Source organism: Novosphingobium sp. MD-1 (assembly GCF_001014975.1).
GTDB lineage: Bacteria > Pseudomonadota > Alphaproteobacteria > Sphingomonadales > Sphingomonadaceae > Novosphingobium.
In genome coordinates this window covers 57,672-114,369 of record NZ_BBXA01000033.1, presented here as the reverse complement: position 1 = coordinate 114,369, position 56,698 = coordinate 57,672, and the positions used below count along the sequence as shown (strand labels likewise).

The 56,698-nt window shown below is 66.4% G+C and carries 47 protein-coding genes and 1 tRNA gene (2 of these 48 only partly in view); 24 read left to right on the top strand and 24 right to left on the bottom strand.

Annotated elements, in window-relative coordinates:
- Both NMD1_RS18205 and NMD1_RS18200 read left to right on the top strand, forming a co-directional pair.
- Positions 1-697, top strand: the 3' portion of a protein-coding gene (locus tag NMD1_RS18205) for an HlyD family secretion protein (RefSeq protein ID WP_124809101.1). 233 nt of this gene lie to the left of the window's left edge; 697 of the gene's 930 nt are visible here — the last part of the coding sequence; its start codon lies off the left edge, out of view; it ends in the stop codon at positions 695-697.
- Positions 694-2,124 (top strand): efflux transporter outer membrane subunit, encoded by a 1,431-nt coding sequence (locus NMD1_RS18200; protein ID WP_125956246.1) that lies wholly within the window; start codon positions 694-696, stop codon positions 2,122-2,124. The genes NMD1_RS18205 and NMD1_RS18200 overlap by 4 nt, the downstream gene beginning before the upstream one ends.
- Here the strand turns inward: NMD1_RS18200 and NMD1_RS18195 are convergent, their stop codons facing one another.
- Positions 2,125-2,772, bottom strand: coding sequence for a TetR/AcrR family transcriptional regulator (locus NMD1_RS18195; RefSeq protein WP_158454009.1), 648 nt, complete (start codon positions 2,770-2,772; stop codon positions 2,125-2,127).
- A gap of 118 nt (positions 2,773-2,890) precedes the next feature.
- Between NMD1_RS18195 and NMD1_RS18190 the strand changes: the two genes are divergently transcribed.
- The 4 genes from NMD1_RS18190 to NMD1_RS18175 all read left to right on the top strand — a co-directional run bounded on the left by NMD1_RS18190 (position 2,891) and on the right by NMD1_RS18175 (position 7,708).
- Positions 2,891-3,910: a VOC family protein gene (locus NMD1_RS18190; RefSeq protein WP_125956242.1), complete on the top strand. Its 1,020-nt coding sequence runs from the start codon at positions 2,891-2,893 to the stop codon at positions 3,908-3,910.
- Positions 3,907-4,749, top strand: coding sequence for a fumarylacetoacetate hydrolase family protein (locus NMD1_RS18185; RefSeq protein WP_125956240.1), 843 nt, complete (start codon positions 3,907-3,909; stop codon positions 4,747-4,749). Before NMD1_RS18190 ends, NMD1_RS18185 begins: the two co-directional genes overlap by 4 nt.
- A gap of 4 nt (positions 4,750-4,753) precedes the next feature.
- Positions 4,754-6,241 (top strand): bifunctional 3-(3-hydroxy-phenyl)propionate/3-hydroxycinnamic acid hydroxylase, encoded by a 1,488-nt coding sequence (locus tag NMD1_RS18180; protein ID WP_158454008.1) that lies wholly within the window; start codon positions 4,754-4,756, stop codon positions 6,239-6,241.
- A gap of 78 nt (positions 6,242-6,319) precedes the next feature.
- Positions 6,320-7,708 carry an aspartate aminotransferase family protein gene (locus tag NMD1_RS18175; RefSeq protein ID WP_125956235.1) on the top strand — a complete coding sequence of 463 codons (1,389 nt, stop codon included), beginning with the start codon at positions 6,320-6,322 and terminating at the stop codon, positions 7,706-7,708.
- Positions 7,709-7,718: 10 nt separating this feature from the next.
- Here NMD1_RS18175 and NMD1_RS18170 read toward each other — a convergent pair whose 3' ends face one another.
- Together NMD1_RS18170 and NMD1_RS18165 are read right to left on the bottom strand one after the other, a co-directional pair.
- A complete protein-coding gene (locus NMD1_RS18170) occupies positions 7,719-9,077 on the bottom strand; it encodes an amino acid permease (protein WP_233497796.1) in 1,359 nt (452 codons plus the stop codon).
- A 37-nt stretch (positions 9,078-9,114) separates the two neighbouring features.
- Complete coding sequence (locus NMD1_RS18165) at positions 9,115-10,860, bottom strand: amidohydrolase (RefSeq protein ID WP_125956231.1); 1,746 nt, start codon at positions 10,858-10,860, stop codon at positions 9,115-9,117.
- Positions 10,861-11,076: 216 nt separating this feature from the next.
- Here NMD1_RS18165 and NMD1_RS18160 point away from each other — a divergent pair, with 216 nt between their 5' ends.
- The 3 genes from NMD1_RS18160 (at position 11,077) to NMD1_RS18150 (ending at position 13,883) form a co-directional block, all read left to right on the top strand.
- Positions 11,077-12,399 (top strand): Hsp70 family protein, encoded by a 1,323-nt coding sequence (locus NMD1_RS18160; RefSeq protein ID WP_125956229.1) that lies wholly within the window; start codon positions 11,077-11,079, stop codon positions 12,397-12,399.
- Positions 12,396-12,863, top strand: coding sequence for a GreA/GreB family elongation factor (locus NMD1_RS18155; RefSeq protein ID WP_125956227.1), 468 nt, complete (start codon positions 12,396-12,398; stop codon positions 12,861-12,863). Before NMD1_RS18160 ends, NMD1_RS18155 begins: the two co-directional genes overlap by 4 nt.
- A gap of 99 nt (positions 12,864-12,962) precedes the next feature.
- Positions 12,963-13,883 carry an AEC family transporter gene (locus NMD1_RS18150; RefSeq protein ID WP_158454007.1) on the top strand — a complete coding sequence of 307 codons (921 nt, stop codon included), beginning with the start codon at positions 12,963-12,965 and terminating at the stop codon, positions 13,881-13,883.
- 4 nt (positions 13,884-13,887) lie between these two features.
- On the opposite strand, the gene pgmB is transcribed toward NMD1_RS18150, so the two are convergent.
- Both pgmB and NMD1_RS18140 read right to left on the bottom strand, forming a co-directional pair.
- Positions 13,888-14,529, bottom strand: coding sequence for a beta-phosphoglucomutase (gene pgmB, locus NMD1_RS18145; RefSeq protein ID WP_125956223.1), 642 nt, complete (start codon positions 14,527-14,529; stop codon positions 13,888-13,890).
- A complete protein-coding gene (locus tag NMD1_RS18140; RefSeq protein ID WP_158454006.1) occupies positions 14,526-16,721 on the bottom strand; it encodes a glycoside hydrolase family 65 protein in 2,196 nt (731 codons plus the stop codon). The genes pgmB and NMD1_RS18140 overlap by 4 nt, the downstream gene beginning before the upstream one ends.
- A 146-nt stretch (positions 16,722-16,867) precedes the next feature.
- Between NMD1_RS18140 and NMD1_RS18135 the strand changes: the two genes are divergently transcribed.
- Positions 16,868-18,184: a sugar MFS transporter gene (locus NMD1_RS18135; RefSeq protein ID WP_233497795.1), complete on the top strand. Its 1,317-nt coding sequence runs from the start codon at positions 16,868-16,870 to the stop codon at positions 18,182-18,184.
- A gap of 1 nt (position 18,185) precedes the next feature.
- Here NMD1_RS18135 and NMD1_RS18130 read toward each other — a convergent pair whose 3' ends face one another.
- Positions 18,186-19,163 (bottom strand): LacI family DNA-binding transcriptional regulator, encoded by a 978-nt coding sequence (locus NMD1_RS18130; RefSeq protein WP_233497793.1) that lies wholly within the window; start codon positions 19,161-19,163, stop codon positions 18,186-18,188.
- 207 nt (positions 19,164-19,370) lie between these two features.
- On the opposite strand from NMD1_RS18130, the gene NMD1_RS18125 reads away from it, so the two are divergent.
- From NMD1_RS18125 to NMD1_RS18110, 4 genes are all read left to right on the top strand, one after another.
- The gene (locus NMD1_RS18125) at positions 19,371-21,680 is read left to right on the top strand and encodes a TonB-dependent receptor (RefSeq protein ID WP_125956218.1); all 2,310 of its coding nucleotides are present in this window, start codon (positions 19,371-19,373) and stop codon (positions 21,678-21,680) included.
- A gap of 163 nt (positions 21,681-21,843) precedes the next feature.
- Positions 21,844-22,149 (top strand): hypothetical protein, encoded by a 306-nt coding sequence (locus NMD1_RS18120; RefSeq protein ID WP_124809087.1) that lies wholly within the window; start codon positions 21,844-21,846, stop codon positions 22,147-22,149.
- Between the two features lie 117 nt (positions 22,150-22,266).
- Positions 22,267-24,231 (top strand): alkyl/aryl-sulfatase, encoded by a 1,965-nt coding sequence (locus NMD1_RS18115; protein ID WP_125956215.1) that lies wholly within the window; start codon positions 22,267-22,269, stop codon positions 24,229-24,231.
- 22 nt (positions 24,232-24,253) lie between these two features.
- Positions 24,254-25,663: a DUF1254 domain-containing protein gene (locus NMD1_RS18110; protein ID WP_158454005.1), complete on the top strand. Its 1,410-nt coding sequence runs from the start codon at positions 24,254-24,256 to the stop codon at positions 25,661-25,663.
- Between the two features lie 74 nt (positions 25,664-25,737).
- Here NMD1_RS18110 and NMD1_RS18105 read toward each other — a convergent pair whose 3' ends face one another.
- The 9 genes from NMD1_RS18105 to NMD1_RS18065 all read right to left on the bottom strand — a co-directional run bounded on the left by NMD1_RS18105 (position 25,738) and on the right by NMD1_RS18065 (position 34,848).
- The gene (locus NMD1_RS18105; protein ID WP_158454004.1) at positions 25,738-27,321 is read right to left on the bottom strand and encodes a TadE/TadG family type IV pilus assembly protein; all 1,584 of its coding nucleotides are present in this window, start codon (positions 27,319-27,321) and stop codon (positions 25,738-25,740) included.
- Between the two features lie 14 nt (positions 27,322-27,335).
- Complete coding sequence (locus tag NMD1_RS18100) at positions 27,336-27,932, bottom strand: TadE/TadG family type IV pilus assembly protein (protein WP_125956208.1); 597 nt, start codon at positions 27,930-27,932, stop codon at positions 27,336-27,338.
- A complete protein-coding gene (locus NMD1_RS18095) occupies positions 27,932-28,519 on the bottom strand; it encodes a TadE/TadG family type IV pilus assembly protein (protein ID WP_125956206.1) in 588 nt (195 codons plus the stop codon). Before NMD1_RS18095 ends, NMD1_RS18100 begins: the two co-directional genes overlap by 1 nt.
- A 344-nt stretch (positions 28,520-28,863) precedes the next feature.
- Positions 28,864-28,939: transfer RNA gene (locus NMD1_RS18090), tRNA-Lys, on the bottom strand.
- 66 nt (positions 28,940-29,005) lie between these two features.
- A complete protein-coding gene (gene rodA, locus NMD1_RS18085; RefSeq protein ID WP_124809589.1) occupies positions 29,006-30,121 on the bottom strand; it encodes a rod shape-determining protein RodA in 1,116 nt (371 codons plus the stop codon).
- Between the two features lie 11 nt (positions 30,122-30,132).
- On the bottom strand, positions 30,133-32,226 hold the full coding sequence (gene mrdA / locus NMD1_RS18080) for a penicillin-binding protein 2 (RefSeq protein ID WP_125956834.1): 2,094 nt from the start codon (positions 32,224-32,226) through the stop codon (positions 30,133-30,135).
- 23 nt (positions 32,227-32,249) lie between these two features.
- The gene (gene mreD, locus NMD1_RS18075; protein ID WP_125956203.1) at positions 32,250-32,804 is read right to left on the bottom strand and encodes a rod shape-determining protein MreD; all 555 of its coding nucleotides are present in this window, start codon (positions 32,802-32,804) and stop codon (positions 32,250-32,252) included.
- 6 nt (positions 32,805-32,810) lie between these two features.
- Positions 32,811-33,719, bottom strand: a complete 909-nt coding sequence (gene mreC, locus NMD1_RS18070) for a rod shape-determining protein MreC (RefSeq protein ID WP_125956201.1) — start codon at positions 33,717-33,719, stop codon at positions 32,811-32,813.
- 82 nt (positions 33,720-33,801) lie between these two features.
- Positions 33,802-34,848: a rod shape-determining protein gene (locus NMD1_RS18065; protein ID WP_125956198.1), complete on the bottom strand. Its 1,047-nt coding sequence runs from the start codon at positions 34,846-34,848 to the stop codon at positions 33,802-33,804.
- A gap of 233 nt (positions 34,849-35,081) precedes the next feature.
- Between NMD1_RS18065 and mutL the strand changes: the two genes are divergently transcribed.
- Complete coding sequence (mutL, locus tag NMD1_RS18060; protein ID WP_125956832.1) at positions 35,082-36,932, top strand: DNA mismatch repair endonuclease MutL; 1,851 nt, start codon at positions 35,082-35,084, stop codon at positions 36,930-36,932.
- Complete coding sequence (locus NMD1_RS18055) at positions 36,932-37,444, top strand: hypothetical protein (RefSeq protein WP_124809594.1); 513 nt, start codon at positions 36,932-36,934, stop codon at positions 37,442-37,444. The genes mutL and NMD1_RS18055 overlap by 1 nt, the downstream gene beginning before the upstream one ends.
- A 25-nt stretch (positions 37,445-37,469) precedes the next feature.
- On the opposite strand, the gene NMD1_RS18050 is transcribed toward NMD1_RS18055, so the two are convergent.
- Positions 37,470-37,934: a MaoC family dehydratase gene (locus tag NMD1_RS18050; protein WP_125956196.1), complete on the bottom strand. Its 465-nt coding sequence runs from the start codon at positions 37,932-37,934 to the stop codon at positions 37,470-37,472.
- A gap of 60 nt (positions 37,935-37,994) precedes the next feature.
- Entirely contained in the window at positions 37,995-39,095 is a 1,101-nt protein-coding gene (gene ychF / locus NMD1_RS18045; protein WP_125956194.1) for a redox-regulated ATPase YchF, read from the bottom strand.
- A gap of 133 nt (positions 39,096-39,228) precedes the next feature.
- Here ychF and NMD1_RS18040 point away from each other — a divergent pair, with 133 nt between their 5' ends.
- Positions 39,229-40,740, top strand: coding sequence for a tetratricopeptide repeat protein (locus NMD1_RS18040; RefSeq protein WP_125956191.1), 1,512 nt, complete (start codon positions 39,229-39,231; stop codon positions 40,738-40,740).
- A 107-nt stretch (positions 40,741-40,847) separates the two neighbouring features.
- Here NMD1_RS18040 and NMD1_RS18035 read toward each other — a convergent pair whose 3' ends face one another.
- From NMD1_RS18035 to NMD1_RS18015, 5 genes are all read right to left on the bottom strand, one after another.
- Positions 40,848-41,222, bottom strand: coding sequence for a PEP-CTERM sorting domain-containing protein (locus tag NMD1_RS18035; protein ID WP_125956188.1), 375 nt, complete (start codon positions 41,220-41,222; stop codon positions 40,848-40,850).
- 163 nt (positions 41,223-41,385) lie between these two features.
- Positions 41,386-41,955 carry an aminoacyl-tRNA hydrolase gene (gene pth, locus NMD1_RS18030; protein WP_125956185.1) on the bottom strand — a complete coding sequence of 190 codons (570 nt, stop codon included), beginning with the start codon at positions 41,953-41,955 and terminating at the stop codon, positions 41,386-41,388.
- 179 nt (positions 41,956-42,134) lie between these two features.
- Positions 42,135-42,743: a 50S ribosomal protein L25/general stress protein Ctc gene (locus NMD1_RS18025; protein WP_124809600.1), complete on the bottom strand. Its 609-nt coding sequence runs from the start codon at positions 42,741-42,743 to the stop codon at positions 42,135-42,137.
- 156 nt (positions 42,744-42,899) lie between these two features.
- Positions 42,900-43,817 carry a TraB/GumN family protein gene (locus tag NMD1_RS18020; protein ID WP_223806638.1) on the bottom strand — a complete coding sequence of 306 codons (918 nt, stop codon included), beginning with the start codon at positions 43,815-43,817 and terminating at the stop codon, positions 42,900-42,902.
- Positions 43,814-44,770, bottom strand: coding sequence for a TraB/GumN family protein (locus NMD1_RS18015; protein WP_158454003.1), 957 nt, complete (start codon positions 44,768-44,770; stop codon positions 43,814-43,816). The genes NMD1_RS18020 and NMD1_RS18015 overlap by 4 nt, the downstream gene beginning before the upstream one ends.
- Positions 44,771-44,899: 129 nt before the next feature.
- On the opposite strand from NMD1_RS18015, the gene NMD1_RS18010 reads away from it, so the two are divergent.
- From NMD1_RS18010 to ppdK, 3 genes are all read left to right on the top strand, one after another.
- Positions 44,900-45,817 carry a glycine--tRNA ligase subunit alpha gene (locus NMD1_RS18010; protein ID WP_124809602.1) on the top strand — a complete coding sequence of 306 codons (918 nt, stop codon included), beginning with the start codon at positions 44,900-44,902 and terminating at the stop codon, positions 45,815-45,817.
- Positions 45,818-45,929: 112 nt separating this feature from the next.
- On the top strand, positions 45,930-48,383 hold the full coding sequence (gene glyS / locus NMD1_RS18005; protein ID WP_125956181.1) for a glycine--tRNA ligase subunit beta: 2,454 nt from the start codon (positions 45,930-45,932) through the stop codon (positions 48,381-48,383).
- Positions 48,384-48,470: 87 nt separating this feature from the next.
- Positions 48,471-51,134 carry a pyruvate, phosphate dikinase gene (ppdK, locus tag NMD1_RS18000; protein WP_125956179.1) on the top strand — a complete coding sequence of 888 codons (2,664 nt, stop codon included), beginning with the start codon at positions 48,471-48,473 and terminating at the stop codon, positions 51,132-51,134.
- Positions 51,135-51,156: 22 nt separating this feature from the next.
- Here ppdK and NMD1_RS17995 read toward each other — a convergent pair whose 3' ends face one another.
- On the bottom strand, positions 51,157-51,963 hold the full coding sequence (locus tag NMD1_RS17995) for a methyltransferase domain-containing protein (RefSeq protein WP_233497786.1): 807 nt from the start codon (positions 51,961-51,963) through the stop codon (positions 51,157-51,159).
- A 65-nt stretch (positions 51,964-52,028) separates the two neighbouring features.
- Between NMD1_RS17995 and NMD1_RS17990 the strand changes: the two genes are divergently transcribed.
- The 4 genes from NMD1_RS17990 to NMD1_RS17975 all read left to right on the top strand — a co-directional run bounded on the left by NMD1_RS17990 (position 52,029) and on the right by NMD1_RS17975 (position 55,892).
- Positions 52,029-52,829: a ComF family protein gene (locus NMD1_RS17990; RefSeq protein ID WP_125956177.1), complete on the top strand. Its 801-nt coding sequence runs from the start codon at positions 52,029-52,031 to the stop codon at positions 52,827-52,829.
- Positions 52,830-53,231: 402 nt separating this feature from the next.
- The gene (gene hisI, locus NMD1_RS17985) at positions 53,232-53,567 is read left to right on the top strand and encodes a phosphoribosyl-AMP cyclohydrolase (protein WP_125956175.1); all 336 of its coding nucleotides are present in this window, start codon (positions 53,232-53,234) and stop codon (positions 53,565-53,567) included.
- 26 nt (positions 53,568-53,593) lie between these two features.
- Entirely contained in the window at positions 53,594-54,076 is a 483-nt protein-coding gene (locus tag NMD1_RS17980) for a MerR family DNA-binding transcriptional regulator (RefSeq protein WP_223806641.1), read from the top strand.
- Between the two features lie 10 nt (positions 54,077-54,086).
- Entirely contained in the window at positions 54,087-55,892 is a 1,806-nt protein-coding gene (locus tag NMD1_RS17975) for an acyl-CoA dehydrogenase C-terminal domain-containing protein (protein WP_125956174.1), read from the top strand.
- Positions 55,893-56,238: 346 nt separating this feature from the next.
- Here NMD1_RS17975 and NMD1_RS17970 read toward each other — a convergent pair whose 3' ends face one another.
- Positions 56,239-56,698: the 3' portion of an aldehyde dehydrogenase gene (locus NMD1_RS17970; protein WP_125956173.1), read on the bottom strand. Its footprint extends 1,031 nt past the window's final position; 460 of the gene's 1,491 nt are visible here — the last part of the coding sequence; its start codon lies beyond the right edge, outside the window; its stop codon occupies positions 56,239-56,241.

The following is a 56,698-nucleotide window of genomic DNA, read 5'->3' as shown; positions in this document are numbered from 1 at the left end:
CGTGACGAAGGGGCAGGTGCTGTTCGAGGTGGACACGCCCCGCTACCGGCTGGCGCTGGCGCAGGCGCAGGCCGCCGTGGCAAGCGCGCAGGCGACTGCCGCCGACGCGCATTCCCAGTTGCGCCGCGCACGGATGCTGGGCGATCTCGTCTCGGCCGAGGAGCGCGAGGCGCTGGAAGCCAAGGCGGAGACAGCGAGCGCCAGCCTTGAGGCGGCGCGGGTCGCGGTCAACGTGGCGCGCCTTAACCTGGAGCGCACGCTTGTCCGTGCGACGGTGAACGGCTACGTCGCCAACCTGCTGCTCAAGCCCGGCGATTACCTGGCCGCCGGCGCGCAGGGGCTGGCCGTGGTCGATGCCGATACGATGTGGATCGACGGCTATTTCGAGGAAACCAAGCTGCCGCGTATCCACGTTGGCGATCGAGCAAGGGTGTTGCTGATGGGCGAAACCAGCCCGATCGAAGGGCGGGTGGAAAGCATCGCGCCGGGCATCGATGATCGCGAGCGGACCAATGCCAGCAACCAGCTGGCAAGCGTGAATCCCACGTTCAACTGGGTGCGGCTGGCGCAGCGCGTGCCGGTGCGGATCGCGCTGGTCAGGGTGCCGCAGGATATCCGCCTGATCGCTGGCAGGACCGCCACCGTCGACGTGATCGATGGCGCCGGGCGCACCGTCCATGCGGGAGGCCGGTCGTGAACCGGATCGGTCGCCTGACTCGCCTGGCGGTGCTGCTCGCGCCCACCCTGGTGCTGTCCGCTTGTGTGCATGTGCCGATGGAGCGCGACCGGACCCAGACCGCGCTTTCCGAAGCGCCGGCCGCCAATGCGCCGTTCGTCAGCATGGACAAGGGACCATTCCGGGATGATCCCGTGCCGGGCCAGTGGTGGAAGCTCTACGACGACCCCCAGCTCGACGTTCTGATCGAGGAGGCGTTCAAGGCGAACACCGATTTGCGCGTGGCGGCGGCGAACATCGACCGCGCCAGTGCCATGATCCGGCAGGCCCATGCACAGGGAACGGTTCTGGCGAACCTCAACGCCGGGGCGACGGTCAACCGCGATCCGGTCGCCTTCGAGAGTTTTCAGGGCTATCCGCTGGTCAGTGGCGGCGCTTCGCTCACCTATGACTTCGACGTAGGCGGGCGCATCCGCAGCCTGACGGCGGCGGCCGGGCATGACCGCGATGCGGCGCAGGCCGCCTATGACCTGACGCGCGTCAACGTCGCCGCGGGCGTGGCCGGGGCCTATGCCGATGCTTGCGCTGCGGGAATGCTGCGCGCGCGGGCGCAGCACAGCCTTGGACTATTGCGGCGCAATCTGGAATTCACCAACCGGCTGATCGCGGCCGGACGCGGAACGCCGCTCGATCGCGACAACGCCGAAGTGCTGGTGGCGCAGCTGGAGGCGCAGATGCCGGGATTCGACACAGCGCAGGAAAACGCGCTGTTCCGGCTGGCGACGCTGCTGGGGCGTCCGCCGGCCGAGTTTCCCAGGGAGATCCAGACCTGCGTGCAACCGCCGCGCGTGACCAGCGTGCTGCCGGTGGGCGATGGTGCCGCCTTGCTGCGGCGCCGGCCCGATGTGCGCGCGGCGGAGCGAACGGTCGCGGGTTCGCTCGACCGGATCGGCGTGGCGCGATCGGAGCTCTATCCCACCGTGCGCTTCGGCGCTTCCGTGGAGGACGTCAGCCCGTTCAAGTTTCCGGGAACACCGCGCGGCTTGTCGTTCGGCCTGGGGCCGCTGCTGTCGTGGACCTTTCCCAACCGCAAGATCGCCCATGCCGAAATCGCGGCGGCCGAAGCCGAACGCGATGCGGCGCTGGCACGCTTCGACGGCGTGATGCTGGGCGCGCTGCGCGAGACGGAAAGCGCGCTGACCACCTATGCCCACGAACTCCAGCGCAACGCCTCGTTGCGCGAGGCGCGCGACAAGGCGGCGGCGGCGCTGGCCAAGGTCCAGCGGATGCGCGCGGCCGGGCGCGAGAACGCGCTGACCGGGCTGGACGCCGCGCGCACGCTTTCGGCGGCGGAAATGACGCTGGCGACATCGGACGCCGCGCTTGCCAGCGATCAGGTGGCGGTGTTCCTTGCGCTGGGCGGTGGCTGGCAGGCCGACGCAGTGTAATCAAGCGCTTGTGATCGCGCGGAGGTGCTGCCGTACACGGTCCGGATCGGCGATGCGCGCCACCGCGCTGGCCGATGCACCAAGGCCGCGCAAGCCCAGTGCCAGCATGTCGGCAACGAAGCCGGCCGCGTGATCGACCGAGGCCCGTTGCACCACGCTGCTGGCCATGACGATCTGGCAGCAGCCCAGCCAGTAAAGCACGCCGGCCCGCCCGCCTTCGGGGGAAACGAGGCCGTCGGCCAGCGCGGCGCGCATGTCTTCCAGCAGGCCCCGGTTGAGCGGGTGATCCTCGACCACGGTGCCGGAGGAGGACCGGGTCAGCACGGCCGCGCGCTTGGGCTCGGCCAGGGCGAAGGCGGCGGCGGCGATCATGCCTCCGGCCAGCCGTTCCAGCGGATCGGCGATGTCGCGATTGGTGCGCCCCACCAGTGCTTCCACGTCAACGCGGATCGCGCGCGAGATCGCTCCGGCGAAATCGTGCTTGTCCTCGAAATGGTTGAAGAACGATCCCTTGGCGACGCCGGCTGCGGCGACCACTTCGTCGATGGCGATCGCGTCCACCGGGCGTTCGGCCAGCAGTTCCAGCCCGGCGGCGAGCAGGGCGGAGCGGGTGCGCGCGGCGCGGGGGGAAAGCGTGGGTTCGATCATGGTTCGGTCCATAAGCGCTCTTGACCGTTTGGTCATTCATGATATTTGACTAAAAAGTCAAGTTTGAGTCGCGGCCTTCAGACCGCGGCCGGACAGAGGATGCCGGGAGACGATGGCGATGAGCATCATCCGCGTCGAGGATATTGCCCACGTGCGCTTTGCCGCGCCCGATCTGCAAGCCATGCGCGCCTTTCTGGAGGATTTCGGACTGGCCTGCTTCGAGCAGGATGGGCGGCTCTATGCCCGGGGCGGGGATGGTCGGCCGTTTCTCCACGTGACCGAACCGGGCGAGCCGGGCTTCCGCGGCGTGGGCTTCCGGGCGGAGCGGATCGAGGATCTGGAAGTGCTGGCGCGCGCCGAAGGCGTGGCGGTAGAAGCGCTCGGCGAACCCGGCGGCGGATCGGTCGTCCGGTTGCGCGATCCCGATGGTTTTCCGGTGGAAGTGGTGGCGGGCCAGTCGAAGGAATCGGAAAGCCCCGCCATGGCCGATCCCGTGCGCAACACTGCCAGCGCGAAGCCGCGCTTCCGCCAGCTCGTGCGGTTGGAAGGCGGGCCGGCGCACGTCCGGCGGATTGGCCATTGCGTGCTCAACGTGGCGGATTTCCGCACGTCGGAGGCGTGGTACAAGGAACGCTTCGGCTTCCTGACGTCGGATGAGGTGGAAGCCGCGCCGAACCTGCCGCTGGGCGCGTTCATGCGTTGCGACCGGGGCGACAAGCCGGCCGATCACCACACGCTGTTCCTAGCGCAACTGCCGCAGAAGCCGGGCTTCCTGCACGCCGCGTTCGAGGTTTCCAACTTCGACGACCTGATGCTGGGGCACCAGCACCTCAAGGCGCGCAAACGCACGGCGGCATGGGGCGTGGGCCGGCACATCATGGGCAGCCAGATCTTCGATTACTGGAAAGACCCCTGGGGCCACGAACTCGAACACTGGACCGATGGCGACTTGCTGACGGCGGCCGATCCGCCGCAAAAGATGCCGGTCGCGAGCCTGCTGGCGGTGCAGTGGGGCAGCCCGCATCCGATGCTGGCGGGGCGTATGGCTCCGAAGCCTGGGGTACTCGCCTTCGTCATGGCCCTGCAATTGCGCATCCGGCGGCTGTTCCGCCGCAACCCGAAAGGACAAGCCGCATGAAACTTGCCAGCTATCACGCCGCCGATGGCGCGATCCGTACCGCGATCGTGGTGGACGAAACGCTGATCGATACCGGCATCGCCGGATCGATGATCGATCTGATCACAAACTGGGATGCGGTGAAGGACGGGCTGGCCGCGAAGGCCGCCGCGGGCGGTGGCGTCCCGCTGGCTTCGGTGCGGCTGGCGTCGCCCGTGCAGCGGCCGGGCAAGATTTTCGCGATTGGCCTCAACTATGCCGATCACATCGCGGAATCGAACATGGGCACGCCCGAACGGCAGGTATGGTTCACCAAGGCGCAGACGTCCGTGAACGGGCCGTTCGATCCCATCCTGATCGCGAAGAGCACGGGCACCAACGACTACGAGGTCGAACTCGTCGCGGTGATCGGCAAGGGGGGTAAGCATATCCCGGCGGACAAGGCGGCGGAGCATGTGTTCGGCTATTGTGTTGGCAACGACGTGACCGAGCGCATGTGGCAGCACGCCGGCCCGCAATGGTCGCTTGGCAAGAGCTTCGACACGCACGCGCCGATGGGACCGTGGCTGACCACCGCCGATGACGTGGCCGATCCGCACGCGCTGGGCATCCGCTGCTTCGTCAATGGCGAGAAGCGGCAGGATTCGAACACGCGGAATCTGGTGTTCAACCTGTGGCAGCAGATCGAGCATCTTTCGCAGGCGATGACGCTGGAGCCGGGCGACGTGATCTTCACCGGCACGCCCGGCGGCGTGGGCGCGGCAATGGACCCGCGCCAGTTCCTGAAGCCCGGCGATGTGGTGCGGTGCGAGATCGATGGCCTTGGCGCGATCGAGGGCACGATGGCGGCGGAGGGCTGAGCCGATGGCCGCCGCCGCTATCCACGAATGCGACGTTCTCATCGCCGGCGGCGGCCCGACCGGCGTGACCCTGGCCCTCCTTTTGGCCCGGCAGGGCGTTTCGGTGATTGTCGCGGAAAAGGAAGCGGAGGTCTATCCGCTGCCGCGCGCCGCGCATCTCGACCACGAGATCATCCGCGTGTTTCAGGAAGTGGGCGCGGCGGAAGCCATCGTCCGGTCGAGCCGGCAATCGAGCCGCTACGATTTCCTCAACGCGGCGGGAGATATCCTGTTGCGGTTCACCGGATCGGACCGGATCGGGCCGGGTGGCTGGCCCGCCGCGAACATGATCCACCAGCCATCGGTGGAGCGGGTGTTGCGGGACAGGCTGGCGGATTACCCGGCGGCCCGCCTGGAGACGCGCTGGGACGTGCTGTCGTTCGCGGAAGACGCCGATGGTGTGATCGCCCGCGTCGCCACGCCCGATGGCCAGCAGGAAGTGCGCGCGCGCTATCTGGTGGGGGCGGACGGCGCGCGCAGCCCGATGCGCAAGGCGGCGGGGATCGGCTTCGAGGATCTTGGGTTCGAGGAACCCTGGCTGGTGGTCGATACCATCGTGCAGGACTTTTCGCGCCTGCCGCCGGTGAACCTCCAGATTTGCGATCCGGATCGCCCGACAACCTGCGTCCTGATGGGCGAGGGGCGGCACCGCTGGGAATTCATGATCAGGCCGGGGGAAACGCCGGAGGAGATCAGCGCGGATGCCTCCATCGCGCGATTGATGGCGCCATGGAAGGTGGATGGTGCGGTCACGCTCGAGCGCAAGGCGGTCTATACGTTCCGCGCCCGGATCGCGGAACAGTGGCGCAAGGGCCGCCTGCTGCTGGCGGGCGACGCCGCGCACCAGACGCCGCCCTTCGCCGGGCAGGGCCTGTGTTCGGGCATTCGCGACGCGGCGAACCTTGCCTGGAAACTGGGCGCGATCCTGCGCGAGGGTGCGCCGGACAGCCTGCTCGACAGTTACCAGCCGGAGCGCGAGCCCAACCTGCGCGCGACCATCGGCATGGCGATCATGATGGGGCGCACGGTCTGCATCACCGATCCGGCAGCGGCGGCCGAGCGCGACCAGCAGATGCTGGCGGCCCGCGCGGCTGGACAGTCGCCCGATGGAGCGCCGGCCTATCCGCCGCTCGATACCGGCGTTGTCCTGGCGGGAAGCGCGGGTGCCGGCAGCTATTTCCCGCAGGCGATTGCCGACGGCGCGCGGCTTGACGATGCGCTGGGAGCCGGGGCGTGGCTGCTGGTGCGGGGCAACGCTGCCGGGGAAGAGGGCATCCGTTCGGCGGGACTGGATGATCCTGCGCTCGCCCCGTTCCGGCAAGCGCTGGAAACATGGCTGGATGCGCATGACGCGCCGACCGTGCTGGTGCGGCCGGATCGCTACGTGTTCGGCACCGGCGATGCCGCCGTGCTGGCGCAAGCGTGGCGGAACGCGGTTTTCGCCGGGGGATAGGCCGACGCGCAAAAAAGGAAGCGGATGGCTCGCACATTTCGCTTAATCGGCAGCGCCGGCCGACGTAGTGTCCGGCGCATGACCTCGTTATCCAACCGCTCGCTTGTCGACATCGATCGCGACAACCTGATCCATCCCGTCGTTTCGTTTCGCGGCCACGAAAAGCACGGGCCGCGCATTCTGGAATCCGGGCAGGGCATGTGGCTGACCGATATCGACGGCCGCCGCATGATCGATGCGTTCGCCGGGCTGTGGTGCGTCAACGTCGGCTACGGGCAGGAAAGCCTTGTCGAAGCGGCGACCGAACAGCTCCGCAAGCTGCCCTACGCCACGGGCTTCTTCCACTATGGCTGCGAACCGGCGATCCGGCTGGCCGGAGAACTCTGCGCGCTGGCGCCGGAAGGGCTGGATCATGTCTATTTCACGCTGGGCGGATCGGACGCGGTCGACAGCGCCATCCGCTATATCGTGCATTACTGGAACGCGGTGGGGCAGCCGCAAAAGAAGCACTTCATTGCGCAGGTGAACGGTTATCACGGGTCGAGTAGCCTCGGTTCCGGCCTAACCGCGCTGCCGCACTTCCACCGCAACTTCGATCTGCCGCGCCCGTGGCAGCACCATATTGCTTCGCCGTTCCCCTATCGCCACCCGGAAGGGCACGATCCGGCCGCGCTGATCGCCGCCAGTGTCGGTGCGCTGGAGGCCAAGGTCGCGGAACTGGGCGCGGAGAACGTCGCGGCGTTCTTCTGCGAGCCGATCCAGGGATCGGGCGGGGTGATCGTGCCGCCGCGCGGCTGGCTCAAGGCGATGCGGGAAGCCTGCACGCGGCTGGGCATCCTGATGGTGGTGGACGAGGTGATCACCGGCTTCGGCCGCACCGGGCCGATGTTCGCGAGTCTGGAGGAAGGCGTCTCGCCCGATCTGATGACCATGGCGAAGGGGCTGACCTCCGGCTACGTGCCGATGGGTGCGGTGATGATGGCCGATCACGTCTATCAGGGGATCGCCGATGGTGGCGCCGAAGCCCTGCCGATCGGCCATGGCTATACCTATTCGGGCCACCCGGTCAGCGCGGCGGTGGCGCTGGAATGCCTGCGGCTCTATCAGGAAGGCGGGCTGCTGGCGAACGGGGTGGACGTGGGCGGCACGTTCGCCGCCCATTTCGAGCGGTTGAAGGACCATCCGCTGGTAGGCGACGTGCGTTCGCGCGGGCTTCTCGGCGCGATCGAACTGGTTTCGGACAAGCAGGCGCGCACCAACTTCGCGCCGGAGCTCGATGTCGCTGGCCGGCTTGCGCAACTGACGTGGGACAACGGCGTGATCGTCCGCTGCTTCGCCAACGGCGCGATCGGCTTCGCGCCGGCGCTGTGCTGTTCGCACGACGAAATGAACGAGATTTTCGCGCGGATCGACCGCACGCTGGACCAGTTGCTGGCGATGCCGGATATTCGCGCGGCGATGCGTTAGGCGCCTGGCTCTATGCGGCGGCCCTGTCGCGCGTATCGCCGCGGAACGAGGCGGCGGTGGCGATGCCCAGCACCACCAGGCTGCTGACCAGTTCGATGCGCGCGCTGGGGCTGAACGCCATCGCGCCCAGCACCGCGAGGATCGCCCCGGCCGTGGCATAGCTGATATAGGGGTGCAGCCACATGCGGATGGGCGGTGCCGTGCCTTCTTGTTCGTTGCGGTTGCGCAGGCGCACCTGCGCGAAGCAGACGAACAGGTAGATGAACAGCATCAGCGCGCCCGAGGCGTTGACGAGGAAGCTGAACACCAGTTCCGGTGAAAGCACCGAGGCGGCGAGCGCGAGATAGGCGAACAGGCTGGCGAAGATGGTCGAGCGCGCGGGCACCGAGCGCCGGTTCAGCGCGACGAGTGCGCGGGGCGCATCGCCCTTTTCCGACAGCACGAACAGCACGCGCGAGGTGACGTAGAGCCCCGAATTGAGGCACGACAGCACGGCCACCAGCACCAGCAGGTTCATCATGTCGCCCGCGTGCGGGATGTGCATGTAATCGAGCGCGGCGGCGAAGGGGGACTTGCCCGGCACGATCGAGGTCCACGGCACGACCGAGACGATCAGGCCGATCGAGAGCAGGTAGAACAGCAGGATGCGCAGCGCCACGCTGCCGGTGATGCGCGCGATGGTCTTGGCCGGTTCCTGCGATTCCGCTGCCGCCACGGTGGCGATCTCCGCGCCGCACAGCGCAAAGATCACGCTGGTCACGCCCGCGATCACCGCCCCCCATCCGTTCGGCGCGAAGCCTCCGTGCGAGACGAGGTTGGCGAACGTCGGCCCGGTGGGCGAGGTGATCCCGCTGGCCCACAGCCCGGCGATCAGGATGAACGCTATGATTGCGCCGACCTTGGTCAGCGACAGCCAGAACTCGAACTCGCCATAGGATAGCGCGGACATCAGGTTCACCGCCGTCAGCCCGGCGAGAAGGAACACGCCGATCGTCCACACCGGCAAGTCTATCCAGCCGTGCAGGATCACCGCCCCCGCGATCGCCTCGATCGCGACCACCACCACCCAGAAGTACCAGTAGAGCCAACCGCAGACGAAGCCGGCGCGATGGCCGAGGCCAATGCGCACCAGTTCGGTGAACGATCCGGCGCCGGGGTGCTGGCTGGCCATCTCGCTCAACATGCGCATGACCATCAGGATCACCAGCCCGGCAATGCCGTAGCTGACGATCACTGCCGGCCCCACGCGCGCGATGGAGGTGCTGCTGCCGACGAACAGGCCCGCCCCGATGATGCCGCCAATGGCGATCATCGAGACGTGGCGGGATTTCAGGGCGGTGCTGAGGCTGCGCGGGTTTTCGGCGGACACGGAGTCTCCGGAAGGGTCAGAACGGGGCATGCGCCGGTCAGCGCTGGAACACGAGCTTGCCGCCCAGGAACGTCATGTCAACCTGCCCCGCCAGGATTGTCTCGGGGCTGGCCGTCAGCGGATCGAACGGCAGCACGATCAGGTCGGCCAGCTTGCCCGGCTCGATCGTGCCCTTGGTCTTCTCCTCCCACGAAAGGTAGGCGCCGTTCGCGGTGTACATGCGGATCGCGTCCTCGCGCGGGATCGCCTCGTCCGCGCCGTGAACCTGTCCGCTCGGCCCCTTGCGGGTGATCGCTGCGTAAAGGCCCAAGAACGGGTTGACCGGAAGGTTGTCGCTGCCGAACGCCATGAACAGGCCGAACTTCTTGACCGGCGTGGTCAGCGGATTGTTGTGCGCCAGCCGCCAGTCGTCGAGCACCTGCATGTAGCGGTCCTCGAGGTTATAGAGGAAGTTCGGCTGCTGCGCGATCATGATGCTGTCGCGCTTCATCGTCGCCATGGTCGCGTCGGGCGGCATGATCGTGAAATGGTCGGTGAACCAGCGGCGGTCGGCCATCGGGTGCGCCGGATCGGGAATGGCGTTCAGCGCCTTGTCATAGGCCTGGATGGTCTGGACGATGGCGGCATCGCCGATGCAGTGCAGGCCCATCTGCCAGCCAAGACGGGCCGAGGTATCCACCATCTCCTGCAGTTCCGCGTCGGTATAGCGCCCCTTGCCACGGAAGCCGGGCTGGCCCTTGTAATCGGCGAGCAGCCAGGCAGTGGGGCCGGTGAAGCCGCCGTCCACCGCGTTCTCCCCGATCGCGCCGAGCCGGACGTGCTCGTCGCCATAGCCGGTGTGATAGGGAAAGGCCTTCAGCCGCTCCGCGCCGGGATAGATGATGTACATCGTGATGCGCGGCAGTTGGTCGCCCATTTCGGCATAGATTTCGCGCGCGCGGCGGAACGTCATGTTGGCGCCGGCCCACGAGGCGCCGGGATCGGTGCCGGCCGCGCCGCCCTTGCCGACGGGTTCGTCGTCGATCGTGCCGCTGGCGTCATGAAAGCTGGTGATGCCGAGCGAGAGGATGTTCTTGAGCCAGCCGATATAGGCCGGGCGCATCGATTCCCAGCTGGGCGTGGGGATGAATGCGCTGACCAGATCGAAGCGTTCGCGGATGATCCCGTTGGGTTCGCCGGCCGCGTCGTGCTCGATCAGACCGCTCTTGGGATCGGGCGTGGTGCGATCGATCTTGGCAATCTTGAGTGCGGCGGAATTGCTGACCGCCGAATGCGCGCCGGCGCGCACCAGCATCACCGGGTTGTCCGGCGTGGCCGCGTCAAGGTCGGCGCGCGTCAGGTTGCGCTTTTCGGCAAGGTTCGATTCCTGCCAGCCATAGCCGGTGATCCATTGGCCGGGGCCGAGTTGCGCCGCCTTCTTGCGCAGCATGTCCTGCACTTCGGCCAAGCTGTGCGCGCTCTGGACGGCAATGTCGTTCGGCGCCATCGGCTTGGGGTGCAGGTGCGTGTCGGTGAAGCCGGGCATCAGCGTGCGGCCGGCCAGGTCGATCGTGCGATCGGCCGTGTAGCGATCCGCCAGTTCCTCGCCCCCCACGGCGACGATGCGGCCATCGCGGACGGCCACCGCCGAGCGGACCGAGAACGAGGGGTCGACGGTAAGCACATGGCCGTGGCGCAGCAGGAGATCGACCTTCTCCTTTGCCAGCGTCGGCGATGCCCATGCGGCGGTGACAGCCAAGGCCGTGCCGAGCAGGCGCAACCGCTGCCTTGTCAAATGCGTCATTTCCCCATGCCCCCGTTTCGCGCTCAGAAACTGAACACCATAAAACTGAACAACTGTCCGGAATGCTATCAGCATCCGCGCCCCGTTCAATCCACCCGTCCACCTTTGTTTGCCGTCCGCGCATTCCCGTTTGCGGGCGAACGAAAGGTTGCCAATAGAAGCAGGCGTTGCCATAGGCGCCGGCCGCTTCCCGCCCCCGTTGCAAAGGAATCCTCCATGGCCACTGGCACGCCCACCGCGCGCGCTGTCGGCATCGACTTCGGCACCACGAATTCGGTCATCGCCACGACGGCCGGCGCTGGGGAGGCGGGGCTCGTCCGCTTCGACGCGCCCGACGGGACCAGCGCGGTTTTCCGTTCGGCCCTGTGCTTCTGGGAAGATAGCGCCATGCGCGGCGGGCTGGCGCACGAGGCCGGGCCGTGGGCCATCGCCGAATTTCTCGACATGCCCGATGGCAGCCGCTTCATCCAGTCGTTCAAGTCCGTTGCCGCCAACGCCCTGTTCGAACACGCCACGATCTTCGAAAAGCGCCTGCGGTTCGAGGATCTCGGCAAGGTGTTCCTGGAACACCTGCGCGCCCGTTCCGCCGGCGCGCTGCGCGATCTGCCGGAACGGATCATCGTCGGCCGCCCGGTGCGCTATGTCGGGGCACGACCCGATCCCGCGCTGGCGCGCGCCCGGTACGACGCGATGTTCGCGCTGCTGGGGCGCGAGGTACACTACGTGTACGAGCCGATGGGCGCCGCCTTCAGCTTTGCCGCGCGTCTCACCCAACCCGCGACGCTGCTCGTGGCGGACTTCGGCGGCGGCACCAGCGACTTTTCCATCGTGCGGGTGGAAGCGCCGGGCGCGGCGCAGCGGTGCGTGCCACTGGGATCGGCCGGTATCGGCATCGCCGGGGACCGGTTCGACTACCGCATCATGGACCATCTGGTGCTGCCGATGCTGGGCAAGGGCGGCACCTATCGCTCGTTCGACAAGGTGCTGGAAATCCCGGCCGGGCACTTCACCGATTTCGGCGACTGGTCGCGCCTGGCGCTGATGCGCAACCGGCGGACGCTGGAGGAATTGGAGCGCCTGCGCCGCTCTGCCAGCGATCCGCAGGCGATCGGGCGGATGATCGCGGTGGTGGAAAACGAGCTGGGCTATCCGTTGTACGATGCGGTCGGCCGGCTCAAGCGCGCACTGTCGAGCGAGGAGCAGGCGACCTTCCGGTTCGACAGCCCGGCCCTGAAAGTGCAGGCTGACGTTAGCCGCGCGGATTTCGAACAGTGGATCGCGCCCGATCTGGCCCGGATCGGCGAAACGGTGGATGCGGCCCTCGCCAGCGCCGGGCTGGCGCCGCAGGACATCGACCATGTGTTTCTCACCGGCGGTTCCTCGCTCATTCCCGCCGTGCGCCGCCTGTTCACCGAACGGTTCGATGCGGGTCGCATCGAGAGCGGCGAGGAGCTGACCTCGATCGCGCACGGGCTTGCGCTGATCGGGCAGGAGCCCGATCTGTCGATCTGGACGGTGAAGGACGAGGAACCGGCATGAGCGTGGCATTTCGCAGGGAAAGCGATGACGAGCATCTCGAACCGACATTCGAGATCCCGATCCCGCCCGGTCCCAACCTCGTTACCGCGCGGGGTCTGGCGCTGATCGCCGGCAAGGTGGCCGAGCTGGAGGCGGCGCTGCTGCCGCTGACGGACGAGGTGGAGGTGAAGAAGGTGCGTCGCGCGCTGCGGTACTGGAGCACCCGTCAGGCGACCGCGCAACTGGCGCCGCTTCCGGGGGGCGAGGTGGTGGAATTCGGCAGCACCGTCACGTTCACACTGCGGGGCCAGACGAAAACGATCACCATCGTCGGCGATGACGAGGCGGACCCGGCGGCCGGGCTCATTTCGTTTTCCGCGCCGCTCAGCCGCGCGATGATGGGCGCGGAGGAAGGCGATTTCGCGGACTTCGGCGGCGAGGCCGATGCGATCGAAATTCAGGAGATCGGCGGTCCGGCCGCCTGATTTCCTCCGGAAAGGGCGCGCGGGCGCCACTTTGGGCTTGGCTAACCGCGCCGCATGGCCCACGCGTCCGCGGCCGTTCCCGATTGCCGAGAGTTTCCCGTGCTGCAAAGTCTGTTCGCCTGTCTGCCGATTCTTGGCCTGGTCGCTCTCGGGTTCGGTTTCGGGAAGGTCGCGCGTCCAGGGATCGAGGGCCTTTCCGCGATCAACACGGCGGTGATGTACCTGTTTTTTCCCGCGTTGCTGTTCAAGGTGGGGGCGGATACCGATTGGCGCGCGGTGTTCGAACCGGGCTTCCTGCTGGCCTTCGGGGGCGCGGCAATGCTGGCCTTCGCCCTGTCGCTGATGGTGCTGCGGCGCCTGTCCCCGCATGACCGGTCGGGCGCGATCGTCGGGGCGTTGAGCGCGTCCTATGCCAACACCGCCTTTCTCGGCCTCCCGCTGGCCGGAGCCTTGCTGGGGCAGATCGGCATTTCCGCCGCGATGCTGGCCAGCATGATACTTCTGCTGACGGTGGTGGCGGCCGCGCTGGTGCTGCTGCCATCGCAGGACGGCAGGGCTGGGCTATCGACCAAGCTGGCGGGCGTGACGTTCCGCAATCCGCTGGTCGTCTCGGCGGTGTTGGGGATCGGCTGGTCCCTGCTGCGCCTGCCGATGCCGGTGCCATTGCACGATATGCTGTCGCTGCTGGGCGGTGCGGCGACGCCTTGCGCGCTGATCTCGGTGGGTGCGGCGATGGCGGGCGCGCGGATCGCGGGATCGCTGGCGGTCTGGATGGTGGTGTCCGGCAAAATGGTGCTACAACCGGCGCTGACCGCGCTGGCAGCGCATCTATGCGGATTGCCGCCGGTGTGGACCAGCGCGGCGGTGCTGCTCTCCGCCCTGCCAACGGGCGCCGTGCCCACGCTGCTGGCACGGTCCAATGGCGTGGACCCGATGGGGCCGGCGCAGGCGTCGGCGATCACCACGCTTCTTTCGGTCGTGGCAACGCCGGTGGTGTTCGCGCTGTTCCCGCCCGTGTGAACGGTCAGGCGAGCAGGGCGGCGAGGTCGATGTCGGCCAGCGTCGCGAACTGCACGTCGGCGCGGGGCAGGGGTGTTTCGCCGATGCCGATCGCGCGGAAGCCGGCCGCGCGGATCGCCTCGATCCCGGCCGGGGCATCCTCGAAGCCGATCATCGCTTGCGGCGGCAAGTCGAAGGCCCGGGCACAGGCCAGGAACAGGTCCGGCGCCGGCTTGGGCAGGTGATCGGAGGGATCGGCGATGAACTCGAACGCGTCGGCCACGCCCAGCCGTTCCAGCAGGGCGGGAGCATTGCGGCTGGCGGAAGCGAGGCCGATGCGCAATCCGCGCGTGGCCGCTTCATCGAGCAGCGCGGCCGCGCCGGGCAACAGGGCGTCCGCCGTCAGCGTGGAGATCGCATCCACGTAGAAACCGTTCTTGCGTGCGGCCAGGCGCTCTATCTCGTCGACCGGCAAATCGCGCTGCCCCAGCTTCAGGATGTGCCGCAGCGAATTGATCCGGTCGACGCCCTTCAGCGCTTCGTTGTCCTCGGCGGTGAACGGGATGCCGAGTTCGTCCGCCAGCCGCTCCCAGGCCGCGAAGTGTAGGGTGGCGCTGTCGGCGATCACGCCGTCCAGGTCGAAGGCGAGGCCCTTGATCGCGCTCATGCCCGCAGATCCAGCGTGACCGGCGTGGCGCCGACGGTCACCGTCTCGCCCCAATGGGTCAGGGCCAGCGGCTCGCCTTCGACCGCATAGCGTGCCTTGCCGTTCGCGACCGTGAGCGTGACCGCGCGGCCGCGGAACCGCACGCCGAGTTCGTAATCGCCGGCGACGGGATGCGCGCGGGGGGAGAACGCCAGCGCTCCGTCGAGCGTCGATAGCCCGGCGAAGCCGAAGGCCAGCGCGTTCCAGCCACCGCCCAGCGCAGCCATGTGCAGCCCGTGCGCGGTATTGGCGTGGAGGTTGAGCAGGTCGGTCAGCACCGTGTCGGTCCAGTACCGCGCGGCGCGTCCGGTTTCGCCGGCCAGCGCCGCCGCCGCCGCAAAGCTGCTGGCGGAGAGCGTGGAATCGTGGACGGTGAGCGCCTCATACACATCCAGCATCCGCTTGCGCATATCCGGCGCGAAGCGGTGGGGTAGCGTTGCGACGGCGAGCACCGCGTCCGCCTGTTTGCACACGCAATGGCGGTAGATGTGCAGCGGATGGTAGTGCAGCAGCAGCGGGAACTTGTCTGTTGGCGTGTCGCTGATCGGCCATGGCTGCTTGCCGAAAAACGCGTCATCCTGCGCGAAGACCTGCCGGGCTTCGTCGAAGGGCAGAAAGATCGTGTCGGCGGCGCGCAGCATGGCCTGCCGCTCCGCCGGGGAAAGCCCCGGATCGATGCCGTGGCGCTGTTCGAGCGAGGCGGCATAGCGCATGTGCTCGGCCGCCATCAGGTTGGTGTAGAGATTGTTGTCGACCAGCGCGGTGTATTCGTCCGGACCGGTCACGCGGTTGATCACGAAGGCATCGCCGCGCGCCGGATCGTGCCAACCTGTCGCCAGCCAGATGCGCGCGGTTTCGGCCAGCAGCTCCGCCCCGCCTTCGCGCAGGATCGAGAGGTCGCCGGTGGATTCCACGTAGAGCCGCAGCGCGTGCGCGACATCGGCGTTGATGTGATACTGCGCCGACCCGGCGAGGAAATAGGACGAACATTCGCGTCCACCGATGGTGCGCCAAGGCATCACCGCGCCCGTTTCGTGCCCCAGATCGCGCGCGTTCTGGCGCGCGGCGTCCAGCCCCGCCACGCGCCAGGCCAGCGCCGCGCGCGCCATGGCGGGCTGGGTATGGATCAGGAAGGGCAGGGCATAGGTTTCCGCATCCCAGAAGATGTGCCCTTCATAGCCTTCGCCGGTCTGGCCCTTGGCGGCGATGGAGCCGTGCCCGTCGCGGCGGACCGCCTGGGCGATCTGGAACAGCCCATGCCGCAGCGCGCCTTCGGCCACCGGATCGGCCAGGGCAAAGCGGGTTCCTGCCCAGATCGCGCTCCAGGCCTGCTCCTGTTCCGCCAGCAGCGCGTCGGCACCGGCGGCCGTGGCCGTGCCGACCAGCGCGCGCGCGCGCGCCGCCAATTCGTCGGGGGGGGTATCGCGTTCGGCGACATAGGCGGTCAGCACCGGGATGCGCCGTGCCTCGCCGGCCGGGATGCGGACCTGCAGCGGCGTGCTGCGGGCCACGGCCACGGTGAAGCCGCTCCGTTCGAGCCGGTCGGCACGGCAGGAGAGGGCATCGGCGGGCACGGCCACTTCGTGCCAGGGGTTGGCCATCGCCTGCGTGATGCGCGGATCGTCGATATCCGCCGGCGGCGTGGCCAGCCGGGGGGCCTCGATCCCGCCGCCGATCGTCAGGTCGATGGCGCGCGCGCCGGCGACGACATCCACGACGCAGCCCGCCAGCGCCTGCTCCGCCATGCTGGCGAAACGGGTCAGCGTGATCGTCGCATCGCCGTGCCGCACCGTCTGGCGCAGCACGCCCCGCTTCATGTCGAGTTCGAGCGGCGCGTCGATTGCGATGGGCGTGCCGTCGATGCCGATCGCGATCTTCGTTCCGTCGGCAACGGAAAGGCGTACGTCGCCACCGCGCGGCAAGCCATGCGCGCCCTCGTGGTAGTCGATCGGTACCCGGTCATAGACGCCGTTGAGATAGACGCGCGGCAGATCGTCCGTCCCGGTTTCGGCGCGAATGCCGATGAAGCCATTGCCGATCGCGAAGATCGCCGGAACCTGCGGCCCCAGATCCAGCGGGGCGGCCAGGGTCCAGCCGTCGCGAATCATCCGGGCCTGCGTAAAGTCTGCGCGAGCCCCGTCGGCAGGGTGCATTCCATCTCTCCCATGGGTGCCTGAGGCGCCTACGAAAGCGCCGGAACACGGTCCGAAACACATTAATGATATGCATTACATTACCGAAATGCTAGCTTCCGTTCAAGCCGCATGACGGCATGATGCGCAATAAGGGAGAGGCAGGCGTGGCATTTGCGGGAATCAGTGCGCAGAAACCGGAAGAAACCGCGGGGAATGCCGGCGGTGCCGCCGCAGCCCGGGCGGGCTGGTTCGTGACCTTCGCGCTGTGCCTCGGCTACGCCACGTTCGCGATTCTCCTGAACAGCGTGGGAACGGCGATTCTCCAGTCGACGGGCTATTTCCATGTCGACAACCGCGCGGCCAGCACGCTGGAAGCGTTCAAGGATATCACCATCGCAGTGGCCTCGTTCACGCTGGCATCGCACTTGCCGCGCTTCGGCATCCGGCGTTCGATGGTCGCTGCGCTGCTCATCGCCGGGCTGGGATGCGTGGCGGTGCCGCTGGGCGATTCCTTCTGGGCGATGCGGCTGATGTTCTTCGCCACCGGGCTTGGCTTCGCGCTCATGAAAGTGGCGGTCTATTCGTCGGTCGGCCTGCTGACCGGATCGGCATCCGGCCATGCGCGCCTGCTGGGGATCATCGAATCCGGCTTCATGGCCGCGGTCGTCTCCAGCTCCTGGATTTTCGCGGCTTTCATCGATCCCACGGATCCATCGTCGCCTTCGTGGCTGAATACCTACTGGCTTCTTGCCGGCCTGTGCCTGGTCGCGGCCCTGGCTGCGGCATTCGTGCGGATCGATGAGCGGGGGCTGGTGGCAAAGCCGGAAGGCGATGCCGCCGCGCCGCGCGCGTTTCCGGCCATGCTCGCCTTGTTGCGGCTGCGGCTGACGCAGGTCTTCATCGCCGCGATCTTTCTCTACGTGCTCATCGAGCAGGGCGTGGGGACGTGGCTGCCCACGATCAACCACCGCGTGCTGGGGCTCGACGGCCAGATCGCGGTGCAGGCGGCGTCGGCTTTCGCCATGTCGATCGCGCTGGGGCGGCTCGTTGCGGGCCTGCTGGTGACGCGAGTAGGATGGTTTCCGCTCATGCTCGGTTGCCTGGCGGGCATGGCGGCGATCCTGCTGGCGGTGCCAGGCATGGTGGGGACGGATGCCCATGCGCTGGTCACGTCATGGCGCGATATCCCGCTTCCGGCGCTATTATTGCCCGCGATCGGGTTCTTCATGGCGCCGATCTATCCCACGCTCAACTCGGTGATCCTGAGCAGCGTGCCCAAGGCGCGGCAGCCGGGATTGATCGGCCTGATCGTGGTGTTCTCTGCGCTAGGCGGTACCACCGGATCGCGGATTGTCGCCGAGCTGTTCTCCGCTATTCCGGACGCCCGCGTTCTGTACAGCCTGCTGGTGCCGATCGCGCTGCTCGCAGCCGGCGTGATCGTGCTGAAGAGGCTGGCCGAGGAAGGGGTGTCTGTCGACTGACCTAGGTCTCGCGCACGATCAGGCGCGTGGGCAGCACGGTGGACGCGGCGCGGCCGCCTTCGATCTTCTGCATCAGCTTTTCGACCAGAATCGCGCCGGCGATGTGGGTTTCCTGCTCCACCGTGGTGATCGCCGGGGTGAAGGCTGCCGCCGGTGGGATGTTGTTGTACCCGACCAGCGCGAAATCCTCCGGCGCGCGTAATCCCTGTTCCTTGAATGCGGCGATCACCGCCATGGCTGCCGTGTCGGAAAAGGCGAAGACGGCATCGGGCGCGGGATGCGTGGCGAGGTAGGCGGCGGTATCGTTGAGCGTGGAGGTATACGACATGTCGCCCGTGCGCAGCACCCGGATGGACGCGGATTTGCCGTGCGTCGCCTCGCTCAGCCCATCGTGGCGCATCGCGATTTCGGCATGGTTGGTATCGCCGATAAACAGCCAGTCCTTGCGCCCCGACCGCAGGAAGTATTCGCCCGCCAGCCGTCCGCCCAGGCGATTGTCGCTGCCCACGGCGCAATAGGGCTCGGTCGGATCGACCGCGCCCCACACCACGAACGGCACGCCCAACTTGGCCAGATCGCGCAGCATCGGATCGCGTTCGCCTTGGCCCAGGAAAATGAAGCCATCGACCACGCGCGCGTTGACCTGGTCCTGATAGGCGCGTTCGTCCTGCGCCGCGGGCGGGGAAAGCAGGAGATCGAGCTTCCGGACGGCCAGCGCTTCGGCAACGCCGGCCAGCAGTTCGAAGATGAACGGGTCGGCGATTCGGCCGCCCCGGTGCGAGCCGAAGTCGAGCACCACGCTGATCGTATCGGTGCGGGTCTGCCGCAGTTTCTGCGCGTTGCGGTTCACCGCATAGCCGTGCGCGCGGGCCACCTCGAGCACGTGATCACGCGTGGCCTGGGTCACCAGCGGACTGCCGCTAAGCACGCGCGAGACGGTGGGCTTCGATACGTTCGCGATGCGGGCGATGTCGGCCATGCTGACCCCCATCGATCGTGACCGTTTTTTCCGGATACCCGCTTCGTCCGCCACCCGTTGCTCCCGCCCTTTTGTGTTGCGCGCGCGTTATTGCAGGGTTCCGGTTAAAAATGAACAGCTGCAACTTGCCCTTGAAATGCATTTCATGACTCGTTAAAGGGCTGTCATGCACTCGCCGCAAAGGCGATGATCAAGGGAGAGAGGTGCATGAGACTTTCCATGAATGGCATGGTGCGTTCCGGTGTGGCGGCAGGCGCGATCGCGCTGGCGCTCGCGGCGAATGCCGTGCAGGCCCAGGACGCCGCAGCCCCGCAGGACGTGGCCGCTTCCGAAACCGTTGACGATGCCAACGCCATCGTCGTGATCGGTACCCCCGGCGGCGCGGGCGTGCGCAAGCAGGATGCTTCCTACGCCATTACCACCATCAACGAAGCCGCGCTCGAACGCATTTCGCCCAAGAGCACGGCAGAAGTCTTCACGCTCGTTCCCGGCGTCTGGGCCGAAAGCTCCAGCGGCGTGGCCGGTGCGAACATCGACGTGCGCGGTCTGCCGGGCGGCAGCGATGCGCCGTGGGTGACGATGTCGCTCAATGGCGCGCCGATCTACGGCACGGAATCGCTGTCGTTCATGGACAACAGCTCGATCTTCCGCACCGACGAAACGATCGCCTCCACCGAAGCCGCGCACGGCGGACCGAACGCGGTGTTCTCCAACGGCGAAGTCGGCGTTACGCTCAATTTCAACCTGAAGAAGGGCGGCGAAACCACCGAGGGCCGGGTCAAGCTTTCGGCCACGGACTACGGCTCGGCGCGGGCCGACGCGGTCATTTCCGGTCCGCTGGGCCACGATCTCTATTACATGATCGGCGGCTATGTGCAGCAATCGCCGGGCATCCGCGATGCGCAGTTCAAGTCGGAGAAGGGGCGCCAGATCAGCGCGCAGCTGACCAAGAAGTTCGACAACGGCGAAATCAGCATCTGGACCCGCGTGACGGACGATCACGGCCAGTGGTACCTGCCGATGGCGCTCAACACCGGCAACGATCTTGGCACGTTCTCGCAGCTCGGCAACGCCACGCGCTATGCCACCTTGCAGGTCGGGCCGAACGAGACGAAGACCTATGACTTCGCGCGCGGTCGCGGCTGGAAGGGCAGCCTTTCGGGCCTGAACCTGAAGTTCGATCTGGGCGGCGGCTGGTCGGTGCGCGACAACCTGTCCTACACCAACGGCAATGCCGATACGCTCGGCTTCGTGCCGGACGGCTCGCCCATCCGCGTCAGCGCCCTGCAGGCGGCCAACCCGGGCCTGGGCACGATAAAGACGGCGGGCGGCGTGACGCTGAACGCCAACGACTGGATCCAGAACTACGGGCACTGGGTGGTCGAGAAGAAGATCGAATCCTTCACCAACGATCTCAGCGTCAATTTCCATTCCGGCATCAACAACTTCACCGCGGGTTACTATCGCGCGGACTGGTCTGCCGATGATTTCTGGACGCTGGGCAACGCCGTGCCGGTCCAGAACGTGCAGAACGGCGATCTGCTGCAAAGCGGCATCACCTGCGGGATGCTGGCCAGCGCGGGATCGGGATCGAGCTGTTTCCACTATGGCATCCGCTCGTCGGGCGATGCGCAGGTCAACGCCATCTACCTGGCCGACAGCGTGCAGGTGACGGACAAGCTGCGGATCGATCTGGGCGTGCGGCACCAGTGGCTGGCGCTCGATTACGTGATCGATTCCAACGACTCCGGAACCTACGGCTATCCGGACGGCACGGTGAACCAGCGCAACCACGTCACCGCGAAGAAGTTCGCCTATTCGGCGGCGGCCAACTATGCGTTCGACCCGCACCTTGGCGTGTTCCTGCGCTATTCCAAGGGCTATCGCTACCCGAACTTCGATGATCTGCGGAACGGCAATCCGAACGTGTTCGGTGTCAGCCAGCTGGAAGGCGGGGTGAAGTATTCCAGCCAGCTCCTGTCGCTCTACGCCACGGTTTTCTATAACAAGAACAACAATTTCGACTCCACGGTCGGTTCGGTGGTGGCGAATTCGCAGTTCAAGACCCGGGCCTACGGCCTCGAACTGGACGGCAACCTGCGCCTCGGCGCCTTCGGGTTCGCAACCCTCGCGACCTTGCAGAACGCCAAGGTCACCGCTTCGTCGACCCCCGGACAGGTGGGCAACGAAGTGCTCCGCCAGCCGAAGTACCAGGTCCGCCTTTCGCCCAGCTATGATGTGACCGTCGGCGCGGTGAAGGTCAGCCTGTTCGGCGCGGCGTCGTTCATCGGGGCGCGCTGGAGCGATCTGGCCAACTCCTCGCGCCTCCCGGCCTACACCAAGCTGGACCTCGGCGCGCAGGCGAAGCTCGATTCCGGCCTGTTCTTCTCGGTGCGGGCGGACAACCTCAACAACAGCCATGGCCTGACGGAAGGCGATCCGCGCAATCCGGCGACGCCGAATGGCCGCCCGATCCTGGGGCGTTCGGTGCTGTTCAGCCTGGGTTACGATTTCTGACGTAAACCCTGGCCATCAATTCCCTCCCCTCTCGGGGCTGGAACCTCCCTCGGTTCCGGCCCCGTTTCTTTTGTGGCGTGTTTTTGACGGAGATGCGGATAGCCAGCCAGCCGCCGCCCGGTTATGCCCCGCAGGGGGCGCATTCGAAGCAAGGAAGTTTGCGATGAAGCAGGTTGCGTTGGCTATGATTCTGGCGCTGGTGGCGCCGGTTGCGGCAAATGCCGCCGATACGGGTGCGGTTGCGGCGACGACCGCGGCGAAGTTCACGATCGATACGCCGATTCAGGACATCGTTGCCAACGAGCAGGGCAAGGCCGTGATCGAGCGGAATTTCCCCGGCCTGACCGCGCGGCCGGAATACGAGATGTTCAAGGCAATCAGCCTCAAGGCGCTGCAGCCCTATTCCAGCGGCAAGATCACCGACGAAATGCTGGCCAAGACGCAAAGCGAACTCGCCGCGATCCAGTAAGGGCGTCCGACAGCCCATTGATGATGGCCCCCATCGGGTGCGGAAACAATTGGCGCTTTCATTGCCATAACCTGTGCTCTAGGCTCGACATGCGATAACAAGACGCAGGTGGAGAGTATGGGGCGCAGGATGCTGAAAGGGCTGGCCGTGGTGCTGGCGGCTGGTTGCTGTTCGGGTGGTTCGGCGGCATTCGCCCAGACGGCCGCCGCCCGGGCTGCCGATCCGCCCAGCGCGACGACAAGGGCGGTCAATGAGGCCGCGCGCGCCGCCGCGCCGTTTCAGGACCGGCGTGATTATGACTTCGCCGCGCGCGGTTTCGTGGCGACGCGCAAGGACCCGCTGATCCGCGCCGCCGACGGGCGTGTGGTGTGGGATCTCAATACCTTCAGCTTCGTCGAAGCCCCGGCGCCGGATACGGTCAACCCCAGCCTGTGGCGCCATGCACAGGTGCTTTCGCGCGCTGGGCTGTTCAAGGTTTCCGACCGCATCTGGCAGGTGCGCGGGTTCGATATCGCCAACGTGACCTTCGTGAAGGGCGACAAGGGCTGGATCGTGATCGATCCGCTGACGGCGGACGAAACAGCCCGCGCGGCCTATGATCTCGTGACCGAACAACTTGGCAAGCGGCCAGTCAGCGCGATCATCTATACCCATTCGCATATCGACCACTTCGGCGGCGCGGGTGGCATTCTGCCTTTCGCGGTGCCAGACGTGCCGATCCTGGCGCCGCAAGGCTTCACCGACGCGGCGGTGGGTGAAAACGTGATCGCCGGCCCGGCCATGGCGCGCCGCGCGATCTATCAGTTCGGGCTGACGCTGCCCAAGGGACCCACCGGCAACATGGGTTCGGGGATCGGCATGGCCGTGGCACCCGGCACGCAGGGGCTTGTTCCGCCCAATCGCGAAATCGCGAAAACCGGCACGGAGATCGTGCTCGACGGGGTGAAGCTGCGCTTTCAGGTGACGCCGGGCACGGAAGCCCCGGCCGAAATGAACATCGGCTTCCCGGACTGGAAAGTGGCCGATCTTGCCGAAAACGCCAATGTCACCCAGCACAACATCCTGACCCCGCGCGGTGCGGTGGTGCGCAACGCCAAGGCGTGGGCGCAGGGGCTGACAGAGGCGATCGATTTCTTCGCCGGTGCCGACGTGATGATTACCAGCCACGGCTGGCCGCGCTTCGGGGCGGCGGAAATCACCGACTTTCTCGGCAAGCACCGCGATGCCTATGCGTACCTGCACGACCAGACCGTGCGGCTGATGAATCAAGGCCTGACGGGCGATGAGATCGCCGCGAAGCTGACGCTGCCGAAGGCGTTGCAGCAGGAATGGTACGACCGGCCCTACTACGGTTCGCTCAGCTTCAACGCGCGCGCAGTCTATCAATTCTACATGGGCTGGTACGATGGCAACCCGGTGCATCTCGCTCCGTTGCCGCCCGAGGAAGGCGGCCGCCGTTATGTCGAGGCGCTGGGCGGCGCGGCGCGGGTGCGGCAGCTGGCGCAGGCGGCCTATGACAAGGGTGACTATGCCTGGGCAGCGGAACTGCTCAACCGCGCGGTCTTTGCCGATGCCGGTGACACCGCCGCGCGCGATTTGCTGGCGCGCTGCTATCAGCAACTCGCGTGGCAGAGCGAGAACTCGCTGTGGCGCAACATGTACCTGACGGGCGCGAGCGAATTGCGCGGGGCGCAGCCTCCGGCCGCATCCGCCATCTCGCCCGGAATCGCCGGCTCGCTGACGCCGGACCAGTTGTTCGATGTGCTCTCGGTCCGCTTTGCGGCCGAGAAGGCCGGCGATGCGAAGCTGCGTCTGGCGTTCGTGTTCCCCGACCGGAATGCGCAAGTGACGGTCACGGTCGGCAACGGCGTGCTGGTCCACCGGCCGGGCGTGGTCGGTACGCCCGATGCAACGCTGACGATCAAGTACGCCGATCTCGTCGCGGCGCTGCTCCGCGGCCAGCCGCTCGCGCCCAAGATCGCCTCGGGCGAAGCCAGGATCGAAGGGCAAATGGCCGCGTTCGCGCAATTGGTGAGCTGGATAGACAAACCGACGCCGCCGTTCGCGATCGTCACGCCATGACGGCACCGGAAGGAGAAGGATGATGACTGTTCGCAGAAAGAGTGCCGTTGGAGCATGTGCCGCCGCGCTGGCCTTCGCGCTTCCCTCCGCCGCCGTGCTTGCACAGGCCGCGCCGGCCGCTACCGCTGCGCCGGCCCGCGAGGCTGAGATCGCCCGGGAAGCCTACAGCTACCTTTACCCGCTGGTGGTGATGGACGTGACGCGGCGGCAGGCGACGCAGAAGGGCGCGACCGGCATGGGCGCACCGGTCAACACGTTCCATCATAACCAGGCGTTCCCGCCGGGTGATTTCCGCGCGGTGGTGCGGCCCAATTTCGATACGCTCTATTCGAGCGCCTGGCTGGATCTGGCGGATGGGCCGATCCTGCTGACGATCGGGAACACGCAGGGGCGGTACTACATGCTACCGCTCTACGACATGTGGACTGATACCTTCGCGGTGCCGGGCAGCGAAACGCTGGCGCCGGAAGGCGGCCGGTTTGCCGTAGTCGCGCCCGGCTGGAAGGGCGCGTTGCCAAAGGGCGTGGAGCGGATCGATTCCCCCACGCGCTATGTCTGGATCATCGGCCGGGTGCAGACGAACGGCCCCGCCGACTATCCCTTCGTGCACCGGATCCAGCAGGCGTTTGCGCTGGCCCCGCTAAACCCCGGCGCGAAGGGACCGGCGCGCGCGGCTGATGTGCCCGTTCCGGCGGACAAATCGCCCGTGGCCATCGTCAACACGATGAGCGCGGCGGAATTCTACGAAACGGCAATGCGGCTGATGGTGGACAATCCGCCGCACTTCAACGACCAGCCCCAGTTGGCGCGGCTGGGCATGGTGGGCCTGCGGGCCGGGCAGGGGTTCCGCTTCGCTGGTCTTGTGCCGTCCGTGCAGCAGGCCCTGACCCAGGCCAAGGCGCAGGGGCCGGCCAATCTGCTCCGCTATGTCGGACAGGCCGGACGGCAGCGCGATAGCTGGCGCACGATGACGACCTCGATCGGCTCCTATGGCGTCGATTACGACCAGCGCGCGGCGGTGGCTCTGACTGGCCTGGGTGCCAACCATCCCGTCGACGCCATCTACCCGCGCGCGGCGGCCGACAAGGATGGCAAGCCGCTGGACGGGGCTAACCGCTATGTCGTGCATTTCAAGGCCGGCCAGTTGCCGCCGGTCCGCGCGTTCTGGTCGCTGACGGCGTACAACAAGGAAAGCTATACCGATCCGAACGCGATCGACCGCTATGCCATCGGCGATCGCGACAAGCTGTCCTTCAACACCGACGGCTCGCTCGACCTCTATCTCCAGGCGGATGATCCGGGAGCGGATAAGCGCTCCAACTGGCTGCCGGTGCCGCGCGGGCCGTTCGACATGAACCTGCGGCTCTACAGCCCGAAGCCCGAAGCGCTGTCCGGCGATTGGCCGATGCCGGTGGTGGAACGGTTGCCCTGAGGAGCGACGCCGGCCCGATTGCACCGGCGATCGCTGCTTGTCACAGCGGCGAACGCCGGCTCCGATCGGTCGGATTATTTCACCAGGTGCGCGCTCTGGATGGTCAGCGCGAACAGCGCGGTCAGCGCGTCGGAAATGCTCTGGTCGGTCGATACCGTATAGACCAGCGGCGTTCCGTCGCGCGCTGCGGAGGCGCACTTCTGGAGCGCCGGCAGCACGTTGGTCAGATAGGGGGCGACATTGGATTGCGACCAGGAATCCCCTGTCAGCGCATCGGGCAGGTATTCCGTGTAGAGAATCGCGATCTTGATGCCGCGGTTCTTGATGGCGGTGCAGTTGGTGAAGTGCGCGGTCGTCAGCTCACGGTTCCAGCGGCTTGATCCGATCTGCTCGTCGGTCACGCCGTCGGTGATGATGAACAGCACTTCCTGCGGTTTGGCGGTCGTGGTCCCGTCGCCCGGATTGGGCATCGTCGAGTTCATGGCGGAAAGCATATTGTTGAACTCGGTCGCCTTGTCGTTGATGTTGGTCGACGATGTCGGCTTGCCGTTGGCGTACCAGAAGTCGGTCGTGCTATCGAGATCGGGGATGTTGGACGTCGTCATGTTCTGGACGTCCGTCATCGAGGTGTGGGTGGTGACCGGTGTCGAATAGCCCGGATGCGTCCAGTCGAAGCTGAACACCTGCATCTTGTAGGTAACGTTGTTCTTCGTCGCCATGTTCTGCGCGAAGGGAATGAGATCCTGTGCCGCCAGCGTCTCGGCGCCGATGCGCAGCGGGATGGGGGATGCGGTGGGATAGAGCGTGGTATAGTTGTGCGTCAGCCAGTAACCGTCGGCATAAAACCCGGTGATGGATTTCGACTGGTTGCTGAGATTCTTGTACGTAAACGAGAACCTGTTGCTGGCTACCGAAACGGATGTTCCGATCTTGGTGCCGCTTTGATCGTACAGGTTCTTGGAACTGTCGATCTGATACCAGGTCTTGTACCCGGTATTGCCCGAATTGTAGTAATTCCCGTCCAGGAATACGTCACGGCTGTTGGATGTCTTGATGTTGATGCCGTCGGCACGCGGGTCCTGCGCGTGGCACGCGAAGGCGCAGCCGGTGGCAGTGCGGATGGAGGTAAGGCCGCTCGAGGTCGAGGGCAGCAGCATCGATGGCGATTTGTCCATCGTCAGGAAGAAGTTGATGTGCGGGGCCTGCGCCGCGTTGGCGGTCGAGGACCCGGCGATGGGCAGCGTGGCATAGCCCAGGATGCCGCCGAACAGGTTCACCGATTTCGCGGTGTAGCTCACCACGATCGTGCGGCCGCTGTTGAGCGCGCCGGTATCGACCAGGCTGACGGTGAGATCGGTGGAGGCGTTGAACTGGATGTCCTGCAGCCCGCTGACCTGCGAAATGAAGATCTGGCGGGCGGCCGCCAGCGCGGTATCGGTCGATTGCTGCATCAGCGTGGCGTTGGTTCCGGCCAGCGCCGCCGCGTCCGCCGCCGCGTTCATGCGCGTCTGCTGCGTTTGCGCGCGGCCATAGTCGATGCCCATACCCACAGCGAACAGCATCGGGATCAGCAGCGCGGCCATCATGATGAGCACGTTGCCCTGGCTGTCATCGCGCAGCCGGCGCGCGGTTTCGCGCAGCGAATGGAACAGTCGCATGGGGGGCAGCCTCATCACTGGAGGGGAATCTGATCGGACAGGCGCGGAAGCATGAAAATCCGATCGTTCATGGTGATCGTTGAGATGAATCCCAGGCCGAATTGCGGCGTGTAGGGATACGAAACCTCGCCCATCAGGAAATAGGCGCCGGGCTTGTTCGGTGTCACCGTCTTGTCGGGCAGCATCGCCTGGGGCACCAGGTTGGTGGTCAGCGTAACCGAATTGCCCACCGTCAGCGGTGTCCAGTTGGAGGTCGATTTGCTCCACACCACCTTGGCGGTGTTGGCATCGACGACCTGCACCTCGCTCACGCGGATCTGGGCGATGCTGTTGTCATACGGGCTGAGCACCATCGCGCTCGATCCCATGATCGTCTGCAGGTCGGCCGAGGACACGGCGCCATAGCGCGAGACGAGATCGGTCACCGCGCGGGCGGACCGCGTGACCTTGCGGTTGCAGGTGATCGCGTCGCTGATCACGTAGGCGCCCAGATACAGCAGGATCAGCACCGGCAGGCAGATGGCGAATTCCACCAGCGCCACGCCGCGCGCATCGCGGGCAAGGCGGCGTACCGTAGCGCTCAGGCGGCGCAGGAGCGGCATCGGGCGCATCAGTAACCCTCCGTCTTCATGACCGAGGTTGCCAGCAACATGCGCTGCGAACCGGGGCGGTTGGACAGGTCGAAGCCCAGCGGGCCGGCCAGCGTGGGCCAGTTGTAGATCAGCCGCACCACCACCACCGCGCCCTGCGTCCCCGGGGTATAGGCGAAGGTATTGGTGATGTTGCCGTTGGAATCATAGGTGAAGGTCGGCAACGCGGTGTTGGCCGACGAGAAATTGGTGACGTTGGTCACGTCGACATAGAGCCGGCTGCACTGCAGGAACGTGGGCAGGGAAGCGCAGGCGGCCTCCTTGAACTGCTGCTGCGGCGTCTTGGTAACGTTGCCCTGCGCGTCCTTGACCCCGGTGAAGTTCTGTTGCGCCTGCCCGGTCAGGATGAGGCGGGCGGATGTTTCGGTGGCGGTTTCCAGGCCCTGCTGCGCGAAATACATCACCGCGATCTCGAAAATGGCGACGATCATCGCGATCAGGACCGGCGCCACCAGCGCGAACTCCAGCGCGGTTGCCCCGCGCACATCGCGCAGAACCGCCGCGCGAAACGCGGCGCGCCACCGTCTGATTGTCCAACCGCGGACCATTCCCCATTCTCCGAGCCCAGTAATGCAGGCTCAGATTAGAGGGTCAGCCTTAAGGCGTGGTAAACTTGCGGGCGGCGAATAAGGGCCGTTTCGGAGGGGATGGGCGTGGCGCGGATAACGCCTGCCGGATGCTAGGCTGCCATGCCGATACGGCCGCGCCGTGCCCTGCGGTGGAGCGGAAAATCATGTTTCGGCAAATGCGTGTTGAGATTTCGTTCCGGCCGCTGCGGAGGAAGGGTGGTTCGAAACCATGCTCTGCGGGCCGTTAACGTTGGCGTACCAACTGGTGCCGGGGCGGGACGCGCGGGAAAACCGCTGCGGTCCGTCGGTTAAAGAGCGGAAGATGGTGGACGCACTAGGGCTCGAACCTAGGACCCGCTGATTAAGAGTCAGCTGCTCTACCAACTGAGCTATGCGTCCATTCCCGTGTGGGAAGCGCTCCCCATAGCGATTTCTGCCGCGCTGCCAAGCCCTGAATGGTGTTTTTCAGGCAAGCCCGCTGCCGCTTCGGCGGCTCCAGCGGTCCACCGCCATGATCGTGCCGATACAGATCATGTTGGTCATCATCGACGATCCGCCGTGGCTCATGAAGGGCAGGGGGATGCCCACCACCGGCGCAAGGCCCATCACCATCATCAGGTTGATGCAGGCATAGAAGAAGATCGTGGTGGTCATGCCCGCTGCCAGCAGGCGCGAAAAGCGGTCGGGTGCGTTCATCGCCACTTTCAGGCCCCAGCGCAGCACCACGGCGAAGATCGCCAGCACGAACAGGCCGCCCACCATGCCCCATTCCTCGGCCATCGTCGCGAAGACGAAATCGGTCTGCGCTTCGGGCAGGTAATCGAGGTGGCTTTGCGAACCGTGGCCGAAGCCCTTGCCGAAAAGCCCGCCCGATCCGATCGCGATTTTCGACTGGGTGATGTGATAGCCCGATCCCAGCGGATCGTTTTCCGGGTCCATGAACACCAGCACGCGCTTGCGCTGGTAATCGTGCAGCAGGGTGAAGAACGCCAGCGGCGCGACGATCAGCCCGGCGCCGACGCCGCCCAGGAACAGGCGCAGCGGCAGGCCGGCAAGGAACATGGTGACGACCGCGCCAAAGCTGATGGCCAGCCCGGTACCAAGGTCTGGCTGGAGCATGACGAGGCCGGCGGGAATGCCCAGCAGCACCGCCGCCGGCGCCACCGCGCGCCACCCGCGCGTTTCGCCCACCGGCAGCACGCTGTAGAACCAGGCCAGCACCAGCACGATACCCGGTTTCATCAGTTCGGACGGCTGGAGCGTCATGAAGCCCAGATTGAGCCAGCGCTGGCTGCCGCCGCCGATCCCGCCGATCAGTTCCACCAGCACCAGCAGCACGCACAGGCCGGCATAGATCGGCAAGGCGGCGCGTTTGAACCAGTCCTGCGGCACCCGCGCGATCAGCATGGCGAGCGCCAGGAACACGCAGAAGCGCAGCACGTGGGTCAGCGCCCAGGGCTGGAGATGCCCACCTGCCGCCGAATAGAGCACGAAGCCGCCGAACACGACCAGCATCGCCAGCGGCAGCAGCACGCGCCACGGCTGGCGGGCGATGGCGGCGGGAACATAGGCGCGGGGCATCGGCGGGGCCTCTATTGCGCGCCGGACGTGGCGGGAGTGGCGGGAGTGGCGGGTGCCGGAGCGGTGCCCGGTGCCGGCCGCGGCGATGCGCCCTGCGCCGGCGTGCCCGGTTCGGGCGTCGTCGGCTCGGGCGGAGGCGGCGCGGCGTCGGTCTGCGCGGCGGTCGGTTCGGGCACCGGCTTGTTTTCGGCCGCGACTTCCTGCGCCACTTGCGCGTCGTCGGCCGCCTTGGGTGCGGAAGCGCCGTACTGCGCGGCATAGGCGTCGTACCGGGCCGCCATGCGCTGTTGCACGTTGCCGCCCCACTGCTTTTCGAAGCCTTCGAGCACTTCCAGCGCCTTGCCCGGATCGAACAGGAACGTCATCACGTCGCGCGCGATGGGATAGGCCGCGCCCGAACCACCGCCGTGCTCGATGGCGACGGCGCAGGCATAGCGCGGCTTGTCGAACGGGGCGAAGCAGATGAAGTGGCCGTGGTCACGGTGCTTCCACAGCCCGCCCTTGCCGTTGCCGATGTTGAGGCCGACGACCTGCGCCGTGCCGGTCTTGCCCGCCATCTGCACGTTGGGAATGGGCAGGCGCGCCTTGCCGGCGGTGCCACGCCCGTTGACGACTTCGTTCATCGCCGCGTGGATGTAATCGAGGTGTTCCTGCTTGAAGCCCATGGACTTGGGTTGAGGCGCGTGCCGGTCGAGCAGCAGGCGCGGCATCAGTTCGAGGCCGGAGGCGATGCGCGAGGCCATGACCGCCTGCTGCAGCGGGTTTACCAGCATGTATCCCTGCCCGATGGTGGCGTTCACCGTGTCGTAGATCGCCCAGGGCTGCTTGTACTTGCGCAGCTTCCACGCGGGATCGGGCACCGTGCCATAGGATTGCCCGGCGACGGGCAGCGGAAATTCCTGTCCCAGCCCCAGCCGCTTCGCCATCGCTGCGATCACGTCCATGCCCATCTGTTGCGCGAAGTGATAGAAGTACACGTCGCACGACTGGTAGATGCCCTTGGCCATGTTGGTAGCGCCATGGCCACGGTGGTTCCAGCAGTGGAACACGCGGTTGCCCACGCGCAGGCCGCCCGCGCAGTTGACCGAGGCATTTGGATCGAGCCCCGCTTCGAGGAACGACAGCGCGACCATCGGCTTCACGGTCGAGCCCGGCGGATAAAGCCCGCGCAGAACCTTGTTGCGCAAGGGCACATGGTCGTCGTCCGACAGCATCTTCCATTCGATGCGCCCGATGCCGTCGGAGAAGCTGTTGGGATCGAAGCTGGGCATCGAGGCCATGGCCAGCACATCGCCGGTCAGGCAGTCGATCACCACGACCGACCCGGATTCCAGGCCGATGCGGCGCGAGGCATAGTCCTGCAACGGGCCGTTGATGGTGAGCTGGATCGGCTTGCCCGGCACGTCCTCGCGCGTGCCCAGATCGCGCACCACGCGCCCGCTGGCGGTGGCTTCCACGCGCCGCGCGCCGGGCACGCCGCGCAGGCGCGTCTCGAAATACTTCTCCAGCGCGTCCTTGCCGATCTTGAAGCCGGGCGTGATCAGCAGCGGGTTGCGTTCACGCTCGTAGTCCTCGGCCGAAGCGGGGCCGACATAGCCGACCAGATGCCCCACGGTCGCGCCGGTGGGATAGAACCGCGAATAGCCGCGTTGCGGCACCACGCCCGGCAGTTCGGGCAGGCGCACGCTGACGGCGGCGAATTTGTCCCAGTTGAGATTGGCGGCGACTTCGACGGGCTGGAACCCGCGCGATTTGTCCAGCTTGTCGTGGATGTCGCCCACCTTGTCGGGCGAAAGGTCGAGCAGCGAGGCGAGCGTGGCCAGCGTCTTGTCCGCGTCCACGACCCGGTCGGGAATCAGGTCGACGCGGAAGTCGGCGCGGTTCGATGCCAGCGCCGCGCCATTGCGATCGAGAATCCAGCCGCGCCGCGGCGGAATCAGCGTCAGGTTGACGCGGTTGCTCTCCGACGCCGCCTTGTACTTCTCGTTCTGCGCGATCGAGAGGTAGCCGAGCCGCATCGCGAGCAGCACGCCGATGCCGCCCATGGCCGATCCGAGCACGAAGGTGCGGCGGTTGAAGGTGTCGGTCAGCCGGGCCGAACTCATCGGCAGTTGCTGTCTCGCCACGCTCAGATTCTCCGCAGCGGCAGCAGGCGCACCCGGTCGAGCAGGGCGACGATCCGGGTGATGACGGGGAACAGGAACACGCTCAGCAGCAATTGCGGGCCGATCGAAAGCGGCAGCGGATAGCCGGCGGCAAAGCCCGCGAAACTGGCGGCAAGAAACAGATAGCCGGCCAGCAGCGCGCTGCCCGCGAGCCAGTCCTGCAGAAAGCCCCGCCAGAGGAACCGTTCGTCGATCACTTCCATCGCCAGCATGGTCAGTGACCACAGGATGATCGCGCTGCCGAACGGCTGTCCGCTGAACAGATCGTCGATGGCGCCCAGTGGCAAGCCGACCCACACCGGCAGCATGCCGGGCCGCAGCATGCGCCAGGCCAGCAGCATCATGTAGGAAAATGGCGGGAGCAGGGGTGCGGACGCGATCACCGGGGAAAAGGTTGCCATCGAGGCCAGGATGATCGACGCCCACGGAATGCCCACCGCAAGGACCGGCGATGGCGCGCGGTTGATGCGGTTGCGCACGATGTCCTCGGCGCGGGCAGGAAAGCGGGGCAGCATCATTCCGGCTTACTGGTCGCCCGGGTCGCGCGGCGGGCCAGCGGCTTTCTCGCTTTCGCTCAGCGCTGCCTGGGCGGCAGGCTGAAAGCTCGGGAACACCAGCACGTAGTCCACGTCCGCAGGATCGCTGGCAAGGTGGCCGACGGCCCCGTCATGATGCGGATCGGTGGCGATCGCGACCGGAATGTTGGGCGGATAGAGGCCGCCCGATCCGGAGGTCACGAAAACGTCGCCCTTGTGAACGGGGTTTACGCCTGAATTGATCAAGCGGATTTCGATCCGGCCGTTGGCGGCACCCTGCACGAAGGCCGGCAGACCATCGGTGGCGCGGCGCACGGGCACGACGTTGTCCGGGTCTGTCACGAGCAGAACGCGTGCCGTATCGCGCCCGGTTTCGACAATCCGGCCGATCAGTCCGGTGGAAGATCGCACGGGCATCCCGGGGCGCAGCCCGGTCGAGGAGCCGATCGACAGCACGGCGAAGCGCCGTGCGCTGGCCGCGGTGGAGCCGATAAGGCGGCCGGCGGCAATCGGCCGCACCTGGGGATCGATGATACCGAGCAGCGCTTTCAGACGCGCGTTTTCGGTTTGCACCGCGCGCATGGTCACCGCGTCGGCGCGCGCGGCTTCCACCTCGCGCCGCAGCGCGGCGTTCTGCCTTCCGGCGTTGAAATAGGCGCCGACGGCGGCAAACACGCCCTGGCCGGTGGCGCGGGATTCGGCGCTAGCCTGCCCGATCGGCCGCGCTATCTCGCTCGCGCCTGATCGCGCAAAGGCAAACGCCTCGGGGTTGAACAACGATACGATGAGCAGCACGGCGCCGACCACGACGCCAAGAATGGCGACGACGTAGCCTGTGAAGATCCCGTACTGCGCCCTGCGCGAAAAGCCCGGGCGCCGGTCCTGTGACCGCGCCATGTCCGTTATTCCCTACCGTTCCCGCCGCTGTCCGCCGGCCGGTGCCGGCTTGCTTCCATGCAGCAACGGGATGAACCTGCCATTACGCGGTCATCAGCACGCCGCGATAGATCGGATCTTCCATCGCGCGGCCGGTGCCCAGCGCCACGCAGGACAGCGGGTCTTCGGCGACGCTCACCGGCAGGCCGGTTTCCTCGCGCAGATGCTCGTCCAGCCCGCGGATCAGCGCGCCGCCGCCGGTCAGCACGATGCCCTGATCGACGATGTCCGCTGCGAGTTCCGGCGCGGTGTTTTCCAGCGCGATGCGCACGCCTTCGACGATCGCGCCAATCGGTTCGGACAGCGCTTCGGCCACGTTGGCCTGGGTGATCGTGATTTCCTTGGGCACACCGTTGACGAGATCGCGGCCCTTGATGTGGATGGTTTCGCCCACGCCGTCGGCTGGGATCGTGGCGATGCCGTAATCCTTCTTGATCCGTTCGGCCGTGGCTTCACCGATCAGCAGGTTGTGATGGCGGCGGACATAGCTGACGATGGCTTCGTCCATCTTGTCGCCACCCACGCGCACGCTGGTGGTATAGGCAAGGCCACGCAGCGACAGCACGGCGACTTCCGTGGTGCCGCCGCCGATATCGACCACCATCGAACCGACCGGCTCGGTCACCGGCATGTCCGCGCCGATCGCGGCCGCCATCGGTTCCAGGATCAGGAACACCTGACTGGCGCCGGCGTTGGAGGCGGCATCGCGAATCGCGCGACGTTCGACCGAGGTCGAGCCCGAAGGCACGCAGATCACGATTTCCGGATAGCGCAGCAGGCTCTTCTTGCCGTGCACCTTCTGGATGAAGTGCTTGATCATGGCTTCGGCCACTTCGATGTCTGCGATCACGCCATCGCGCATCGGACGGATCGCCTCGATGTTGTCCGGCGTCTTGCCCATCATCATCTTCGCGTCATCGCCGACGGCCTTCACCTTCTTGACGCCGTTGATCGTCTCGATCGCGACGACGGAAGGCTCGTTCAGCACGATCCCGCGATCCTGTACGTAGACCAGCGTATTCGCCGTTCCGAGGTCGATCGCGATGTTCTGGGAACCGAACTTGAAGAATCGGGAAAGCATCGAAGCCATCAGGAAATCCGTATGAATCTGCGGGTTGGAACGCGGGCACGCGCCAACCCCAACCAAATGAGTGCCCGGGAAGCCCGGCTCATTAGCGCATGATTTGCGCAAAACCCATAGGTTTATGCTGCGTTTGCGGGATAACTTCTCCACTTGGCTCGAAAAAGCGCGGGTCCATCGCTAGTAATGTCTGGGCGTGCCGGAATCCCGACGCTGGCACGGCCCTGAACAAAGCTTTGATGATGCCCACGATCCGCCGCCTTCCCGATACTCTGGTCAACCGCATCGCCGCTGGCGAAGTGGTGGAACGGCCGGCCAGCGCGCTCAAGGAACTGGTCGAAAACGCCATCGATGCGGGCGCCACGCAAGTCCATGTCCGGCTGGGCGAGGGCGGGCTTTCGCTGATCGAGGTGACGGACGATGGCTGCGGGATGCGCGCGGACGAGATTGCGCTGGCGCTGGAGCGCCACGCCACGTCCAAGCTGCCCGACGAATCGATCGAACTGGTCGAAACGCTGGGCTTCCGGGGAGAGGCGCTGCCTTCCATCGCCAGCGTCGCGCGCGTCACCATCGAGAGCCGCGCGCGAGAGACCGGCGATGCTTGGAAACGCGTGGTCGATCATGGGGCGCTGGTGTCCGATGGCCCTGCCGCGCTGCCGCCCGGAACGCGCGTGCGGGTGGAAGACCTGTTCGGCAAGATTCCGGCGCGGCGCAAGTTCCTGCGCTCGGCGCGGGCCGAATGGGCGGCTTCGCTCGATGTCGTGCGCCGGCTGGCCATGGCACGCCCGGAAGTGGGCTTCACGCTGGAGCACGACGGCCGCCGCGCGCTGCAGGTGCAGCCGGGCGATTCGCTCGAGGCGCGCGTTGCGCAGCTGGTTGCGCGCGAGCTGGCCGGCAACGCGGTGACGGTCGATCTGGTGCGCGGCGATTTCCACCTGACCGGTGTGGCCGGCCTGCCGACCTACAACCGCGGCGTGGCCGATCACCAGTATCTGTTCGTCAACGGCCGCCCGGTGAAGGACCGCCTGCTGATCGGCGCGGTGCGCGGCGCCTATGCCGACATGCTGGCGCGCGACCGGCACGCGGTGCTGGCGCTGTTTCTCGACGTGCCGCCGACCGAGGTCGACGTGAACGTCCACCCGGCCAAGACCGAGGTTCGCTTTCGCGATCCCGCGCTGGTGCGGGGGATGGTGGTGACCGGCCTGCGCACGGCGCTGGCAAGCGGGGACCAGCGCTCCGCGCAGGCCCCTTCCGAAACCGCGATGCGTGCCTGGCAGGCCGAACCGATTGCCGCGCTCCCGGGGGCGGCACCAGGGCCGGAGCCGCTGTTTCCCGCCCCGGCCGAACGGCAAGGCAGCATCTTCGCCTCCCCGGCATGGCGGCCAGAACCGCGGGTCAGCGATGCCGGGCAGGCGTGGCGCGGGTACGAGGCCACGGTCATGGCCCCGCCTGTCGCCCGCGCCGAAGCCGCCGAGGATGCCGTGCCGGAGCCGGTAGAGCATCCGCTGGGTGTGGCCCGCGGGCAGGTCGCCAACACCTATATCGTGGCGGAGGCGGCGGACGGGCTGGTGATCGTCGATCAGCACGCGGCGCACGAACGGTTGGTGCTGGAACGCCTGCGCGCGGCGGGAGCGGGGGCCAGCGCGGGGGAGGGCAGTGCGCCCAGCCAGGCGCTGCTGATCCCCGAAGTGGTCGAGCTTGAGGAAACCGATTGCGATCGGCTGGAGGAAGCCGCACCGAAGCTGGCTGAATATGGCCTCGCGCTCGAACGCTTCGGTCCGGGTGCCGTGCTGGTCCGCGCGGTGCCGGCGGCGCTTGCCAAGGGCAATCCCGAAGCGCTGGTGCGCGACGTGGCCGACGATCTTGCCCAGAACGGCGACGCGCTGCTGCTGGGCGAACGGCTCGACCTCGTGCTGGCGACCATGGCCTGCCATGGCTCGGTCCGCGCCGGGCGCGTCCTGTCCGTCGCCGAAATGAACGCATTGTTGCGCGAAATGGAAGTGACGCCGCGCTCTGGCCAGTGCAATCATGGGCGGCCGACGTGGGTGAAGCTTGCCCATGGCGATATCGAGAAACTGTTCGGGAGAAAGTGATGCGCGGGATCGTTGCCGGAGCGGCAGTGCTCGTTCTGCTGGCTGCCTGCTCCAGCCAGACGCCGGCGGAAAAGGCGGCCGAGGATGCGCGGGCCATTGCCCAGGTGGAAGCGGCGCAGCGCAATGGCCAGCCGCCGGTGAAGCCGATCGATCCGCAACCGATCATGTTCTTCGACATCCGCGACGGGAAGCTGACCGGCACCGGCTGCAACTTCGTGGCCGATGGCGGCGGCATGGGCGCGATCCTGCTGGCGCAGGATGAACGCGGCGTGATGAAGCTCGACGGCAAGCTGGTAGTCTTCGCGTCGGACAAGGGCAGCACGCAACTGCCGCAGGGCGCCTGGTCGCGCTATTCGGGGAAGGAATATGCCCTCACGCTGACCCGCATCGACGATGGCAAGGCGGTGAAGAACGGCCTTGTCGATCTGTTCAGCGGGCAGGTGGTGGTGACCGATCCGTTCGACCGGGTAGTCTACAAGGCGCGCGGCAACGTCCAGTGCAAGCCGATGTAACAACACCGCCCGCTCCCGCGCGCGCTTAGTCGGTCGATGCGGTTTCCGGATCGCGCACGCGGATCAACCCGATCGAGGTGAAGCTCATCACCAGATCGTCGTTCTGGTTGAACACGCGCAGGGTGGATCGGAAGCTGCCCATTTCCGGGCGCGAGCGGCTGCGCTTTTTCTCGAGCAACTGGGTTTCGCAGCGCAGCGTGTCGCCGGGATAGACCGGCTTGTGCCAGCGTAGCTCGTCCACGCCGGGAGACCCCAGCCCAGCCTGCTGGCGCGCCTTCAGGTTCTCCACCACCATCGCCATCACCATGGCGCAAGTGTGCCAGCCGCTGGCCGAGAGGCGGCCGAAATGGGTCTGCGCCGCCGCCTCGTCATCAAGGTGGAACGGCTGCGGATCATAGCGCGAGGCGAAGCCGATCACTTCCTCGCGGGTGACCTGGTAGTGGCCGAAACGGTCGACGGTGCCGGGCTCAAGGTCTTCGAAATATTGCATAGGCGGGATTTTGCCCGAGCCCGCCGCGCTGTCAATCGATCGGTTAACCGGCGTGCGGCCTCACACGTTGAACTTGAAGTGCATCACGTCGCCATCGTGCACCACGTATTCCTTGCCTTCCTGGCGCAGCTTGCCGGCTTCCTTGGCGCCGTTCTCGCCGCCCAGCGCGACATAGTCGGCATAGGCGATGGTTTCGGCGCGAATGAAGCCGCGCTGCATGTCGGAGTGGATTTCGCCCGCCGCGTCCGGGGCCTTGGCGCCCTGATGCACGGTCCAGGCGCGCGCTTCCTTGGGGCCGACGGTGAAGAAGGTGATGAGGTGCAGCAGATCATAGCCGGCGCGGATCACGCGGGCGAGGCCGGTTTCGTGCAGGCCCATTTCTTCCAGGAACACCAGCCGTTCGTCCTGTTCCATGCCGACCAGTTCGGCCTCGATCGCGGCCGAGACGATCACGGCGTTGGCGCCTTCGGCCTTCGCCTTCTCGAACACGCGAGCGGAAAAGGCATTGCCTTCGGCCGCCGCGCCTTCCTCCACGTTGCATACGTAGAGCACCGGCTTGGCGGTGAGCAGCTGCGCCTGCCGGAACACGCGGGCTTCTTCCTCGTCCTTCGGCCTGGTCAGGCGCGCGGGCTTGCCTTCGCGCAGCAGGTCGAGCGCCTGGCCCAGCACCGAGGCGATGAGCTTCGCTTCCTTGTCGCCCTGCGCGGCCTTCTTCTGCGCGGCGGGTACGCGCTTTTCCAGACTTTCGAGGTCCGAAAGCATCAGTTCGGTCTCGACCGTGTCCGCATCCGAAATCGGATCGACCTTGTTGTCGACATGCTGGATGTCGTCGTTCTCGAAGCAGCGCAGCACGTGGACGATGGCGTCCACCTCGCGGATGTTGCCCAGGAACTGGTTGCCCAGCCCTTCGCCCTTGGACGCGCCGCGCACCAGCCCGGCGATGTCCACGAAGCCCAGTTGCGTGGGAATGATCTTCTGGCTTCCGGCGATCTTGGCCAGTTCATCCAGCCGGGGATCGGGCACGCCCACGTTGCCCACGTTCGGCTCGATGGTGCAGAACGGATAGTTCGCCGCCTGCGCCGCCTGCGTCTCGGTCAGCGCGTTGAACAGCGTCGACTTGCCGACGTTTGGCAGACCGACGATCCCGCAACGAAAACCCATTTGATGCTCCACAAGTGATCTGGATGCGGCCCGCGCGGCTCTTGCGCCCAAGCCTTTCGCGCGGCCCATAGCGGGGGCGGGACGGTTTGGCCAGTTTCACCAAAATTTCAGGCGTTCGTGTCATCACGCGGGCATGAAGAAAGCGCTGATACTGCCCGCCCTGCTTGTCCTTGCCGCCTGCGGTTCGGAAACGCCGCAACAGCATCTGGACCGCGCGCAAGCCGCCTTCAAGGCGGAGGACTATCGCACGGCCCGCAAGGAACTGGGCGAAGCGGTTTCGGCCGCGCCCGAGGATGCCCGGATTCTCGATCTGCTGGTGCGGGTGCAATTGCGCCTGGGCGATGGCGAGGGCGCGCAGGCCACGCTCGCGCGCCTTGTAGCGGCGGGTGGCAAGGGGCTTGAGATCGCGCGGATGAAGGCGGACGCTGCCTTGCTGCGCGGGCAGGCCAACGAAGCGCTCTCGCTGCTGGGCAACGATAGCCATCCCGAGGCATGGCGCATCCGCGCCTCGGCCCTGCTCGCGAACAAGGACGAGGCCGGCGCGCTCGAAGCCTATCGCAAGGGGCTTGCCGCCGGCGGGGACGCGCGGCTGGTGCGCGACTACGCCCGGTTCCTCCTGGATTCGCAGGACATTGCCGGGGCCGAGGCGCAACTGGCCGATCTGCGCCGTCGCAGCCCCGATGCGCTCGACGCGCTGATGCTGGCGGGCGATATCGATGCGCAGGCGAACCGTTGGGACGGCGCTCTGGCCGCGTACAAGCGGGCGCAGTCGCTTTATCCCACGCGGCCTGAGCCTTTGCTTGCGCAGGCCGATGCGGCCGACCAGCAGGGCAAGCTGGACGAGGCCGAGGCGCTGGTGGCCCGTGCCACCGATGTCGCGCCCGATAGCGGCGACGTGCTGCGGATGCGCATTCAGATCGCTGCCGAAAGGGGCGATTGGGAAAAAGTGCGCAGCACGCTCGCCCCGCGCGAAAGCAGCCTGGAGCCGCGCTCGCCGGAAGGGCTGGCCTATGCCGAAGCCTTGCTCCGCCTCGGGCGGGCCGAGCAGGCGCGGGCGATCTACGCCAAGGCCTTGCTGCTTTCCCCGCAAAACCCGTTCGCCCGGCTGATGCTGGCCGAAGCGCAACTGGCGACCGGTGATGCGGCGACGGCCTATGCCACGGTCAAACCGCTGGCGGACAGCGCCATGGCCGGGCCGCGCGAACTGGAGCTTGCGGAAAAGGCGGCGCGCGGGGCTGGCGATCCGGCGGCGGATACGCTGAAGGCGCGCCTGCAGTCCGGGGATTTGCGGCGGACGCAGCAACTGGCCGCTGCCGGGCAAGCGGCGATGGCGCGAGGAGACTGGAACGCGGCGATCGCGGCGTTCCAGCAAGTCTCCGGCTACCAATCTGATGCGGACGTGCTTAAGCGGCTGGCGTTCGCGGCCTCGCAGGCCGGGCGAAACGCCGAAGCGATCGGGTTTGCGGACAAGGCGCTGGCGCTGCAGCCCTCCAACGCCGACATGATCCACATGGCGGGGCTGGTGCGGTTCAGGGCCGGGACGGACCGCGACAAGGCGGTGGCCTATCTCGAACAGGCGTTGCGGGCGGACCCCGCCAATCGCCTGTTCCGGAACGATCTCGCCCGCGCGCAAGTGGCGGGCTGAGCGGATCGCGATGCGCCGTCCCGCAAGACGGCTTCGTCCGCTGACGTTTGCCCCGGGGCCGGGTCCGGCGCGGCCGAACCCGTGGGGCGTGCCCTAATTCGGCGCGATCAGGCCTTGCGGCGCTGACGGCGCGCGAAGCCCAGGCCGATCAGGCCCATCGCCATCATGCCCAGCATCCCGGGTTCGGGAACCGCCGTACCGCCGGACGAGGTGCTGCCACCGCCCGAGGACGTGCTGCCGCCGGTGGAGGTCGACGAGGTTGAGGTGCCGCCGCCAGAAGAGGTGGAGGTGCTACCACCCGAGGAGGTGCTGCCGCCGCTGGTCGACGACGTCGACGAGGACGACGACGAACCGCCGCACGACTTGGAGCCGCCGCTGTGGCCACAGTTGCAATAGTGGGTGTGGCCGAAGGTCGCGTGCGCCGGCGTGGCGAACATCGCGGACGTCGCCAGCGCGGCGAGGATGACAGTAGAACGCTTCATGGTTTGGCCCCCTTTGAAAGCGGTACGAATGGTTCACGCCATTCTTCGCAATTGCCGTGCCAAACGGGAAATCCTGCGGGGTACGCTGGTTAACGAAGGTTTTGAAAGGCCCGATCTGTAAATTTGCCCGACAGTTCAGATGGTTAAATCGCGTTAGGAATGATTACCCGGCTTGCCTCAACGCCACATCGCTCATGAAGCGCACGTCGTCCCCCTTGGCCAGCCACTCCGCTTCCGAAGCGATCGCACCGAGCATGTCGACGAGATCGTCCTGCTCCGCCTTGGCGAAGTTGCCGAGAACGTACCCGGTCACGCGATCCTTGTGGCCGGGGTGGCCGATCCCCAGCCGCACCCGGCGGAAATCCGGGCCGAGATGCTTATCGATGGAGCGCAGGCCATTGTGCCCGGCGGTGCCGCCACCGGTCTTCAGCTTCACCTTGAACGGGGCGAGATCGAGCTCGTCGTGGAACACGGTCAGCGCGTCGGTGCCAAGCTTGTAGAAGCGCAGCGCTTCGCCCACCGCGCGGCCGCTTTCGTTCATGAAGGTCGCCGGCTTCAGCAGCAGCACTTTCGCCCCGCCGATCCGGCCTTCCTGCACCCAGCCCTGGAACTTCTTCTGCACCGGACCAAAGGAGTGCACTTCGGCGATGGTGTCGAGCGCCATGAAGCCGACATTGTGGCGGTGCAGCGCATATTGCGGCCCCGGATTGCCCAGCCCGACCCAGACTTGCATGGCGGTGATGCTCCTTCGCTTTGCGCCCGTTTACAGTGTCGGGCGCATCAGGCCAGACGGCATGTGAAAACAACCGCCAGGCAAAAAAGAACCCCTCCCGCGCGGGGCGGAAGGGGGCTTCTTTCCGGCTCCGCCGTCGGCCTCTTGATAGAGGGACGGCGGAAACGCTTGCCTGAAGATCAGGCTTCGGTCTTGGTCGTATCGCCTTCTTCGCTCTTGAGCGAGGAGGGGGCAACGATCGTGGCGATGGTGAAATCGCGATCGGTGATCGCCGTCTTCACGCCAGCCGGCAGCGTCACCGAGCTGATGTGGATCGAATCGCCCACTTCGAAGCCGGTCACGTCGACCACGATGTCATCGGGGATCGAATCCGGCGCGCAGACCAGTTCGAGTTCGTGACGGACCACGTTGAGAACGCCGCCCTTCTTCAGGCCGGGCGACTTCTCTTCGTTGGCGAAGACCACCGGCACGTTCACGTGAACGGCGTGGTCGGCCGAAAGGCGCAGGAAGTCGGCATGCAGCGGACGGTCCGAAACCGGGTGGAACGCAACGTCCTTGGGCAGCGTGCGGACGGTCTTGCCGCCGACGGTGAGCTCGACGATCGAGTTGAAGAAGTGGCCGGTGCCAAGCGCCTTGACCAGTTCCTTTTCCCCGACGTGGATCGCGGCCGGATCCTCGTTGCCGCCGTAGATCACGGCGGGGGTGCGGCCTTCGCGACGCAGTGCACGGGAGGCTCCCTTGCCAGCCCGATCGCGCGTCTCGGCCGACAGCGTAAGCGTCTCGCTCATTGTCTGTACCTTCCGAAAATGCTGTGTTGAACACGTTTCCGCCCGCACGCCTCCAGGGATGACCATGCCGGGGAAGCGGCGGCCCTTAGCGGATCGGACGGAAAAAGCAAGCGTTGCCGGCCTTTCTGGCCAGACTTTCTGGCCTGGCCCCGTGCGCTATTGCACGCGCCGCACCGTCCAGCCGCGTTCGGCCAGCATCCGGGGCAGGCCGTCCGTGCCCGAAACGTGCGCGGCGCCCACCGCCACGAAGGGATGCGCGCCGGCTTTCAGCATGGCGTCGATCTGTCCTGTCCAGTTGCGGTTGCGCGCGGCCAACAGCGCTTCGTGCAGACCGGGATCGGCCAGAAAGCCGGTCTCACTTTCCTTCGCGATGCCCAGGTCATCACCGCGCAGCCACAGCTTCAGGATGTCCTGCTCGTCATCCTTGCCGCTCGATGCTTCCTCGGCCACCTGTTCCAGCAGCACTTTCTGTTCCCGGTCGCCCAGCCGGTCGAAGATGCCGAACTGGCTGTCGATGGTTTCAAGGCCGGTGACGAGTTTGCCCTTCGCCATGCGCCGTAGTTCGGGCTCCACGCCGTTGTCCGGGCTCATCCCGTGCTTCTGCCCGGCGATGGCAGAAATCTGGAGCGCCACAGCCCACGATTCCTCGTCGCGGAATTGCGCGTCGGTCAGCGCAAGGTCCTTGTACACGGCCGCCAGCTTGCCGCGATAGGCGGGGTCGATCCGTTCGGACGGCGGCGGCAACCCCCGGGTGAAGGCCAGCCGGCCCAGCGCTTCGCCCGCGATCTTCGCGTCCAGCGGTTCGCCGATCTCGAACACCAGCCGGTCCGCCGCGCCCAGCGCCTGCGCGATCGCGGGGCGTGACCAGCGCGTGCCTTCGGGCAGGGCGTGAACGGTGCCGAACAGCCAGCCCCGCGCGCCGCCGGGGCCGGTCACTTCCCATAGCGCCACGCGCGATTCCGCCGCCGGGGCAGCGGGCTGCGGCTCGCTCCGGCACGCGCCCAGCAGCAGACCCGCCGCCAGCGCGATGCCCGCACAGGCCTTCCTCCAGGTCCCGGTCTTCATCCGGTTCATTGCACCCGCTGCGTGGCGAGGCCGAGCGCGGCGAGTTGTTCCTGCACGCTGCCCTTGCCGGCGAGATGCCCGGCGCCCACCGCGACGAACACCGTGCCGGGCTTGTCCAGCCGCGCCTTGATCCATTGCGCCCAGTGCCGGTTGCGGCCGACCAGCAGCGTCTCGGTCAGGCGCGGATCGTCCATGTCGGCGTTCATGATCGTGGCCAGCGCCTCGGCATCGCCCTTGCCCCAGGCGGCGATCAGGCTGTCGATCTCCGGCCCGATCTTGTCGTAATCGCGCACCACGTTGCCAAGGTAGGCAAGCTGCGCATCGGCCGGCAGCGTATCGAAAAGGCCGAGTTGGTAGTCGATCGTCTCCAGCCCGGTGCGCGTCCGCGCCTTGCCGCCCGGATACGCGTTGAGCGTGGCTTCGGCGCCGTCCTTTGGGCTGAGGCCCTGGCTCATCATCGGCAGCGAGGAGAGCACGACGGCGGCGTACCACGGCTTGAACCGGTCGAAGGCTTGCGCCTGCAATCCCACGCGGCCCAGCAGCGTTTCAAAGGCAGTGCGCTGCGGCGCGTCCATCAGCGCGCGCAGCGTCTGGCCTTCGGGCAGTGTCGCGCGTGAAAGCAGCGCCGCCTGCGCCTCGCCGCCCACCGGATCAAGCACTTCGGTCACCAGGTCGTCCGACCCGTCGAGCGCCTGCTTCAGCGGCCCGTTAAGCCAGTCGTAGCCTGGCTTGAGCACGTGGACGGTGCCGAACAGGTAGATCGTGGTATCGCCGTCCGCCACTTTCCACAGCGCCGGATGGACCACCTGCGGCGCCGGAGCGGGGGCTGCAACCGGCGTTGCCGGGGCGGGCGCCGCCTGTTCGCGCGCCAGCGCCGGCCCGGCGAACAGGCCCGCCAGCGCCAGCGCGGCAAGCGGTTTGGTCAGCCGGCGGAGCGGCGCGGTTCGGAAAAATGCGGTCATCGACATCGCTCCTGCCTACCCCGGCGCGATGAACGAACTATTGCCGCGATGCAATCGCCCGGCAAAATCGCACCGCCCGCCGCACGGCAAAGTTGATTTGCGGGCCTCCATCGGCCAAAGGCCCGGGCCATGGCCGATCATACCCAAGCATCCCCCACGGGGCCGCTCAGCCTGCAGGATATCATCCTGCGCCTTCACGCGTTCTGGAGCGAGCAGGGCTGCCTGATCCTCCAGCCTTACGATATGCGCATGGGCGCGGGCACGTTCCATCCCGCCACCACGCTGCGCGCGCTGGGTCCGCAGCCGTGGAACGCCGCGTTCGTGCAGCCCTGTCGCCGGCCCACCGACGGGCGCTATGGCGAGAACCCGAACCGGCTTCAGCATTACTACCAGTATCAGGTGATCCTGAAGCCCAGCCCGGAAAACCTGCAGGAGCTTTATCTCGAAAGCCTGCGAACGATCGGCGTCGATCCGCTGCTGCACGATATCCGTTTCGTGGAGGACGACTGGGAATCGCCCACGCTCGGGGCCTGGGGGCTGGGCTGGGAAGTCTGGTGCGATGGCATGGAAGTCACCCAGTTCACCTATTTCCAGCAGATGGGCGGGTTCGATTGCAAGCCGGTGGCGGGCGAGTTGACCTACGGGCTGGAGCGCCTGGCGATGTATATCCAGGGCGTCGACAACGTTTACGATCTCGCGTTCAACAATCACGGCGTCTCTTATGGCGACGTGTTCCTTGAGAACGAGCGCGAGATGTCGAAGTGGAACTTCGAGGTGGCCGATACCGACAGCCTGTTCGAAGGCTTCCGCCGCGCCGAGGAGGAATGCCGCCGCTCGCTCGATGCCGGCGTGCCCATCGCGGCCTACGAACAGGCGATCGAGGCCAGCCACCTGTTCAACCTGTTGCAGGCGCGCGGCGTGATCTCGGTGCAGGAACGCGCCAGCTACATGGGCCGCGTGCGCGACCTCGCGCGGGGATCGTGCGAGGCCTACATGGACAAATTCAAGGACGAATGGGCGCAGGCCTATCCGGGGTGGACGGCATGAACAGAATGAACCGCCTCTCCGTTGCGCTTCCGCATCCGTTCGGTTCGAGCGAAGTCGAGAACCGTTGCGCACAGTGCCTCGCCTGCGCTCGACACGAACGGGGGAGGGCGTGATGCCGGACTTTTTGCTCGAATTGCGCTGCGAGGAAATCCCCGCGCGGATGCAGGCCGGCGCGCGCGCCTCGCTGGAAAAGCTGTTCCGCGATCATCTTGCCGCTGCCGGCCTCTCGGTGGGCGACCTTACCATCTGGACCACGCCGCGCCGTCTTGCGCTGATCGCGCGTGGCCTGCCCGCCGCGACCGAGGCGGTGAGCGAGGAAGTGAAGGGGCCGCGCACCTCCGCGCCCGAACAGGCGCTCGAAGGCTTCCTGCGCAAGACCGGACTGACCAAGGACCAGTTGACCGAGCGCGATGGCGTGTGGTTCGCGGTCAGCGAGAAGCCCGGCCGCGCCACCGCCGATGTGCTGGCCGAGGCGATCCCCGCCATCGTCCGCGCGTTCCCATGGCCCAAGAGCCAGCGCTGGGGCGCGGCCTCGCTGTCCACCGAAAGCCTGCGCTGGGTGCGCCCGCTCTCCGCGATCGTGGCGCTGCTCGATGGCGAAGTGGTTGATTGCGAGGTCGGCGGGATCCGCGCCGGCCGGATCACGCGCGGTCACCGCTTCCACGCGCCCGGCGAAATCACCATTGATGGCGTGGGCGATTACGCGGCCAAGCTGCGCGACGCGCACGTGCTGGTGGATCACGCGGAGCGCGAGGCGATCGTGCGCGACCAGGCCCGCGCCGTGGCCAGCGCCGCCGGGCTGACGCTGGTGGAGGATGAAGGGCTGGTTGTCGAAAACGCCGGCCTCACCGAATGGCCGGTGCCGCTGCTGGGCCGCTTCGACGCGGAATATCTTGAGGTTCCGCCTGAAGTTATCCAGCTAACCGCGCGGACTAACCAGAAATATTTCATCTGCCGCGATGCCGATGGCAAGCTCGCCAACGCCTTCGTCTGCACCGCCAACATCGTGCCGAGCGATGGCGGGGCGGAGATCGTGGCCGGCAACCGCAAGGTGCTGGCCGCGCGCCTTTCGGACGCGCGCTTCTTCTGGCAGCAGGACCGCAAGGTGCCGCTTTCGGTCCATGCCGAGAAACTCCAGCGGATCACCTTCCACGAAAAGCTCGGCACTGTCGCCGACAAGGTGGAGCGCGTGGCCAAGCTGGCGCGCTGGCTGGTGGAAGAGGGCATTGTCCAGGAATCCCCCCTCCCGCATGCGGGAGAGGCCGGGGGTGGGCCTGACGAGACGCCCGCCCAATCCCGGCCCACCCCCAACCCCTCCCGCGAGCGGGAGGGGAGTCTGGCCGACCAGGCCGAGCTCGCCGCGCGGCTGTGCAAGGCCGATCTCGTCACCGAGATGGTTGGGGAATTCCCCGAACTCCAGGGCCTTATGGGCGGATACTACGCCCGCGCCGAAGGTCTGCCCGATGCCGTGGCCGATGCGATCCGCGATCACTACAAGCCGGTCGGGCAGGGCGATGACGTGCCCACCGCGCCGGTCACGGTGGCCGTGGCGCTGGCGGATAAGCTGGATACCCTATTTGCATTTGAAGCCATACAACAGCGCCCGACGGGTTCAAAGGACCCATTTGCTCTTCGTCGAAACGGCTACTCACTACTCTCAATATGGCTCAAGCATGGTCTACGGCGGATAAACGAAGCTTCCGATTTTATCGGAATGTATCTTATAAAGAAGGGGGGCGATCATGTGCAAGAGGTCGAAGCATGGCTTGATGAGCATTACCAATTTGAGATTGAAGAGCTCTACAATTCTGTGCGTGAAGCCACATTGGAAAATGATGAGGTAAAGGCCTTCTTCGCGAACAAGAAGATTTCTGAAATATCTAGCGAGAAAGAGCAGGCTTTAGCGCAAGCACGCGCAAAAGCCCAAGAAATACAGAATTTTGCAATTTCTTACCAAGGTGCTTTCTATTTTGCCAAAGACTTCCTTATTGACCGCCTCAAGGTCCAGCAACGCGAAGCCGGCGTTCGCCACGATCTGATCGATGCGGTGTTCGCGCTCGGCGGCGAGGACGATCTCGTCCGCCTGCTCGCCCGCGTCCATGCGCTGCAGGCGTTCATCGGCACCGAGGACGGCGCGAACCTGCTGGCCGGGTACAAGCGCGCGGCGAACATCCTCAAGAAGGAAGGCTTCTCCGCGGCGGACATCATCCCGCCCGATGGCGAGGAAGACCCGCTGGTGATGGTGGACGATCCCGCGTTCGAGGGCATTGCCGACCAGATGGCGCATTCGCCCACCGTGCTGGCCTACACGCCCGAACCCGCCGAACAGGCGCTGATCGAGGCGCTGGCCGTTGCTAGCCCCCGCGCCGAAGCCGCTGTCGCAGCGGAGGATTTCACCGGCGCGATGGCGGCTCTTGCCACGCTGCGCGCGCCAATCGATTCCTTCTTCGAGACCGTTACCGTCAACGATGCGGATGCGAACAAGCGCGCGAATCGCTTGGGTTTGCTTGACCGTTTCCGTGCTGCGGTGCACAAGGTCGCCGATTTCGGGCGCATCGAAGGATAAGGGGCGGGGGCGCCGGTTCGTCCCCCCGCGAGCAACGACAACGATAAATCCAGCTTCGTCAACTTCGTCAGGGAACGGCTTTTTACGATGAGCGCATACGTATTCCACTTCGGCGGTGGTGCCCGCAGCGACGATCCCCGTTCGCGCGACAAGACGATCACCGGCGGCAAGGGCGCCAATCTAGCGGAGATGGCGGGCATCGGCCTGCCGGTGCCGCCCGGCTTCACCATCAGCACCGAAGTCTGCGCGTTCTACAACGAAGCCGGCAAGACCTTTGACGAGGATATCAAGGCCGGCGTGGCCGCCGGCGTCGCGCACATTGAGGCGGCGACGGGCCGCGTGTTCGGCGATCCCGCCAATCCGCTGCTCGTCTCGGTCCGTTCGGGCGCGCGCGTTTCGATGCCGGGCATGATGGACACCGTGCTCAACCTGGGCCTTAACGATGCCACCGTCGAAGGGCTGGCTGCGGGATCGGGCGACGCCCGTTTCGCGTGGGACAGCTACCGCCGGTTCATCCAGATGTATTCGGACGTGGTGCTGGGCCTCGATCATCACCGGTTCGAGGATGCGCTGGAAATCGCCAAGGAAGACAACGGCTTCTACGCCGATGTCGAGATGGGTGCCGAACATTGGCAGGCTCTCGTCAAGGAATACAAGGCGATCGTCGAGGAAGAACTCGGCCGTCCGTTCCCGCAGGACGTGCACGAACAGCTGTGGGGCGCGGTGGGCGCGGTGTTCGATTCGTGGGAATCGGACCGTGCCAAGGTCTATCGCCGCCTGAACGATATTCCGCAGTCGTGGGGCACCGCCGTCAACGTGCAGGCGATGGTCTTCGGCAACATGGGCGATACCTCGGCCACGGGCGTGGCCTTCACCCGCGATCCGGCGACCGGCGAGAAGGCCTATTACGGCGAATGGCTGGTCAACGCGCAGGGCGAGGACGTGGTGGCCGGCATCCGCACGCCGCAGTACCTGACCCAGCGCGCGCGCGAGGCGGCAGGGGCCAAGCCGCTGTCGATGGAAGAGTCGATGCCGCAGGCTTACGGCGAACTCGCCGCTGTCTTTGAACTGCTCGAAAAGCACTACAAGGACATGCAGGACATCGAGTTCACCGTTGAAAAGAACAAGCTGTGGATGCTCCAGACCCGTTCGGGCAAGCGCACCGCCAAGGCCGCGTTGAAGATGGCGGTCGACATGGTGGGCGAAGGGCTGATCGACGAGGCCACCGCGATCCGCCGCATCGATCCCATGGCGCTCGACCAGTTGCTGCACCCCACGCTCGATCCCAAGGCGCCGCGCGACGTGTTGACGCGCGGGTTGCCGGCCAGCCCCGGCGCGGCTTCGGGCGCGGTGGTGTTCGATGCCGACACCGCGCAGACGCTGGCGGAACGCGGCGATGCGGTGATTCTCGTGCGCGTGGAAACCAGCCCCGAGGACATTCACGGCATGCACGCCGCCAAGGGCATCCTCACCGCGCGCGGCGGCATGACCAGCCACGCCGCCGTGGTGGCGCGCGGAATGGGCCGCCCGTGCGTTTCGGGCGCGTCCGCCCTGTCGATCGACATGACGGCGCGCACCGCGAAGATCGGCAACCGCGATATTCGTGAAGGCGATGTCATCACGCTCGATGGATCGAACGGCGATGTCATGGCGGGCAAGGTGCCCACCGTGGAGCCCGAACTCGTCGGCGATTTCGGCACGCTGATGGCCTGGGCGGACAAGCACCGCCGCATGAAGGTGCGCACCAATGCCGAAACCCCGCTCGACTGCCAGGTCGCGCGGCAGTTCGGTGCGGAAGGCATCGGCCTGTGCCGCACCGAGCACATGTTCTTCGACGCCAGCCGCATTTCGGCCGTGCGCCAGATGATCCTGGCCGAGGACGAAGCCGGCCGCCGCGCCGCGCTGGCCAAGCTGCTGCCCGAACAGCGCGCCGATTTCACCTCGATCTTCGAGGTGATGGCGGGCCTTCCGGTCACCATCCGCCTGCTCGATCCGCCGCTCCATGAATTCCTGCCCCACGGCGATGCGGAATTCGCCGAACTGGCGGAAGTCACCGGCCTGGGCGTCGATCACCTGAAGCGCCGCGCGGGCGAACTGCACGAGTTCAACCCGATGCTCGGCCATCGTGGCTGCCGCCTTGGCATCACCTTCCCCGAAATCTACGAAATGCAGGCCCGCGCCATTTTCGAGGCCGCCTGCGATGTGGCGGCGAAATCGGGCGAGGCGGTCGTGCCCGAAGTGATGATCCCGCTGGTCGCGACCAGGAAGGAACTCGAAATCCTCAAGGCGCTGGTCGATCGCGTGGCGGCGGAGGTCTTCGCCGAAAAGGGCCACACGCTCGATTACCTCGTCGGCACGATGATCGAACTGCCGCGCGCCGCGCTGATGGCGGGCGAGATCGCCGAGGAAGCCAAGTTCTTCTCGTTCGGCACCAACGACCTGACCCAGACCACGCTGGGCGTCAGCCGCGACGACGCCGCGCGCTTCCTCAATCCCTATGTCGATCAGGGCATCTACCCGCGCGATCCGTTCGTCAGCCTCGACATCGAGGGCGTGGGCCAGCTGGTCGAACTGGCGGCGGAACGCGGCCGCAAGACCCGGTCCGACATCAAGCTGGGCATCTGCGGTGAACACGGCGGCGATCCGGCCTCGATCGCGTTCTGCGAAAAGACCGGCCTCGATTACGTGTCCGCCAGCCCCTATCGCGTGCCGATCGCCCGCCTGGCGGCGGCGCAGGCCGCCTTGGGCTGATAAAGGGCGCGCTGGCGGAGGGTTACTTCCGCCAGCCGCTGAGCGTCAGGATTTCGAACGTCTCGGTCACGCGGCCTTCCGCGTCGGCTTGTCCGGCGAAAGCGGCCCGTGCCCTAGCCAGCGCAGCCTTGCCCAGCGCCGGGCCGGAGCGGGCGAGGCAGTTGCTCAGCCCCTGCGCCCGCACATCGCCCACCAGCCGTTCCAGGCTGCCGAAGCGCACGGGTAGCGAGCGGCTGTCGATCACCGGCGCCGCAAAGCCGCAGCGCTGGAGCAGTTGCCCGCCGGCGCGGACGTCCACTTGCGGGTGGATGCGCGGGGCGGGGCGGTCGCCGTCGGCCGCGAGCATGATCGCGCGCAGGGCGGGGAGGCTGCCCGCGCCGCTGAAGCTCATGATCGCAAGGCCATCGGGCGCCAGCGCGCGGCGCAAGTGCAGCAGCGCGCCGGGCAGATCGTTGACGGTATCGAGCGTGCCGAGGCTGGCGACGAGGTCGAAGCCTTCGCTCGCCGGGATCGGGTTTTCCTCGTCGATCGGCGTTTCGCCAGGGCCGGGCACCGGATCGGCGCGGGTGACGGCGCATCCCTGCGCGGCCAGTGCTGTGGCGAGCGTGCCGGTCCAGTCGCCGATCACCAGCGCCCGGGCCGGGGCGTGGCGCAGGAACGACAGGCGGTCGAGCACGTCCTCCACCATGTCGTCCACTACGTAGCGCGCCGCGTCCGGGCGCTGCTGCAGCCGGCGCATCCGCGCGCGGAGCGCGGCGCGGCGAGCGGCTGAGAAGATGGTCGGCGGTGACGCGGGCGGTGCGGGGGCGGGGGGAAGCGCGGAAGCCATGCGCGGCTGCCTGCCCGTTCGGGATGCTCTTGCCAAGCCCCCGTTCCGGGCGGACAACACGGTTCATGCTCCGGTCCGCTTCCCTTGCCGCCGTGACGGCCCCGGTGATCGACCTGCTCTTTCCGCCGCGCTGCCCGCTGTGCGGCGATCCGCTGGCCCGGCAGGGCGGGTTGTGCGTGGCCTGCTGGGGCAGGCTCGCCATTCCGGGCGATCCCGCCTGCGCGCTCTGCCAGAGGCCGCTGGGCGAAGAGCATCGCGATGACGGGCATCTGATCTGCGCGCCCTGTCTGGCCAGTCCACCGAAGCATGAAGGGGTCACGGCGGCGACGCTTTACAACGATGCCTCGCGCGATCTGGTGCTGGCGTTCAAGCACGGGCGCCGCGTTGGCCTTGCCGGCTTGCTGGCGCAATTGATCGTGCCGCGGCTGCCAGAGCTGGACGGGGAGTGGTTGGTCGTACCGGTGCCGCTCCACCGCTGGCGTTTGTGGCGGCGCGGGTTCAACCAGTCCGCGCTGCTGGCAGCGCGGATCGCTCGGGTTACGGGGCAGGCGCTGGCCGTCGATGCGCTCGTTCGCGTCAAGCAGACGCCCCCGTTGGGGGGATTGAACCGCCGCGCGCGGGCGGTGGCGCTCTCAGGCGCGATTGCTGCGTCGCCGCGCTGGGCAAGCAGGTTGAATGGCGCAAACGTGCTGCTGGTGGATGACGTCATGACGAGTGGCGCGACGACCGACGCCTGCCTGCGCGCGCTGCGCAAAGCCGGGGCGGCCCGGATTCGCATCGCGTGTTTCGCCCGCGTGCTGGATGAGGCGCTGGATGCAGCCGGTCGGTCTGGAACATCCCTGGACGGCACGGACACGGGGCCATAAAAGAAACGCCCGGAATCTTGCGATTCCGGGCGTCCTCGTGACGAAATTGCAAGCGTTACAACGACAGCCCCCTGTTGTCGCTCCGCTCTAGGTCCCTCATCATCCGGCCAGATACCGATCCAGCCTCCGCTGTCTCCGGCACCTGAAGCCGCCCTCTTTTTCCCTGAACTTTGGCGCTTTTGCGCCGCCTTTCGGCGGTCCAGAATGCGGTTCCCTCAAACCGCGCATTCTTCATCCGCGATTGGTCGCCCCGACGAAAGTCCATTGTTGCGTTTGGATGGATTTTGCGACCCATCTGTGGTTATCCTGCAACAAATCCTCATTTGATACGGGTTGCAGAGAAAGGTCCTTACCATTTCACAGGATGATTCCTCCGAATTGCGCGAACAGGGGCGGGTTTTCATGCCCAGGTTCGATGCCGCCGGGCTGGTGACGGCGGTGGCGGTGGATCATCGTACCGGCGAATTGCTGATGCTGGCGCATATGGACGCTGAAGCGATCGCGAAGACGCGCGAGACGGGATTCGCCCATTTCCATTCCCGGTCGCGCGGGCGCCTGTGGATGAAGGGCGAAAGCTCGGGGCATACGCTCAAGGTCGTCGAGATCCGCGTGGATTGCGATCAGGATGCGCTGGAACTGAGAGTCGAGGCGGCGGGGCCGGCCTGCCACACGCTGGCGCGGAGCTGTTTCTACCGGCGGATCGATAATAACGGAGAACTTGTGCGGATCGTGGATTGACGCTTACGTAAAGGGTAGGTAGCTCTATGAGCATGCCCGCTCAGTCCGCCGCCGCAAATCGTGACCACACCGGCCATCTCGACCATCCTGACGCGAGCGCACGCGATCAGTATACGATTTCCGATCTCTCCAACGAGTTCGGCGTTACCGCTCGCGCCTTGCGCTTCTATGAGGACGAGGGCCTGATCGCGCCGACGCGGCTCGGCCTGTCGCGCATCTACAGCAAGCGCGACCGGGCGCGGCTGGCATGGATCATGCGCGCCAAGAACGTGGGTTTCAGCCTCGCCGAAATCCGCGACATGATCGATCTTTACGATCTGGGCGACGGGCGTGCCGAACAGCGCCGCGTCACCATCGCCAAGTGCCGCGAACGGATCGACAACTTGCGCCGCCAGCAGGCGGACATCACCGACACCATTGATGAACTGACCAGCTTCGTCGACCTTCTGGTGAAGCGGGAGCGTCTGGAAGGGCGCAATCCCGAAACCGGCGGGTCGCACAACTCCTGAGGACCAAGCAATGCCGATCTACAAGGCTCCAACGCGGGACACGCGTTTCATCGTCAACGAAGTCGTCCGCGTGGCCGACTATACTCATCTGGCCGGGTTCGAGAACGCCACGCAGGACATGACGGACGCGGTGATCGAGGAAGCGGGGCGCTTCGTTTCCGAAGTGGTCGCGCCGCTCAACCGCGTGGGCGATATCGAGGGCTGCACCCGCCACCCCGACGCTTCGGTGACGACGCCGACCGGGTTCAAGGAAGCCTATCGCCAGTACGTAGAGGGCGGCTGGCCCACGCTCGTCGGGCCGGAGGCGTTCGGCGGACAGGGTTTGCCGCACGTGATCGGCTTCGTCATGGAAGAATACATGTGCAGCGCGAACCACGCCTTCGCGATGTATCCAGGCCTTGCCAATGGCGCGATTTCCGCGATCCTCTCGAAGGGTTCGCCTGAGCAGCAGGCAAAGTATCTGCCCAAGATGGTCTCCGGCGAATGGCTTGGCACGATGAACCTGACCGAGCCGCACTGCGGCACCGATCTGGGCCTGATCCGTACCCGCGCCGAGCCGCAGGCCGATGGTTCCTATGCCATCACCGGCACCAAGATCTTCATTTCGGCGGGTGACCATGACCTGACCGAGAACATCATCCACCTGGTGCTGGCCAAGACGCCGGGCGCGCCGGAATCGAGCAAGGGCATTTCCCTGTTCATCGTGCCCAAGTTCCTGGTGAACGACGACGGCTCGCTGGGCGCGAAGAATGCCGTGTCGGTCGGCTCGATCGAGCACAAGATGGGCATCCACGGCAATGCCACCTGCGTGATGAACTACGAGGACGCGAAGGGCTGGATCGTCGGCGAGGAGAACAAGGGCCTTGCCGCGATGTTCGTGATGATGAACGCGGCCCGTCTGGGCGTGGGCATCCAGGGGCTGGGGCAGGCGGAAGCCGCGTACCAGAACTCGGTGCTCTATGCGCAGGAGCGCCGGCAGGGCCGCGCGCTGACCGGCCCCGCCGAGCCCGACCAGAAGGCCGATCCGCTGTTCGTCCACCCCGATGTGCGCCGGATGCTGATGGATGCCAAGGCCTTCACCGAAGGGATGCGCGCCTTCTCCGGCTGGGGCGGCCTGCTGGTCGACCTGTCGCACAAGGCGGCGACGGCGGAAGAACGGCAGGAGGCCGACGACCTGATCAGCCTGCTGACGCCGGTGATCAAGGGCTACGGCACCGACAGGGGCTACCAGACCGCCACCGACATGCAGCAGATCTGGGGCGGCCACGGCTATATCGCCGAAAGCGGCATGGAGCAGTTCGTGCGCGATGCGCGCATCGCCATGATCTATGAAGGCGCGAACGGCGTGCAGGCGATGGATCTTGTCGGGCGCAAGCTGCCGATGAACGGCGGCCGCGCGGTGCAGGCCTTCTTCAAGCTGGTCGATGACGAATGCGCTTCCGCCGCCGATAGCGGCGATGCGGTAGCGCTGGTGGCGGAACGGCTGGGCAAGGCCAATGGCGAGCTGAAGGCCGCGACGATGTGGTTCCTCCAGCACGGCATGACCGACCGCAACGCGCTGGGCGCGGGCGCCTATGCCTACATGACGCTGATGGGCATCGTCTCGCTGGGCCTGATGTGGCTGAAGATGGCCAAGGTGGCGGCTGCGGCGCTGGCGGCGGGAACGGACGATACGCTGTTCTACGAGGCCAAGCTGGTCACCGCGAAGCATTTCGCGCTGCGCTCTATCCCCCAGGCTGGCGCATTGCGGCGCGAGATCGAGGCGGGTGGCGAAACCGTGATGGCACTGCCGGTGGAAGCCTTCGCCACGGCCTGATGGCGCCCCGCGATCGGCTGGGGCGGGAGGGTTTGAACCGATGCCAACCCTTCTGGCGCGAGTCGGTCGCTGCGTTCGATCCGGCTTGAAATTCGCTGCGATCGAATGCGGTTGCCCGGTTCTCGGATTGCGGCTCGGCGCATTGCGCGGCTTTCCCAATCCGCCGCCGCCATGCTCATGACCCGCCGACCTTCCCGCACTGCGTAAGAAGATGGAGACGCATGATCCGCCAATATCTGCCAAAGTGGTGCTAGGCATTGCGTCATGCAACGCCGTGCCCAACGCGCGCTTGCATCGGAACGAGGCGGCGGTTCCAATGCCCAACCGGCCTTGGGCGCGCCTGACTTCAGGACCAGCCTACCATCACGGCCTTGGTTTCGGTGAAGGCCTCCACGCCGTCGCGCCCGTTTTCGCGACCGAGACCGGATTGGCGGAAGCCGCCGAAGGGCAGCGCGAATTCCATGCCGGACCCGTTGATCTTGACCGAGCCGGAGCGCAGCTTCTTCGCCATGGCTTGCGCGGCGGCCAGGTTCTGCGTCCAGACGTATGCCGAAAGGCCGTAGATGCTGTCGTTGGCCTTGCGGGCGAGGTCGTCGAGGCTGTCCGTATCCGAAAAGCGCATGACCGAGAGCACCGGCCCGAAGATTTCCTCGCGCATGATGCGCATGTCCGGGCGGGCATCGACGAAGACGGTGGGGTTGACGAAGTAGCCCGCGCCGGCTGGCGCATCGCCGCCAAACAAAAGGCTTGCGCCCTCCGCCTTGCCGGCTTCGACATAGCCCATGACCCGGCTTTTCTGCCCTGCC

Coding starts and splice junctions, on each gene's coding strand:
- NMD1_RS17975 (WP_125956174.1), top strand. CDS start 54,087: ATGCCGATCTACAAGGCTCCAACGCGGGACACGCGTTTCATCGTCAAC.
- NMD1_RS18165 (WP_125956231.1), bottom strand. CDS start 10,860: ATGACGCATTTGACAAGGCAGCGGTTGCGCCTGCTCGGCACGGCCTTG.
- pgmB (WP_125956223.1), bottom strand. CDS start 14,529: ATGAGCGCGATCAAGGGCCTCGCCTTCGACCTGGACGGCGTGATCGCC.
- ppdK (WP_125956179.1), top strand. CDS start 48,471: ATGAGCGCATACGTATTCCACTTCGGCGGTGGTGCCCGCAGCGACGAT.
- NMD1_RS18190 (WP_125956242.1), top strand. CDS start 2,891: ATGAGCATCATCCGCGTCGAGGATATTGCCCACGTGCGCTTTGCCGCG.
- NMD1_RS18010 (WP_124809602.1), top strand. CDS start 44,900: ATGGCCGATCATACCCAAGCATCCCCCACGGGGCCGCTCAGCCTGCAG.
- hisI (WP_125956175.1), top strand. CDS start 53,232: ATGCCCAGGTTCGATGCCGCCGGGCTGGTGACGGCGGTGGCGGTGGAT.
- NMD1_RS18175 (WP_125956235.1), top strand. CDS start 6,320: ATGACCTCGTTATCCAACCGCTCGCTTGTCGACATCGATCGCGACAAC.
- mreC (WP_125956201.1), bottom strand. CDS start 33,719: ATGGCGCGGTCACAGGACCGGCGCCCGGGCTTTTCGCGCAGGGCGCAG.
- NMD1_RS18140 (WP_158454006.1), bottom strand. CDS start 16,721: ATGCACCCTGCCGACGGGGCTCGCGCAGACTTTACGCAGGCCCGGATG.
- NMD1_RS18160 (WP_125956229.1), top strand. CDS start 11,077: ATGGCCACTGGCACGCCCACCGCGCGCGCTGTCGGCATCGACTTCGGC.
- NMD1_RS18065 (WP_125956198.1), bottom strand. CDS start 34,848: ATGGCTTCGATGCTTTCCCGATTCTTCAAGTTCGGTTCCCAGAACATC.
- NMD1_RS18020 (WP_223806638.1), bottom strand. CDS start 43,817: ATGAACCGGATGAAGACCGGGACCTGGAGGAAGGCCTGTGCGGGCATC.
- ychF (WP_125956194.1), bottom strand. CDS start 39,095: ATGGGTTTTCGTTGCGGGATCGTCGGTCTGCCAAACGTCGGCAAGTCG.
- NMD1_RS18105 (WP_158454004.1), bottom strand. CDS start 27,321: ATGCGACTGTTCCATTCGCTGCGCGAAACCGCGCGCCGGCTGCGCGAT.
- NMD1_RS18110 (WP_158454005.1), top strand. CDS start 24,254: ATGACTGTTCGCAGAAAGAGTGCCGTTGGAGCATGTGCCGCCGCGCTG.
- NMD1_RS17995 (WP_233497786.1), bottom strand. CDS start 51,963: ATGGCTTCCGCGCTTCCCCCCGCCCCCGCACCGCCCGCGTCACCGCCG.
- NMD1_RS17990 (WP_125956177.1), top strand. CDS start 52,029: ATGCTCCGGTCCGCTTCCCTTGCCGCCGTGACGGCCCCGGTGATCGAC.
- rodA (WP_124809589.1), bottom strand. CDS start 30,121: ATGCCCCGCGCCTATGTTCCCGCCGCCATCGCCCGCCAGCCGTGGCGC.
- NMD1_RS18040 (WP_125956191.1), top strand. CDS start 39,229: ATGAAGAAAGCGCTGATACTGCCCGCCCTGCTTGTCCTTGCCGCCTGC.
- NMD1_RS18115 (WP_125956215.1), top strand. CDS start 22,267: ATGGGGCGCAGGATGCTGAAAGGGCTGGCCGTGGTGCTGGCGGCTGGT.
- pth (WP_125956185.1), bottom strand. CDS start 41,955: ATGCAAGTCTGGGTCGGGCTGGGCAATCCGGGGCCGCAATATGCGCTG.
- NMD1_RS18100 (WP_125956208.1), bottom strand. CDS start 27,932: ATGCGCCCGATGCCGCTCCTGCGCCGCCTGAGCGCTACGGTACGCCGC.
- NMD1_RS18035 (WP_125956188.1), bottom strand. CDS start 41,222: ATGAAGCGTTCTACTGTCATCCTCGCCGCGCTGGCGACGTCCGCGATG.
- NMD1_RS18050 (WP_125956196.1), bottom strand. CDS start 37,934: ATGCAATATTTCGAAGACCTTGAGCCCGGCACCGTCGACCGTTTCGGC.
- mutL (WP_125956832.1), top strand. CDS start 35,082: ATGCCCACGATCCGCCGCCTTCCCGATACTCTGGTCAACCGCATCGCC.
- NMD1_RS18155 (WP_125956227.1), top strand. CDS start 12,396: ATGAGCGTGGCATTTCGCAGGGAAAGCGATGACGAGCATCTCGAACCG.
- NMD1_RS18055 (WP_124809594.1), top strand. CDS start 36,932: ATGCGCGGGATCGTTGCCGGAGCGGCAGTGCTCGTTCTGCTGGCTGCC.
- NMD1_RS18025 (WP_124809600.1), bottom strand. CDS start 42,743: ATGAGCGAGACGCTTACGCTGTCGGCCGAGACGCGCGATCGGGCTGGC.
- NMD1_RS18180 (WP_158454008.1), top strand. CDS start 4,754: ATGGCCGCCGCCGCTATCCACGAATGCGACGTTCTCATCGCCGGCGGC.
- NMD1_RS18185 (WP_125956240.1), top strand. CDS start 3,907: ATGAAACTTGCCAGCTATCACGCCGCCGATGGCGCGATCCGTACCGCG.
- NMD1_RS18095 (WP_125956206.1), bottom strand. CDS start 28,519: ATGGTCCGCGGTTGGACAATCAGACGGTGGCGCGCCGCGTTTCGCGCG.
- NMD1_RS18120 (WP_124809087.1), top strand. CDS start 21,844: ATGAAGCAGGTTGCGTTGGCTATGATTCTGGCGCTGGTGGCGCCGGTT.
- NMD1_RS18130 (WP_233497793.1), bottom strand. CDS start 19,163: ATGGCCGACATCGCCCGCATCGCGAACGTATCGAAGCCCACCGTCTCG.
- mrdA (WP_125956834.1), bottom strand. CDS start 32,226: ATGAGTTCGGCCCGGCTGACCGACACCTTCAACCGCCGCACCTTCGTG.
- NMD1_RS18195 (WP_158454009.1), bottom strand. CDS start 2,772: ATGATCGAACCCACGCTTTCCCCCCGCGCCGCGCGCACCCGCTCCGCC.
- NMD1_RS17980 (WP_223806641.1), top strand. CDS start 53,594: ATGAGCATGCCCGCTCAGTCCGCCGCCGCAAATCGTGACCACACCGGC.
- NMD1_RS18125 (WP_125956218.1), top strand. CDS start 19,371: ATGAGACTTTCCATGAATGGCATGGTGCGTTCCGGTGTGGCGGCAGGC.
- mreD (WP_125956203.1), bottom strand. CDS start 32,804: ATGATGCTGCCCCGCTTTCCTGCCCGCGCCGAGGACATCGTGCGCAAC.
- glyS (WP_125956181.1), top strand. CDS start 45,930: ATGCCGGACTTTTTGCTCGAATTGCGCTGCGAGGAAATCCCCGCGCGG.
- NMD1_RS18015 (WP_158454003.1), bottom strand. CDS start 44,770: ATGACCGCATTTTTCCGAACCGCGCCGCTCCGCCGGCTGACCAAACCG.